Origin of the sequence: Streptomyces sp. NPDC001480, assembly GCF_042894725.1 — a bacterium.
Classification (GTDB): domain Bacteria; phylum Actinomycetota; class Actinomycetes; order Streptomycetales; family Streptomycetaceae; genus Streptomyces.
The window spans coordinates 29,969-85,581 of the sequence record NZ_JBIAVX010000015.1; the positions used below are offsets into that span (position 1 = coordinate 29,969).

The 55,613-nt window shown below is 71.9% G+C and carries 49 protein-coding genes (1 of these 49 cut by a window edge); 21 read left to right on the forward strand and 28 right to left on the reverse strand.

Going from position 1 to position 55,613, the window contains the following annotated elements; genetic code table 11:
* Positions 1 to 230: 230 nt before the first annotated feature.
* Entirely contained in the window at positions 231 to 986 is a 756-nt protein-coding gene (locus ACFY01_RS32695) for a GPP34 family phosphoprotein (protein ID WP_390739371.1), read from the reverse strand.
* Positions 987 to 1,224: 238 nt separating this feature from the next.
* On the opposite strand from ACFY01_RS32695, the gene ACFY01_RS32700 reads away from it, so the two are divergent.
* Both ACFY01_RS32700 and ACFY01_RS32705 read left to right on the forward strand, forming a co-directional pair.
* Entirely contained in the window at positions 1,225 to 3,852 is a 2,628-nt protein-coding gene (locus ACFY01_RS32700) for a D-alanyl-D-alanine carboxypeptidase (RefSeq protein ID WP_390739556.1), read from the forward strand.
* A gap of 201 nt (positions 3,853 to 4,053) precedes the next feature.
* Positions 4,054 to 5,952 (forward strand): MFS transporter, encoded by a 1,899-nt coding sequence (locus tag ACFY01_RS32705; protein WP_390739372.1) that lies wholly within the window; start codon positions 4,054 to 4,056, stop codon positions 5,950 to 5,952.
* An 89-nt stretch (positions 5,953 to 6,041) separates the two neighbouring features.
* On the opposite strand, the gene ACFY01_RS32710 is transcribed toward ACFY01_RS32705, so the two are convergent.
* On the reverse strand, positions 6,042 to 6,881 hold the full coding sequence (locus ACFY01_RS32710) for a hypothetical protein (protein ID WP_390739373.1): 840 nt from the start codon (positions 6,879 to 6,881) through the stop codon (positions 6,042 to 6,044).
* A gap of 100 nt (positions 6,882 to 6,981) precedes the next feature.
* Between ACFY01_RS32710 and ACFY01_RS32715 the strand changes: the two genes are divergently transcribed.
* Together ACFY01_RS32715 and ACFY01_RS32720 are read left to right on the forward strand one after the other, a co-directional pair.
* Positions 6,982 to 7,770, forward strand: a complete 789-nt coding sequence (locus tag ACFY01_RS32715; RefSeq protein ID WP_390739374.1) for an SDR family oxidoreductase — start codon at positions 6,982 to 6,984, stop codon at positions 7,768 to 7,770.
* A gap of 231 nt (positions 7,771 to 8,001) precedes the next feature.
* A complete protein-coding gene (locus tag ACFY01_RS32720; protein WP_390739375.1) occupies positions 8,002 to 9,573 on the forward strand; it encodes a sodium:solute symporter family protein in 1,572 nt (523 codons plus the stop codon).
* A 5-nt stretch (positions 9,574 to 9,578) separates the two neighbouring features.
* On the opposite strand, the gene ACFY01_RS32725 is transcribed toward ACFY01_RS32720, so the two are convergent.
* Positions 9,579 to 10,697, reverse strand: a complete 1,119-nt coding sequence (locus ACFY01_RS32725; protein WP_390739376.1) for an ADP-ribosylglycohydrolase family protein — start codon at positions 10,695 to 10,697, stop codon at positions 9,579 to 9,581.
* A gap of 184 nt (positions 10,698 to 10,881) precedes the next feature.
* Between ACFY01_RS32725 and ACFY01_RS32730 the strand changes: the two genes are divergently transcribed.
* Together ACFY01_RS32730 and ACFY01_RS32735 are read left to right on the forward strand one after the other, a co-directional pair.
* A complete protein-coding gene (locus ACFY01_RS32730; RefSeq protein ID WP_390739377.1) occupies positions 10,882 to 10,995 on the forward strand; it encodes a DUF397 domain-containing protein in 114 nt (37 codons plus the stop codon).
* Between the two features lie 58 nt (positions 10,996 to 11,053).
* The gene (locus ACFY01_RS32735) at positions 11,054 to 11,551 is read left to right on the forward strand and encodes a DUF2165 domain-containing protein (RefSeq protein ID WP_390739378.1); all 498 of its coding nucleotides are present in this window, start codon (positions 11,054 to 11,056) and stop codon (positions 11,549 to 11,551) included.
* Between the two features lie 120 nt (positions 11,552 to 11,671).
* On the opposite strand, the gene ACFY01_RS32740 is transcribed toward ACFY01_RS32735, so the two are convergent.
* From ACFY01_RS32740 to ACFY01_RS32760, 5 genes are all read right to left on the reverse strand, one after another.
* Positions 11,672 to 11,857 (reverse strand): hypothetical protein, encoded by a 186-nt coding sequence (locus ACFY01_RS32740; RefSeq protein ID WP_390739379.1) that lies wholly within the window; start codon positions 11,855 to 11,857, stop codon positions 11,672 to 11,674.
* A gap of 116 nt (positions 11,858 to 11,973) precedes the next feature.
* Positions 11,974 to 13,104 carry an FAD-dependent oxidoreductase gene (locus tag ACFY01_RS32745; RefSeq protein WP_390739380.1) on the reverse strand — a complete coding sequence of 377 codons (1,131 nt, stop codon included), beginning with the start codon at positions 13,102 to 13,104 and terminating at the stop codon, positions 11,974 to 11,976.
* Positions 13,105 to 13,237: 133 nt separating this feature from the next.
* A complete protein-coding gene (locus tag ACFY01_RS32750; protein WP_390739381.1) occupies positions 13,238 to 15,823 on the reverse strand; it encodes a bifunctional FO biosynthesis protein CofGH in 2,586 nt (861 codons plus the stop codon).
* Positions 15,824 to 15,891: 68 nt separating this feature from the next.
* Positions 15,892 to 16,098 (reverse strand): hypothetical protein, encoded by a 207-nt coding sequence (locus ACFY01_RS32755; RefSeq protein WP_390739382.1) that lies wholly within the window; start codon positions 16,096 to 16,098, stop codon positions 15,892 to 15,894.
* A gap of 91 nt (positions 16,099 to 16,189) precedes the next feature.
* Positions 16,190 to 17,029 (reverse strand): LLM class F420-dependent oxidoreductase, encoded by an 840-nt coding sequence (locus ACFY01_RS32760; protein WP_390739383.1) that lies wholly within the window; start codon positions 17,027 to 17,029, stop codon positions 16,190 to 16,192.
* A gap of 142 nt (positions 17,030 to 17,171) precedes the next feature.
* Between ACFY01_RS32760 and ACFY01_RS32765 the strand changes: the two genes are divergently transcribed.
* Positions 17,172 to 18,674 (forward strand): CehA/McbA family metallohydrolase, encoded by a 1,503-nt coding sequence (locus tag ACFY01_RS32765; protein WP_390739384.1) that lies wholly within the window; start codon positions 17,172 to 17,174, stop codon positions 18,672 to 18,674.
* 40 nt (positions 18,675 to 18,714) lie between these two features.
* Here the strand turns inward: ACFY01_RS32765 and ACFY01_RS32770 are convergent, their stop codons facing one another.
* Both ACFY01_RS32770 and ACFY01_RS32775 read right to left on the reverse strand, forming a co-directional pair.
* Positions 18,715 to 19,479: a TIGR03943 family putative permease subunit gene (locus ACFY01_RS32770; RefSeq protein WP_390739385.1), complete on the reverse strand. Its 765-nt coding sequence runs from the start codon at positions 19,477 to 19,479 to the stop codon at positions 18,715 to 18,717.
* Positions 19,476 to 20,483, reverse strand: coding sequence for a permease (locus ACFY01_RS32775; protein ID WP_390739557.1), 1,008 nt, complete (start codon positions 20,481 to 20,483; stop codon positions 19,476 to 19,478). The genes ACFY01_RS32770 and ACFY01_RS32775 overlap by 4 nt, the downstream gene beginning before the upstream one ends.
* 109 nt (positions 20,484 to 20,592) lie before the next feature.
* Here ACFY01_RS32775 and ACFY01_RS32780 point away from each other — a divergent pair, with 109 nt between their 5' ends.
* Positions 20,593 to 20,988, forward strand: a complete 396-nt coding sequence (locus ACFY01_RS32780) for a nitroreductase/quinone reductase family protein (RefSeq protein ID WP_390739386.1) — start codon at positions 20,593 to 20,595, stop codon at positions 20,986 to 20,988.
* A gap of 14 nt (positions 20,989 to 21,002) precedes the next feature.
* Here the strand turns inward: ACFY01_RS32780 and ACFY01_RS32785 are convergent, their stop codons facing one another.
* From ACFY01_RS32785 to ACFY01_RS32815, 7 genes are all read right to left on the reverse strand, one after another.
* The gene (locus ACFY01_RS32785) at positions 21,003 to 22,454 is read right to left on the reverse strand and encodes an aldehyde dehydrogenase family protein (protein WP_390739387.1); all 1,452 of its coding nucleotides are present in this window, start codon (positions 22,452 to 22,454) and stop codon (positions 21,003 to 21,005) included.
* A complete protein-coding gene (locus tag ACFY01_RS32790) occupies positions 22,451 to 24,181 on the reverse strand; it encodes an amidohydrolase family protein (RefSeq protein WP_390739388.1) in 1,731 nt (576 codons plus the stop codon). Before ACFY01_RS32790 ends, ACFY01_RS32785 begins: the two co-directional genes overlap by 4 nt.
* An 11-nt stretch (positions 24,182 to 24,192) precedes the next feature.
* Positions 24,193 to 25,311 carry an LLM class flavin-dependent oxidoreductase gene (locus ACFY01_RS32795; RefSeq protein WP_390739389.1) on the reverse strand — a complete coding sequence of 373 codons (1,119 nt, stop codon included), beginning with the start codon at positions 25,309 to 25,311 and terminating at the stop codon, positions 24,193 to 24,195.
* 109 nt (positions 25,312 to 25,420) lie between these two features.
* Complete coding sequence (locus ACFY01_RS32800; RefSeq protein ID WP_390739390.1) at positions 25,421 to 26,191, reverse strand: SDR family NAD(P)-dependent oxidoreductase; 771 nt, start codon at positions 26,189 to 26,191, stop codon at positions 25,421 to 25,423.
* Between the two features lie 8 nt (positions 26,192 to 26,199).
* Positions 26,200 to 27,141 (reverse strand): LLM class F420-dependent oxidoreductase, encoded by a 942-nt coding sequence (locus ACFY01_RS32805; protein WP_390739391.1) that lies wholly within the window; start codon positions 27,139 to 27,141, stop codon positions 26,200 to 26,202.
* A gap of 113 nt (positions 27,142 to 27,254) precedes the next feature.
* Positions 27,255 to 28,688, reverse strand: coding sequence for an FG-GAP and VCBS repeat-containing protein (locus ACFY01_RS32810; protein WP_390739392.1), 1,434 nt, complete (start codon positions 28,686 to 28,688; stop codon positions 27,255 to 27,257).
* A 168-nt stretch (positions 28,689 to 28,856) separates the two neighbouring features.
* A complete protein-coding gene (locus ACFY01_RS32815) occupies positions 28,857 to 30,143 on the reverse strand; it encodes an amidohydrolase family protein (RefSeq protein ID WP_390739558.1) in 1,287 nt (428 codons plus the stop codon).
* Positions 30,144 to 30,355: 212 nt separating this feature from the next.
* Between ACFY01_RS32815 and ACFY01_RS32820 the strand changes: the two genes are divergently transcribed.
* The gene (locus ACFY01_RS32820; RefSeq protein WP_390739393.1) at positions 30,356 to 33,328 is read left to right on the forward strand and encodes a BTAD domain-containing putative transcriptional regulator; all 2,973 of its coding nucleotides are present in this window, start codon (positions 30,356 to 30,358) and stop codon (positions 33,326 to 33,328) included.
* A gap of 203 nt (positions 33,329 to 33,531) precedes the next feature.
* The gene (locus ACFY01_RS32825; RefSeq protein WP_390739394.1) at positions 33,532 to 33,741 is read left to right on the forward strand and encodes a hypothetical protein; all 210 of its coding nucleotides are present in this window, start codon (positions 33,532 to 33,534) and stop codon (positions 33,739 to 33,741) included.
* Between the two features lie 141 nt (positions 33,742 to 33,882).
* On the opposite strand, the gene ACFY01_RS32830 is transcribed toward ACFY01_RS32825, so the two are convergent.
* Positions 33,883 to 34,518 carry an ATP-binding protein gene (locus ACFY01_RS32830; RefSeq protein WP_390739395.1) on the reverse strand — a complete coding sequence of 212 codons (636 nt, stop codon included), beginning with the start codon at positions 34,516 to 34,518 and terminating at the stop codon, positions 33,883 to 33,885.
* Positions 34,519 to 34,637: 119 nt separating this feature from the next.
* On the opposite strand from ACFY01_RS32830, the gene ACFY01_RS32835 reads away from it, so the two are divergent.
* From ACFY01_RS32835 to ACFY01_RS32845, 3 genes are all read left to right on the forward strand, one after another.
* On the forward strand, positions 34,638 to 35,489 hold the full coding sequence (locus ACFY01_RS32835; RefSeq protein ID WP_390739396.1) for a helix-turn-helix domain-containing protein: 852 nt from the start codon (positions 34,638 to 34,640) through the stop codon (positions 35,487 to 35,489).
* Entirely contained in the window at positions 35,470 to 35,673 is a 204-nt protein-coding gene (locus ACFY01_RS32840; protein WP_390739397.1) for a DUF397 domain-containing protein, read from the forward strand. The genes ACFY01_RS32835 and ACFY01_RS32840 overlap by 20 nt, the downstream gene beginning before the upstream one ends.
* An 87-nt stretch (positions 35,674 to 35,760) precedes the next feature.
* The gene (locus tag ACFY01_RS32845) at positions 35,761 to 36,663 is read left to right on the forward strand and encodes a hypothetical protein (RefSeq protein WP_390739398.1); all 903 of its coding nucleotides are present in this window, start codon (positions 35,761 to 35,763) and stop codon (positions 36,661 to 36,663) included.
* A gap of 1,349 nt (positions 36,664 to 38,012) precedes the next feature.
* Here the strand turns inward: ACFY01_RS32845 and ACFY01_RS32850 are convergent.
* Positions 38,013 to 39,629: a FadD3 family acyl-CoA ligase gene (locus tag ACFY01_RS32850; RefSeq protein ID WP_390739399.1), complete on the reverse strand. Its 1,617-nt coding sequence runs from the start codon at positions 39,627 to 39,629 to the stop codon at positions 38,013 to 38,015.
* Between the two features lie 90 nt (positions 39,630 to 39,719).
* Between ACFY01_RS32850 and ACFY01_RS32855 the strand changes: the two genes are divergently transcribed.
* Genes ACFY01_RS32855 through ACFY01_RS32865 form a run of 3 tightly spaced genes read left to right on the forward strand, consistent with a single transcriptional unit; the run spans position 39,720 to position 42,112 of the window.
* A complete protein-coding gene (locus ACFY01_RS32855; protein WP_390739400.1) occupies positions 39,720 to 40,910 on the forward strand; it encodes a lipid-transfer protein in 1,191 nt (396 codons plus the stop codon).
* A 6-nt stretch (positions 40,911 to 40,916) separates the two neighbouring features.
* The gene (locus ACFY01_RS32860; protein WP_390739401.1) at positions 40,917 to 41,324 is read left to right on the forward strand and encodes a Zn-ribbon domain-containing OB-fold protein; all 408 of its coding nucleotides are present in this window, start codon (positions 40,917 to 40,919) and stop codon (positions 41,322 to 41,324) included.
* A gap of 11 nt (positions 41,325 to 41,335) precedes the next feature.
* Positions 41,336 to 42,112: an enoyl-CoA hydratase/isomerase family protein gene (locus ACFY01_RS32865; protein ID WP_390739402.1), complete on the forward strand. Its 777-nt coding sequence runs from the start codon at positions 41,336 to 41,338 to the stop codon at positions 42,110 to 42,112.
* A 136-nt stretch (positions 42,113 to 42,248) separates the two neighbouring features.
* On the opposite strand, the gene ACFY01_RS32870 is transcribed toward ACFY01_RS32865, so the two are convergent.
* Together ACFY01_RS32870 and ACFY01_RS32875 are read right to left on the reverse strand one after the other, a co-directional pair.
* A complete protein-coding gene (locus ACFY01_RS32870) occupies positions 42,249 to 44,606 on the reverse strand; it encodes a PQQ-binding-like beta-propeller repeat protein (RefSeq protein ID WP_390739403.1) in 2,358 nt (785 codons plus the stop codon).
* A 179-nt stretch (positions 44,607 to 44,785) separates the two neighbouring features.
* Entirely contained in the window at positions 44,786 to 45,508 is a 723-nt protein-coding gene (locus tag ACFY01_RS32875) for a VOC family protein (RefSeq protein ID WP_390739404.1), read from the reverse strand.
* 122 nt (positions 45,509 to 45,630) lie between these two features.
* On the opposite strand from ACFY01_RS32875, the gene ACFY01_RS32880 reads away from it, so the two are divergent.
* Complete coding sequence (locus ACFY01_RS32880) at positions 45,631 to 46,278, forward strand: TetR family transcriptional regulator (RefSeq protein WP_361805446.1); 648 nt, start codon at positions 45,631 to 45,633, stop codon at positions 46,276 to 46,278.
* A gap of 303 nt (positions 46,279 to 46,581) precedes the next feature.
* Here ACFY01_RS32880 and ACFY01_RS32885 read toward each other — a convergent pair whose 3' ends face one another.
* Entirely contained in the window at positions 46,582 to 47,034 is a 453-nt protein-coding gene (locus ACFY01_RS32885) for an Lrp/AsnC family transcriptional regulator (protein WP_390739405.1), read from the reverse strand.
* Between the two features lie 82 nt (positions 47,035 to 47,116).
* Here ACFY01_RS32885 and ACFY01_RS32890 point away from each other — a divergent pair, with 82 nt between their 5' ends.
* Positions 47,117 to 47,731 (forward strand): LysE family translocator, encoded by a 615-nt coding sequence (locus tag ACFY01_RS32890; RefSeq protein ID WP_390739406.1) that lies wholly within the window; start codon positions 47,117 to 47,119, stop codon positions 47,729 to 47,731.
* A gap of 71 nt (positions 47,732 to 47,802) precedes the next feature.
* Here ACFY01_RS32890 and ACFY01_RS32895 read toward each other — a convergent pair whose 3' ends face one another.
* A complete protein-coding gene (locus tag ACFY01_RS32895) occupies positions 47,803 to 48,300 on the reverse strand; it encodes a nitroreductase family deazaflavin-dependent oxidoreductase (RefSeq protein ID WP_390739407.1) in 498 nt (165 codons plus the stop codon).
* Positions 48,297 to 49,505 carry an acyl-CoA dehydrogenase family protein gene (locus tag ACFY01_RS32900; RefSeq protein ID WP_390739408.1) on the reverse strand — a complete coding sequence of 403 codons (1,209 nt, stop codon included), beginning with the start codon at positions 49,503 to 49,505 and terminating at the stop codon, positions 48,297 to 48,299. Before ACFY01_RS32900 ends, ACFY01_RS32895 begins: the two co-directional genes overlap by 4 nt.
* Before the next feature lie 114 nt (positions 49,506 to 49,619).
* Between ACFY01_RS32900 and ACFY01_RS32905 the strand changes: the two genes are divergently transcribed.
* Both ACFY01_RS32905 and ACFY01_RS32910 read left to right on the forward strand, forming a co-directional pair.
* The gene (locus ACFY01_RS32905; RefSeq protein ID WP_390739409.1) at positions 49,620 to 50,789 is read left to right on the forward strand and encodes an acetyl-CoA acetyltransferase; all 1,170 of its coding nucleotides are present in this window, start codon (positions 49,620 to 49,622) and stop codon (positions 50,787 to 50,789) included.
* Between the two features lie 151 nt (positions 50,790 to 50,940).
* Positions 50,941 to 51,609: a pyridoxal 5'-phosphate synthase gene (locus ACFY01_RS32910; protein ID WP_390739410.1), complete on the forward strand. Its 669-nt coding sequence runs from the start codon at positions 50,941 to 50,943 to the stop codon at positions 51,607 to 51,609.
* Positions 51,610 to 51,639: 30 nt separating this feature from the next.
* Here the strand turns inward: ACFY01_RS32910 and ACFY01_RS32915 are convergent, their stop codons facing one another.
* The 4 genes from ACFY01_RS32915 to ACFY01_RS32930 form a co-directional block, all read right to left on the reverse strand.
* Complete coding sequence (locus ACFY01_RS32915; RefSeq protein ID WP_390739411.1) at positions 51,640 to 52,512, reverse strand: GNAT family N-acetyltransferase; 873 nt, start codon at positions 52,510 to 52,512, stop codon at positions 51,640 to 51,642.
* A 61-nt stretch (positions 52,513 to 52,573) separates the two neighbouring features.
* Positions 52,574 to 53,176 carry a GNAT family N-acetyltransferase gene (locus ACFY01_RS32920; RefSeq protein ID WP_390739412.1) on the reverse strand — a complete coding sequence of 201 codons (603 nt, stop codon included), beginning with the start codon at positions 53,174 to 53,176 and terminating at the stop codon, positions 52,574 to 52,576.
* A 28-nt stretch (positions 53,177 to 53,204) separates the two neighbouring features.
* Positions 53,205 to 53,603 carry a Zn-ribbon domain-containing OB-fold protein gene (locus tag ACFY01_RS32925; protein WP_390739413.1) on the reverse strand — a complete coding sequence of 133 codons (399 nt, stop codon included), beginning with the start codon at positions 53,601 to 53,603 and terminating at the stop codon, positions 53,205 to 53,207.
* Positions 53,603 to 54,052, reverse strand: coding sequence for a DoxX family protein (locus ACFY01_RS32930; RefSeq protein ID WP_390739414.1), 450 nt, complete (start codon positions 54,050 to 54,052; stop codon positions 53,603 to 53,605). The genes ACFY01_RS32925 and ACFY01_RS32930 overlap by 1 nt, the downstream gene beginning before the upstream one ends.
* A gap of 216 nt (positions 54,053 to 54,268) precedes the next feature.
* On the opposite strand from ACFY01_RS32930, the gene ACFY01_RS32935 reads away from it, so the two are divergent.
* On the forward strand, positions 54,269 to 55,613 hold the 5' portion of the coding sequence (locus tag ACFY01_RS32935; protein ID WP_390739415.1) for a subtype B tannase. 269 nt of this gene lie beyond the right edge of the window; the window shows 1,345 of its 1,614 coding nt (coding positions 1-1,345); its start codon is at positions 54,269 to 54,271; its stop codon lies off the right edge, out of view.

Here is a 55,613-nt window from a genome sequence, read left to right on the forward strand (position 1 = left end):
CGCCCCTCCCCCTGGCGCGGCCGGGGGGGGGGGGGGGGGGGGGCCCCCCGGCCGCCGCGGCCGCCCCGGGGGGGGGGGGGGGGGGGGGGCCCGGGGGGCCCCCCCCACCCCGCTCGAACCAGCGGCTCCCGAACCGGGTCTGGGGACGGCTGTGCGGCGGTGCGGTCGTGCGGCGTTGCGGTCGTGCTCTGCGGCGCTGCCGTGCCGCGTGGGTGCCGTGGTACTGCGGCTCAGTGGGCCACGACGCGCGCCATGGATCCGTGGCGCGGTTGCATCGGAACGCCGCGCGCGGGTTCCGGTGCGGGCCTGGCGCCTGGTCCGGCCTGACGGCCGGCCGGGGCCGGGCTGCGGCGCGGCTGGGCCGCCGCACCGTTCTGGACGTCCATCACGGCGTGCGCGACGAGACCGCCCATGGGGTCGTGCCTGATCAGATCCCTGAGCCTGGACCGTGAGGAGCGTCCCTCATTGCCCGGGTACAGGTGCTTGCCGAGGCCGACCGCGTGCGCCAGGGCGGCGAGCGCCGCGGTCCGCGGGTCCGGCGGTACGCCGGTGCGGATCGCGGAATCCAGTCGGGCACGGATCTCCCGGCTGATGGCGGTGTCCGTCGCCTGGTAACGAGTCGTCGGCAGCACTCCGCACATCTGGCCCGCCACGGCATGCACCATGCCGCACCGCTCCAGATGCGAGAGGTAGACCTGGCGGAGCCCGAGACGCGGTCCGCCGATCCAGTGGACGGCCCGTACCGGAGCGCCACGCCTTCGCAGCAACTCCAACGCGCAGTCCAGTGTTGGATCTCCTGTCGGCCGTGGTGCCACCACGGCGATACGATCCCCGTCTGGGGCTATCCGTCCGGCCAGCGCCAGCTCCACTAGCTGCGCTCCGGCCAGACCTAGGTCGAGCGACTGCGGCTGTGCAGTGGTACCCGTGGCCGGGTCCAGTGCCAGCAGCAGAAGCTCCTCCGGAAGTGTTCTGCGGCTCCTGCCCATCCATGCCTCCCCGCGTGGATGAATGACAGGGTGACCCCTCTCACATTGGTCTGTCGAGAGCGCGTGACCGGTTCGTAAGGGAACCGGTAGGTATGTCGTTCTCGTCTACCGCAGGGGACAAGCCCGCACACAGGACACTGGTACATGGTTCGGACAGTGGCGGGGAGGCCTTGTCCCGGGTGGGTGTTCGGCCGCCGGACGGCGGTCGGTTCGGCAGGCGTACGGTGACATGCGTCACATGGAGGAGGCATCGGTGGCGGGCGAGTCCCCCGACAGGTCCAAGCAGCGCGAGTCGTCGGTTGAACCGACGTCGGGGAAGGCGGGTCCGGTTCCCGAGGCCCGCGATCCGCGATCCGCGGTGTCCCGCGAGTCCGACGAGCGCGGCGCCGTGGACACGGCGACCAAGGTCCTCTCGACCCGCGAACTGAACTCCGACGCCAAGCCCCCCGCCCAACAGGAAGACACCCGCCTCCGCGAGGCCGTGGCGGCCTGGGTACGGTCCGGAGACCCGACGGAGGAGGAGAAGCCGGCGGGGGGTGCCTCACGGGCCGAGACCTCCGGTACGGACGCCGCCGGGGCGAAGGCCGCCGAGGACGATGCCGCCGAGGCGAAGACCTCCGGGACGGACGCCGCCGAGGCGCAGGCCGCCAAGGCGGAAGACGGCGGGGCAAAGGCCTCGGAAGCGGATGGCGCCGAGGCGCAGGCCGCCAAGGACGAGAAGACCGGGGACGACGACGCCGCGGGTGCCGTGCCGGCGGCCGAAGGCAGTGAGGTGACGCAGGACGACCCGGGCGAGGACGGCGAGGCTGCCGCGCGGGCGGGCTCGGACGCCGAGACCGACGTGACGGACGTGGCGGACGAACACGAGGACGCCACCGCAGACTCGGACGAGCCTACTGACACCGAGCCAGAAGCGGACATCGACGCCACCGGCGAGGCGGAAGCCACCCCCGAACCCGAGGCCGCCGACGGCGATTCCGCCCCGCAGGGGCCACCCGCAGCCGACGACGAGACCCGCACGGGTGGTGCGGGCGGGAACACCAAGGCCGAAGGCGAAGCCGAGGCCGAGGACAAGCCCGCTGACCCCGAGGCGGACGCCAACCCCGAACCCGAGGACGCCGACGGCGATTCCGCCCCGCAGGGGCCACCCGCAGCCGACGACGAGACCCGCACGGGTGGTGCGGGCGGGAACACCGAGGCCGAAGCCGAGGCCGAGGCCGAACCGGAGGCCGCCGACGGCGACTCCGCCCCGCAGGCGTCACCCGCAGCCGAGGACAAGGGCAACGGCAAGGGCAAGGACAAGCCCGTCGATCAGCCCACCGCCGTCTTCAAGGCCCCGAAGCGGCAGGTCGATCAGCCGACCACCATGCTCAAGGTCGGCGGCAAGCCGAAGGCCCCCGAGTCGGACCCCGAGCGCACCAGCAAGTTCGTCGCGCTCAAGCCCCTCGACGACCCGTCCACCCGCAAGCCGACCGCCCCCAAGCCCACCCCCGCGGCCACGCCAAAGCCCGCAGCCGCGCCGGCGCCCGCCGACGCCACCACCCCCGTCCCCCAGATCGGCCCCGAGCGCACCACCCAGCAGCCGCTTCCGCCGAAGCCCCCGCTGGATCTGCTCGCCGAGCTGACGAACACGCCCCCGCCCCCGGAGACCCCGGTCCGCACGATCGTGCGCCGGGTCAAGATCTGGACCCCGCTGGCCCTCCTGCTGGCGGTCATCTTTGCGGTCGTACAGGCCATGCGCCCGCTGCCGGCGCCCACCCTCGCGCTGACCGCCGAGGAGACGTACACGTTCGACGGCAAGACCAGCCTCCCCTGGCCCGCCGAGGGACAGGGCTGGATGGACGGGGCCGGCATCGGCACGATGGGCAGCTTCGGCAAGCAGACTCCCGTCGCCATCGGCTCCGTCGCCAAGACGATGACCACGTACATCATCCTCAAGGACCACCCGCTGAAGGCGGGCGCCGAGGGCCCGTCCATCACCGTGGACGCCACCGCCGAGAAGGAGGGCGGCTACAACAAGGCCGGCGAGTCCACCCTCGACACGGTGAAGGAGGGCGACAAGCTCACCGAGAAGCAGGCGATCTCGGCCGTGATGATTCCGTCCGCGAACAACATCGCGCGCTTGCTTGCCCGTTGGGACGCGGGCTCCGAGGCGGCGTTCGTCAAGAAGATGAACGCCACCGCCAAGAAGCTCGGTATGACGCACACCACGTACACCGACCCCTCGGGTCTGAAGGAGACCACGGTCTCCACCGCCGAGGACCAGGTGAAGCTCGGCAACGAGGTCGTGAAGAACCCGGTGCTGACGGCCATCACCAGCGCGGCCAGCTGGGACGACCCCACCCACAAGAACTGGCCCAACCCCAACACGCTCCCCTACGTCATGGGCGCGATCGGCATCAAGACCGGCAGCACCACCGCGGCCGGCGGCAACCTGCTCTTCGCCGCCAGGAAAGAGGTCGGCGGTGAGACGGTCACCGTCGTCGGCGCGATCCTCGGCCAGCACAAGCCCCGGATCCTCGAGACGGTCAACGCGGTCAGCAAGACCGCGCTGACCGCCGCGAAGGACGCGCTGACCTCGGCGAAGATCCTGAAGAAGGGTGACGTCGTCGGGTACGTGGACGACGGTCTCGGCGGCCGGACCCCGGTCGTCGTCACCAAGGACGTCACCGCGGTCGGCTGGGCCGGCCTGAAGGCGAAGCTGTCCTTCGCCGCCGGCGAGGTACCGCACACCGCGGAGGCCGGCACCCAGGTGGGCACGCTCACCGTGGGCGACGGCAAGAGCGGTGCGGTGAAGGTGCCGGTGGCCCTGAAGAAGGACCTCACCGAGCCGGGCCTCGGCAGCAAGCTGACCCGCATCCGCTGACCCGCATCGGCTGACCCGCGGCGCCCGGTGCGCCGCCCCCGCACCCCGCCGACCGAGCCCCTCGGCGGGGTGCGTGCTAGCGTCACGAAACGGGGCGGGTAGTCGGCCGAGGGGAAGCGGCCGGCAATCGGACAGGAAGCGGCCGGGACCACCGAGCGAAGCGGCCGAGAACAGAAGACGGGACACGGGGAGTGCCTTCAGGTGGCCACTGCGGAGCCGACACGCGCCGACGACACCGATACGGGCCCGGGGACCGGCCCGCGAATACGCCCGTCCGCGGCTGACCCGGCCATGGACGGCCCCGTCGCGGACGGCCCCGTCGCGGACAGCCCCGTCGCGGACAGCCCCGTCGGTCGCCGGACGCGGCTGCCGGCCGCCGCCGAGCCCCTCCGGCAGCGGCTGCTCCTGCACCCCGCCCTGTCCATGACCGCGCTCTCCGGTGTGCTGCACGTCATCTGGTTCTTCACGTTCGCCAACAGCGGCGGTGACCTCGCCGCGCAGGACGCGTGGGCGGAGTTCGTCGGCCGGCACCCGGACTCGGCGTACAACCTGGCCTGGTACGGCGGTATGCACCCGGTGTCGTACAGCGTGGTGTCGCCGTATCTGATGGCGGTGCTCGGGGTCCGTACGACGCTGATGATCGCGGGGACGCTGTCGGCGGGCCTGCTGACGGTGGTCCTCATCCGCAGCCGGGCGGTGAAGAACCCGCTGTGGGCCGCGCTGGCCGGGGTGTTCGCGCTGATCTGCAACGCGATCTCGGGCCGGGTGACCTTCGCCCTCGGCACGGTGTTCGCGCTGGGCGCGGTCGCGGCCGTGTTCTGCTGGCCGTACCGCTGGCGGTACAAACGCTGGGCGAAGGCCCTGGTCGCGGCACCGCTCGCCGCGCTGGCCACCATGTCGTCGCCGGTCGCGGGCCTGTTCGTGGGCCTGGTCGCGGCCGCGCTGTTCCTCCAGAAGAGACGGCCGGGCGCCTGGGCGCTGGGACTGGCGCCGTCGGCGGTGGTCGCCGTGTCGACGTGGCTGTTCCCCTTCTCCGGCACCCAGCCGATGACGATCGGCTCGGTCGTCATGCCGCTGCTGTACGGACTGCTCTGCCTGTTCCTCGTCCCCGAGGAGTGGAAGACCGTACGGCTGACCGCCGCCGTCTTCAGCCTCGCGGTGGTGCTGGTCTGGCTGTTCAGCTCGCAGATCGGGTCGAACATCTCGCGGTTGCCGATGCTGTTCGCGGGTGTGACACTGATCGCGGCGCTGCCGTTCACGGTGCCGCGCTCGCGCAAGTGGTACACGACGGTGCTGGCGTTCCTCGGCTTCGTCGGGTGGATCGGCTACAAGTCGATCGACGACATCATCCACACGACCCCGGACGCGTCGTGGGCGCGCGAGCTCGCCCCGCTAGTCAACGAACTCCAGCACGTCGGCGCCGAGAAGGGCCGCGTCGAGGTGGTCCCGGCCCGCTCGCACCGCGAGGCCTCCGCGCTCGCGCCGTACGTCAACCTGGCCCGGGGCTGGCTCCGCCAGGCCGACATGGAGCGCAACCCGCTCTTCTACGACGGCACCCTCGACTCGTCGAACTACCACGCGTGGCTCCAGCGCTGGGCCGTCCACTTCGTCGTCCTGCCCAAGGACGAGCCGGACGGCGACGGCGGGGAGCGGGAGCGGGCCCTCGTGCGGCGCGGGATGCCGTACCTGACGCAGATCTGGGGCGACGCCAACTGGCAGCTGTTCCGGGTGACCGACCCGGCCCCGCTCGCCGAGCCGAACGCGGTCGTGGACCGGGCGGAGCAGGGCGAGATGACCATCGAGGTCCGCAAGGCCGGCCGCATCCTCATCCGCATCCCCTACTCGCCGTGGCTCAGCATCGTCGACGCCGAGGGCAAGAAGATGAAGCCGCCCCAGGAGACCCAGGCGTCCAAGCACCGGTCCGACGGCACGCCGAAGACGTACGACAACGTCAACGGCTGTCTGATGGAGACGCCGGAGGACGCCAAGGGTGACAAGTGGACGATGCTGGTCGCGCCGAAGGCGGGGACGTACCGGTTCGCCGCGCCGTATCAGCTGCCCAGGGGTACGCCGTGCCCGGACGAGCTGAAGGAGCCGTGAGCCGCCCGGGCCGCGCGGTGACCGCCCCGGTCCGCGCGAGGCCACCCCGGTCCGCGCGTGACCGCCCGGGGCCGCCGGGCCGTTGACGCTCAGCGGAGCTGGTCGACGTACCGGTCCGTCCCCGGCACCGTCGGGATGAACGGCGCCACCAGCTCCACCCGCCCCAGCCCCGACCCGGTCACCTGCTCGTCGAGGCCCGCGAAGTACCGCTCCCAGCACTCCCGCGGGTCCGTCTCCAGGAACCACAGCAGGGTCAACCGGGTGTCGACGCCCTCGACCTGCTTGACGTAGGTCATGCGGTCGCCGGGCAGCGGGGTGGGCCGGAAGACGGTCACCATCGCCGCCGGGGAACCCGCGACGCGCTTGGGCAGGTGGCGGGAGCGCAGCCACTCCAGCAGTTCGGCGCGCTGCCCGGCGCTGTCGGCGTCGACGACTTCGAGGACCAGGCCCCGGTACGGGTGGTCGAGGGCGTGGAAGTCGCGGGGGCCGGCCGCGCCGTCCCGGTACACCGTGGCCTCGTGGTCCTGGAAGGCCGTGAAGACGTGGGTGCGGTCCTGGTAGACGCGGGCGTCGCGGTTGAGGCGCTTGTTGATGGCGACGGTCCACTTCATGTGGTCGTCGTAGCGGCCGTCGGTGACCCAGTAGGTGGAGAGGTAGCAGCCGGCGGTGACGGGCTGGGCCACCGCCGACTTCTCCGGGTGGCGCAGGAGCTGGAGGTCCCGGGTGGCGACCCAGCGGCGGCCCGCGTACATCCATGGCATGGCCATCGCACCGGCGTAGTAGTGGTCGTCCTCGTACCAGCGGTTGTACGCGTACTCGTGGCCCGGGTGCGGTTCGACCATGGTGATCAGGGCATGGCCGGGGCGCACTCCGTACGGGCCGACGGCGGCCAGTTCGGCGTACGTCTCGCTGCGGGTCTCCTCGCTCATGCCGTTCCCCTTCCTTCTTCTTCCGTCCTCTTCCGTCCTCCGCCGCACGCCCATACTCTGACGCCCCGTCAGATGTTTCGCCATCCCCCGGGAGGCCCGGATGTCACTGCTGGACGGCAAGACGGTCGTCGTGTCGGGCGTCGGGGCCGGGCTCGGTCACCAGGTGGCCGCCGCCGTCGTACGGGACGGCGGGAACGCGGTGCTCGGCGCCCGCACCGAGGCGAACCTCGCCAAGAGCGCGGCCGAGATCGACCCGGCGGGGACCCGGACCGCGTACCGGGCGACCGACATCACCGACGAGGGCCAGTGCGAGGCGCTGGCCGCCCTGGCGCGGGAGCGGTTCGGCGGGCTGGACGCGGTGGTGCACGTGGCCGCCTGGGACTCGTACTTCGGCGGGCTGGAGGACGCCGACCTCACGACCTGGCAGTCGGTCATCGACGTGAACCTGCTGGGCACTCTGCGGATGACCCGGGCCTGTCTGCCCGCACTGAAGGAGGGCGGCGGCGGTTCGGTGGTGTTCATCGGCACGCAGTCGGCGGTGGCCGCGCCCAGCCAGGTGAAGCAGGCGGCGTACGCGGCCTCCAAGGGCGCCCTGACCAGCGCCATGTACTCCCTGGCCCGGGAGCTGGGCCCGCACCGGATCCGGGTCAACACCGTGCTGCCGGGCTGGATGTGGGGTCCGCCGGTGCAGGCGTACGTGCAGTTCACGGCGCACACGGAGGGCGTGCCGGAGGCCGAGGTGCTGGGGCGGCTGACGGAGCGGATGGCGCTGCCCGACCTGGCGACGGACGGGGACGTGGCCGACGCGGCGGCCTTCCTGGCCTCGGACCGCGCGCGGGCCATCACCGGGCAGTCGCTGCTGGTGAACGCCGGGGAGCTGATGCGCTGAGCCAACCACCCACCCGCCATTTCCAGCCACTTGGGACTGTTCATATAGATGAACCAAGGTCAGTGAGCAGAACATTTTTGCTTGCTCTTGACCTTACGCTCGCTTGTCGTGCCCGCGTAACCCCACCCACGATGAGCGGGCACTTCGCGGCCTTCCCCGTCCACGCTCCGCTTATGCGAAGTGCCAGCCAGCTGAGCGGAGTTCACAAGGCGGACCCTGGGAGGGGAGCGCATGAACAGTCTCGACTGGGTCGTGCTCATCGGCTACTTCGGCGTGATGATCGCGATCGGCGTCTGGTCGCACAAGCGCGTGGACGACGTCAGCGACTTCTTCACGGCGGGCGGAAAGATGCCGTGGTGGCTGTCCGGCATCTCGCATCACATGTCGGGCTACAGCGCGGTGATGTTCACCGGATACGCGGGCATCGCGTACACCTACGGCGTGACGTCCTTCGTGACGTGGTCCTTTCCGATCGCGCTGGGCATCGCCATCGGCTCGAAACTGTTCGCGCCGCGGATCAACCGCCTGCGGTCGCGGCTTCGTGTGGCCTCTCCGCTGGAGTACCTGAAGAACCGGTACGACCTGAAGACCCAGCAGGCCCTCGCCTGGTCCGGCATGCTGCTGAAGATCGTGGACGTCGGCGCGAAGTGGGCGGCGATCGCGACGCTGCTGTCCGTCTTCACCGGCGTCACCCTGAACCAGGGCATCCTCATCACGGGCGCGATCACGGCCGTCTACTGCACGATCGGTGGCCTGTGGGCGGACGCCCTCACCGAACTCGGCCAGTTCGTCATCCAGTTGCTGGCCGGCATCTCCATGTTCGTCGCGGTCGTACTGAAGCTGAACGACAAGGGCATCGGCCTCTTCGACGCCTTCGACCAGCCGGCCCTGCACGGCCACGGCAAGCCTCTGGTCGGCCCGTACGGAACCGTCTTCCTGCTCGCCTTCCTCTTCATCAAACTGTTCGAGTACAACGGCGGCATGCTCAACCAGGCCCAGCGCTACATGGCGACGGGCAGCGCGCGGGAGGCCGAGCGGTCGGCGCGGCTGTCGGCGGTGCTCTGGCTGGTCTGGCCGGTCGTCCTCTTCTTCCCGATGTGGGTGTCACCGCTCCTCGTCCACGCCAAGAAACCGGACGGCTCGGACTCATACGGCCTGATGACCGAACAGCTCCTGCCGCACGGCCTGCTGGGCCTGGTCATCGTCGGCTTCTTCTCCCACACGATGGCCATGTGCTCCTCCGACGCGAACGCCATCGCGGCCGTCTTCACCCGGGACGCGGCGCCGGTGTTCTCCCAGCGGGCCCGGGAGTGGGGCCAGCGCTCCGGCCTGATCGCGGCCCGCGTCACCACGGTGGTCTTCCTCGGCCTGTCCATGGCGGTGGCGACCCAGGTCAACTCCCCCGCCTTCAAGGACATCATCACCGTCGTCATCAAGTGGGTGGCCGGCCTGATGGGCCCGATCGCGATCCCGATGATGCTCGGCCTGCTCCGCCCCTTCCGCCGCTCCGGCCCGACCGCCGCGCTCACCAGCTGGGCCCTGGGCCTGCTCGCCTTCTGGCTGGTCAACTACCCGATCAACTGGAACGTCGACGGCGGCGTCCCGCTCCAGTACCAGGTCTCGGTCCCGCTGGCCGTCTCCCTGGTCCTCTACATCCTCATCGGCTACATCAAGCCCGAGGACACCCCGGAACGCCTCGCCGTCATCGAGCGGATCAACACGGACGACGACGGCGCGACGGCAGCGGTCCCGGCACCCGCCGGCGCGGGCGACGACATGGTCACCGCCCCGGCCAAGGACTGACGCGGCTACCCGCCCCTGGGGTAGCGGGCCAGCCACCCCGGCGCGGACCCCGCCGGCCCGTGCAGCGCGGGACCCTGGGTCATCTCCATGGCGAAGTCGTCGGCCAGCTCCAGGATCGTCGGACGGCCCTCCAGCTCGGCCAGCCAGGCCGGCGGGAGGGCCGTCTCGCCGTGCAGGGCCCCGAGCAGCCCACCGGTCAGCGCACCGGCGGCACCGGAGGGCCCGCCCTGGTTCACCGCCAGGCACAGCCCGTGCCGTACGTCCTCCCCCACCAGCGCGCAGTACACCGCGCCGGCCAGCATCCCGTCCGCCGCGCCATCCCCCACCAGCTCCTCCACCCTGGCCGGTGACGGCATCCCCTGCCGTACGGCGCCCAACGCGTGCTGAAGGGCGTCGGACACCGGCTGGTGCCCCGGCCGGGCGGCGAGCAGGGCCAGCGCCCGCTGCACGGCGCCGTCCAGGCTCTCGCCGCGGGCCAGCGCGTGCACGATCACCGCGTACGCGCCCGCCGACAGACAGGCGGTGGGATGTCCGTGCGTCTGGGCCGCGCACTCCACGGCCAGCTGCACCACCAGCTGCGGCTCCCACCCGACGAGCAGCCCGAACGGCGCGGAACGGGCCACGGCCTCGGGCCCCAGCTCGCCCGAGTTCTTGGGCGACTCCAGCGTGCCCATGGTCTCGTCACCGAGCCCCAGCAGCAGTGCCCGCGTCGGGTCCCGCCGCACGTACAGCCACTCCTCCCGGGCCAGCCATCCGTCTTCCTTGCGCCGCTCGTCGGGACCCCAGTCCCGCTGCGTCGCCGCCCATCTCAGATACGCCCGGTGCACATCGGTCGGCGGATGCCAGGCCCCCGTGTCCCGGCGCACCTGGGCCCGTATCAGCCCGTCCACGGTGAAGAGGGTGAGCTGCGTGTGGTGCGTGACGGCACCGCGCCGCCCGTACCCCACCGCCAGATCGACCAGGCCCTCCACCCCGTACCCCGCCCGGATCTCCTCCACCTTGAGCCCGTCGACCGGCGCCCCCAGCGCGTCCCCGACGGCAACCCCGAGCAGCGTCCCCCGCACCCGGCCACGGAAGTCCTGCTGCTCGGCACGCCCCCAGACGGCCCCGGATGCCGCCACCATCCTGACCTCCCACGTGGCACCGTCCGTACGTACGTACGCGCAGCACTGTAATCGAACGGGGACGGTCGGTAGAGGGGCCGGATCGGGGGCGGGGTGTGGGTGGAGTGAACGTGGGCGGTCGGTTCCGTGCGGGGGCGGGCGTGCTGGGCGGTGGCCCCTGTCACTCGGGCGTCAGCCGTACCACGTGACGTTGCAGACGTTCCACGTACGCGACTCCAAGAACAAGCACGGCGCCCAACTCGCCCTCAAGGGCGCGCCGTGGGCCGAGTTCGTGACGTTCGCGGGTCGTTCCGCCTGACGCATTCTGGCTCAATGTGTACGGGACACGGTGGTCACCCGGGGGAAAGAAGCCGGTCATGACCACATCAGCCACACGTGCCCCATGGCTCGCCGCCACCCTCCTGACCGGCACGGTCGCCCTCTACATCGCCCTCGTCGCCTTCGGCAACATCACCGACTTCGGCACCAACCAGCAGTTCGTCCGGCATGTGCTCGCGATGGACACGACGTTCAAGGACGACGATCTGATGTGGCGTGCCATCACCTCGCACGCTCTGGAGGACGCCGCGTACGTGACGATCATCGTCTGGGAGACGCTCGCGGCGCTGATCCTGATCGCGGCGACGTATCTGTGGGCCCGCCACCACCCGCGCGCCCGCCAGGCCTCCACCGTCGGCCTGCTGATGCTCCTGCTGCTGTTCGGCGCCGGGTTCATCGCGATAGGCGGGGAGTGGTTCGCGATGTGGCAGTCGAAGACGTGGAACGGCCTGGACGCGGCGACCCGGGTGATCGTGCTGACGGGGGTGGCGCTGCTGGTGACGTACCTGCCGGGGGCGGCTCAGGAGAACGACTGACATCTTCGCGCCTGGCGCAGCAGCAGCGAGCCGCCCTGAGCAGGCCGGATGTTCAGCTCAGGGCGGTCCGTTCAGCTCACGGTGGCACCATCGGTGGTGCTCCGCCGGTAACTCGCCCAGTCAGCGGTACAGCTTCCTGCGCACCCAGAGGAACCCGATCGCCCCGCCCACGACGGCCATGTACGCGGTCAATGGTCCGTCGTTCAGGGCGAGTCCTGGCATGGCGATGACGGCCACGATCAGAAGCCATCCGCATCCGGCCACGGCGAGGTCCGCTGCATCAGGGCGGTGTCGTTCGTTCTCCACCTGTTCCCCCGTTCACTGGCTCGCGTCTGACCGGTGCGTCACGTGGGGAGTCGGCATCCGCGACATCGCTGCCGTGAACCGTACGCCGCAGAGCGGCAGTTCGGGGTCTGAGTGGCTCATTGGCCGTGTTCGGTGAACATCCTGATCAGATCCTGGGCCGTGTTGTGCTCGGAGTCGATCCGGTAGCGCTCGCCGTCCTCAGCGGCGGCGACCTCGGCGCTGCGGCGGAACATGTCCTGCTCGTACGCGGTGAGCGCGGCCTCGATGTCGTCGGGGTGTTCGGCGAGGGCCTGGCCGAGTTCGGCGCCGTCGAGCATGGCCAGGTTGGCGCCCTCGCCGTTGGGGGCCATCAGGTGGGCGGCGTCGCCGAGCAGGGTCACCCCCGGTACCCGGTCCCACCGGTGCTCGGCCGGCAGGGCGTAGAGGGTGCGCAGGATCGGCGCGGTGTCGCCGTCGGTGATCAGCGCGGTGAGCTCCGGCGCCCAGCCGTCGAACTCCGCCGCGATCCGCGCGGTCGCCGCGGCGGCATCGGCGAAATCGATGCCGTCGAACCAGTCCCGCGGCCTGGACAGCCCCACGTAGGCGTGCAGGGTGTCGCCGCTCTCCCGGTGGGCGAAGATCTCCCTGCCCGGCGAGGGCGCCATCATCGACCCGCCGCCGACCGCGTGCGCGGTGGCCGGGTGCCGGGTGTCGGCGTCGAACAGGTAGGTCTCGACGACCGACGTGCCGACGTACTCGGGTATCGCGTCGGAGAGCAGCGGCCGCACCCGTGACCAGGCGCCGTCCGCACCGACCAGCAGGCCGGCGTCGACCGTGCCGCCGTCGGCGAAGGTCACCTGGTGGCGGCCGTCGCCGAGGCTACGGGTGCCGCTGACCTTGTGCCCCCACCGCACGGTGCCGGCCGGGAGCGAGTCGAGCAGGATCCGTCGCAGGTCGCCGCGCATCGCCTCGGGGCGTCCGCCCGTGCCGTCGTCGGCCTGCTCGAACAGGAGGGTCCCGTCCCGGTCGAGGACCCGCATCGCCTGGCGGCCCTCCAGGACGATGGCGTGGAACTCGTCCATCAGACCCGCCGCCTTGAGGGCGAGCTGACCGTTGTAGTCGTGGATGTCGAGCATCCCGCCCTGCATGCGCGCCTGCGGGGAGGGCTCGGCCTCGTACACGGTGGCCGGGATGCCGTGGACGTGCAGGACACGGGCCAGCGTGAGTCCGCCGAGTCCGGCACCGATGATCGTGACTGGGGTGTGCATGATCGCTCCTCGGGATCGGGCCGCCCGGTGAAGTCCGGGCTGCCGTCTCCTGAAAGATGCCAACCCCCGCCGACGGGCCGCCGATATACGACCGACGGCCCCCCGACATACGACCGACAGCGCAGATCGACTGTCAGTCCAGCACCGGCAGCAACTCCGGCAGATGCCCGTCCGAAGCAGCCGCCGCCCGCTGCCGCTCCTCCGGTACCTCCCCGTACAGCGTCGTGCGGGGCCGAGCCGGACGGCCTGCCGCATCGGCTACGGCGATCAGGTCGCGTACCGACTTGTAGGAGCCGTAAGAAGAGCCCGCCATGCGGGAGATGGTCTCCTCCATCAGGGTGCCGCCCAGGTCGTTCGCGCCGGAGCGGAGCATCTCCGCCGCGCCCTCGGTGCCGAGTTTCACCCAGCTCGTCTGGATGTTGGGGATCCAGGGGTGGAGGAGGAGGCGGGCCATCGCCGTGACCGCGCGGTTGTCACGGGTGGTGGGGCCGGGGCGGGCGATGCCCGCCAGGTACACCGGCGCGTTGGTGTGGATGAAGGGGAGGGTGACGAACTCGGTGAAGCCGCCCGTCTGTTGCTGGATGCGGGCGAGCGTGCGGAGGTGGCCGAGCCAGTGGCGGGGCTGGTCGACGTGGCCGTACATCATGGTCGAGGAGGAGCGGATGCCCAGCTCGTGGGCTGTCGTGACGACCTCGATCCAGGTGGCCGTGGGCAGCTTGCCCTTGGTGAGGATCCAGCGGACCTCGTCGTCGAGGATCTCCGCCGCCGTGCCCGGGATGGTGTCGAGGCCCGCCTCCTTGGCCGCCGTCAGCCACTCGCGGATGGACATCCCGGTGCGGGTGGCGCCGTTGACGACCTCCATCGGGGAGAAGGCGTGCACGTGCATCCCGGGGACGCGGGACTTGACCGCCTTGGCGATGTCGAAGTACGCGGTGCCGGGCAGGTCGGGGTGGATGCCGCCCTGCATGCAGACCTCCACCGCGCCGACCTCCCAGGCCTGCTGGGCCCGGTCGGCCACCTGCTCCAGGGAGAGGGTGTAGGCGTCGGCGTCCGTGCGGCGCTGGGCGAAGGCGCAGAAACGGCAGCCGGTGTAGCAGACGTTGGTGAAGTTGATGTTCCGGGTGACGATGTAGGTGACGTCGTCACCGACGGCGGACTTACGTACGTCGTCGGCGATCCGGGTCAGCGCGTCCAGCGCCGGGCCGTCCGCGTGCAGCAGGGAGAGGGCCTCCTCGTCGGTGAGGCGCGTCGGGTCCTCGGCCGCCGTGCGCAGGGCCTGCCGTACGTCGGTGTCGATGCGCTCGGGCGCCATCCCGGGGGCGGCGGCCTCGCGCAGCGCGGACCAGTCGCCGTACACCTCGTCGAAGTCGTCGCGCCGGTCGGAGGTACGGCCCTCGGTGTCGATCGACGCGTGCAGGTCCGTACGGCCGGACGCTACGAACGCCTCCTCCGGCTCCTGCCACGGACGTCCCTCGACCAGGGCGTCCGGTGCCGCGAGGCCGGTCGCCGGGTCCGCCAGCGCCCGTACGTGCGGCAGCAGCCGCGGGTCCAGCCAGGGCTCGCCGCGCGTGACGAACTCCGGGTAGACGCAGAGACGTTCCCGCAGCTCGAATCCGGCCGCCTCGGACTTCCGCGCCAGCTCCTCGATCTGCGGCCAGGGGCGTTCGGGGTTGACGTGGTCGATGGTCAGGGGCGACACCCCGCCCCAGTCGTCGATGCCCGCGCCGATGAGCCGCTCGTACTCCGAGTCGACGAGGTTGGGCGGGGCCTGGAGGCAGGCGGAGGGGCCGAGCAGGTGCCGGGCGACGGCCACCGTGGCGACCAGGTCGTCCAGTTCGGCGTCCGGCATGCCGCGCATGGCCGTGTCCGGCTTGGCGCGGAAGTTCTGGATGATCAGTTCCTGGATGCCGTGGTAGGCACGGGAGACCTTGCGGAGCGCGAAGAGGGACTCCGCCCGCTCCTCGTACGTCTCGCCGATGCCGATGAGGAGCCCGGAGGTGAAGGGGACGGAGGAGCGGCCGGCGTCCTCCAGGACGCGCAGCCGGACGGCCGGTTCCTTGTCCGGGGAGCCGTAGTGCGGGCCGCCCGGTTCGGACCACAGGCGGGTCGCGGTGGTCTCCAGCATCATGCCCATGGACGGGGCGACCGGCTTCAGGCGCTGGAAGTCGGTCCAGCTCATGACGCCGGGGTTGAGGTGGGGCAGCAGCCCGGTCTCCTCCAGGATGCGGATGGAGATGGCACGGACGTAGGCGATGGTGTCGTCGTAGCCGTGCGCGTCGAGCCACTCGCGCGCCTCCGGCCAGCGGTCCTCGGGCTTGTCACCGAGGGTGATCAGGGCTTCCTTGCAGCCCAGGGCGGCACCCTTGCGGGCGATGTCGAGCACCTCGTCGGGGGACATGAACATCCCGTGGCCGGCCCGGCGCAGCTTGCCGGGCACGGTGACGAAGGTGCAGTAGTGGCACTTGTCCCGGCACAGCCGGGTGAGGGGGATGAAGACGCTCTTCGAGTAGGTGATGACACCGGGCCGGCCCGCCGCTTCGAGGCCCGCGTCCCGCACCCGGGCGGCGGACGCGGTGAGGTCCTCGAGGTCCGCGCCGCGCGCCTGGAGCAGCACGGCCGCCTCGGCGACGTCGAGAGCGACGCCCTCGCGGGCACGTTTGAGGGCGCGACGCATGGAGTTCTCGGTGGGGCCGGTTCCGGAGGTCGCGGAAGTCGTCATCCTTCGAGCATACGAGTGCGGTGACCAGGGCAGTCAGGGCCGCCCCGGCGCTCCGGCCGCCGCCGCGCTCAGTGGAGGGCGAGCCAGCCGATGCCCACGGCGCACACGAGGCCGCCGGCGATCACGTCGGCCGGTCTGTGGCGGCGCAGTGCGGAACCGGCCACCAGGGCGCCGAGCAGCACGGCGACCGTGCCGAGCGTGCCGAGCAACGGTCCCTTGCTGTAACCGAATTGGTTGATGTGCAACGCGAGGCGCACCAGCCAGTAGAGCCTCATGACGCGACCCTGCCCAAGTGAAGTCTCTCCCCCCGCCCGCTGCGATCGGCGATGGTCAGAAGCCGATCCGATGCGGACCCGAGTCGAGATCTTACGGTTGGATCGCGTCGAGCGCGCGCAGCACCTCCGTCTCCCCCGCCGGCGGCAACTGCACCACGACCTCCTCTATGCCGAGTTCGGCGTAGTGCGCGAGCTTGCCCGGGCTCGGGTGGACGGCGTAGGGCACGACCTGGAGGGCGGCGGGGTCGCGGCCGGCGTCGGCCCAGGCGGCGCGCAGCACCGGCAGCGACTCGGTCAGCCCGCGTCCGCCGATCGGCAGCCATCCGTCGGCATACTCCACGACGTGCGCGAACAGCTTGGGCCCGGCGGCCCCGCCGACGAGGGTGCGGGGACCGGCGACCGGCCCGCGCGGCTTCTGTGCGGGCTTGGGGTGGGCGTGGCTGGCCCGCACGCTCCCGTGCTCGCCCTCGTACCCCGTGGGCTCCTCGGCCCACAGGGCCCGCATGAGCGCCATCCGGTCCCGGACCAGTTCCCGCCGGGTCCGCCAGTCCACGCCGTGGTCGGCGGCCTCCTCGACGTTCCAGCCGAAGCCGACGCCGAGGGTGAACCGGCCGCCGGAGAGGTGGTCCAGCGTGGCGGCCTGCTTGGCGAGGCCGATCGGGTCGTGCTGGGCCACGAGGGTGATCCCGGTACCGAGTCCCAGCCGCTCGGTCACCGCCGCCGCCTGGCCGAGCGCGACGAAGGGGTCGAGGGTACGGCCGTACTCGCGCGGCAGTGCGCCGCCGGCCGGGTACGGGGTGGTCCGCTCGACCGGGATGTGGGTGTGCTCGGGCAGGTACAGCCCGGCGAACCCGCGCTGCTCCAGCTCACGGGCGAGCCGGACCGGGGTGATGGTCTCGTCGGTGAGGAAGATCGTGACGGCGATTCGCATGTCCCACATGTACCGGGGCGGGGGTCGACTGTCCATACCGACTGGTCGGCACATCCACCGGGGCGTGCGTTCATGACAAGCTGTCAACTCGTCATTCCCTTGCATACGAGGAGAGTTCACGCCCGCACAGGACGGTGACCCCATGTGTGACGACACGCACGGCATCGGAAGACGCGCCCTGTTCGTGACGGGAGCGGCGGCCGCCCTTACGTTGGGAAGCGTGGGCTTCGCGGCGGCGGACGACCAGGGCCAGGAGACCCGGACGGTACGGGGCACACTGCCGCCCGGCTCCCCGGACTTCGTGTACGTACCCGTCGAAGTCCCCTCAGGCGTACGGGAGATCAAGGTCTCCTACACCTACGACAAGCCGTCCGTCCCGGCCGGCACCCAGGGCAACGCACTCGACATCGGCATCTTCGACCAGCACGGCACCGAACTCGGCGGCCGGGGCTTCAGGGGCTGGTCGGGCGGCGCCCGCACCGAGTTCTTCATCCGCGCGGACGAGGCCACGCCCGGCTACATCCCGGGCCCCGTGCGGGAGGGCACGTGGCACATCGCCCTGGGCCCCTACACGGTCGCGCCGCAGGGCCTGACGTACGAGCTCACGATCACGCTGACGTACGGCGAACCGGGCTCCACGGCACTCCCGGTGTACCCGCCCTCCCGGGCCAAGGGCCGCGGCCGGGCCTGGTACCGGGGCGACTGCCACCTGCACTCCTGGCACTCCGACGGCCGCCGCACCCCGGCCGAGATCGCGGCCCTCGCCCGGGCGGCGGGCCTGGACTTCATCAACTCCTCGGACCACAACACGCACTCCGCCCACCCGCACTGGGCGGACGCCGCCGGGGACGACCTGCTGATCATGCTCGGCGAGGAGATCACGACACGGAACGGCCACGTGGTGGCCCTCGGCACCGACCCCGGCACCTTCGTCGACTGGCGCTACCGCGCCCGGGACAACCGCTTCGGCCGCTTCGCGAGGCAGATCCACCGGGCCGGCGGCCTGGTGGTCCCCGCCCACCCGCACGCCACCTGCGTCGGCTGCGGCTGGAAGTTCGGCTTCGTCGAGGCGGACGCCGTGGAGGTGTGGAACGGCCCGTACACGCCGGACGACGAGGTCATGCTGGCCGAGTGGGACAACCTGCTCGTCGCCTCCGTCCGGGGCGGCCGGGCCTGGCTCCCGGCGATGGGCAGCAGCGACGCCCACCGCGACCCGGACGTCGTCGGCAGCCCCCAGACCGTCGTCCTGGCCGACGACCTGACCCGCGAGGCCATCCAGGAGGGCATCCGCGCGGGCCGCTCGTACATCGCCGAGTCCAAGAACATCTCCCTGACCTTCACGGCGACGGACGGCCGGGGCCGGCACGCGGGCATCGGGGAGCGACTGGAGGCCGACCCGGACACCCCGGTGACGGTCCGCCTGGAAGTCTCCGGCGCCCCGCGCTGCACGGCCCGCATCGTCACCGACCAGGGGGTACTACTGACGAGCGACCCGCTGCCGGTGTCCGGCTCGGGGGTGGTGGAGTGGCACACGACCCCCGCCTACGCCGCCTACGCACGGGCCGAGCTGCGCCACGAGACGGCGGCGGGCACGGTACCGGGGGCGCTGGCCGCCCTCACCAACCCGATCTTCCTCGGGCGTTGACGGGGGGGCGGCACCGGCGCCGGTCCGTGAGCCGGTGGCCTCAGTTCCACCACCTGCTCGACTCGCCGAGGCCCATGCCCGGCAGCGGCAGGTCGTCCGTGTAGCCGTTCAGCGGGCGCTGGACCTTCTTCAGGGTCCGGGCGTCCAGGGCGGCCGGGGCGGTGTTCGTGCCGAGGGTGCCGCCCGGGTGCCAGGTGCCCGTGACGGTGACCCACGTGTCGGCGGCGGGGGCCTGGGTGCCGTAGACGCGTACCTTCACCGTCTGGGCGTCCGCCGCGCAGCAGGAGATGATGATCCGGGTCAGGTACCAGCCGCCGCCCTTGCCCGCGGGCGTGACGATCCCCGTCATCCGCACGGTGCGGCCCTTGATGGCCTGCGTCCGGTCCTGCTGGACCCGCTGGGTGAAGTCGGTCAGCGTGATCGGCAGCGGGGAGGTCGCGGGCAGCGGGTCGAAGTGCGACTGCCGGGTGACCTCCTTGGCGGCCGCGTGGGACGCGGTGTACGCGCCGAGGGCGGGCGGGGCGTGGAGGAGCAGGCTCAGCGCGGGCAGGAGCAGCAGCCATGCGGCGCGGGGGACACCCGAGTGGTCGTGCCCGTGGTCCTCTCCGTCGGAGTCGTCCGCCCCAGGGGTCCGCCAGGACCACGCCTCCGCCGCCGCCAGCGCGAGCAGCACCACCCCCGACGCGACCAGCATCAGGTGCATGCCCGGCCGGACGTACCGCAGGTACAGGTCGGTGAGGAGCGATGCGTACAGCACGCCCGCGCCGGTGAGGGCGAGCAGGATCGCGGTCAGCGGGCGCTTCACAGCAGGACTCCCCCGATCAGGGCGGCGCACAGGACGGCGACCACCAGCGTGGCGGCGGAGAAGCGGACCGCGAAGGCCCGGCCGAACGTGCCCGTCTGGAGGGCGATCAGCTTGAGGTCGACCATGGGGCCGACGACCATGAAGGCGAGCCGTGCGACGGGCGAGAAGCCGGTGAGGGACGCGGCCACGAACGCGTCGGCCTCCGAGCAGACCGCGAGCAGCACGGCCAGCCCGGCGAGGAAGAGGACCGACAGCCAGGGCGAGCCGGAGAAGGTGTCGAGGACGGAGCGCGGGACGGTGACGTTGAAGGTGGCCGCCGCCATGGCGCCGACCACGAGGAAACCGCCCGCGTGGAGGAAGTCGTGCTGGAAGCCCTGCCGGAATTCCGTCCAGCGGCTGCGGCCCGGGCGGTGGCCGGTGTGCCGGACCGCCGGCCGCAGCCATTCCTCTCGCCCCCGCCACAGCCACAGCCAGCCCATGACGGCGGCGGCGGCGAGCGAGGCGAGGAGCCTGGCCAGGACCATCGCCGGGTTGCCGGGGAAGGCGATGGCGGTGGCGGTCAGGACGACCGGGTTCACCGCTGGGGCGGAGAGGAGGAAGGCGAACGCCGCGGCGGGTGTCACCCCGCGGCCTATCAGGCTGTTCGCGACCGGTACGGAGGCGCACTCGCAGCCGGGCAGCACGGCCCCGGCGACGGAGGCGACCGGGACGGCGAGCGCGGGGCGGTTCGGCAGCAGGCGGGTGAAGACCCGTGCGGGCACGAACGCGTTGATCGCGCCGGACAGGGCCGTGCCCAGGAGAAGGAAGGGCATAGCCTGCACGGTGACGGCCAGGCACACGGTCCGCCAGGCTTGCAGCGCCGGGCCCTCCGACCAGCGGCCGACGAGGACGATCACCGTACCGGGAAGTACGGCCGCCGCGAGGAGCAGGAGCGGCCAGAAGCGGGGCGGAGCCGGGCGGGCGTCCTCCTCGGTGGCCGCGGCTCCCGCCTCCGCCGCCTCCACCGGTCCTACTGTCCTTTGCACCCCAGCTCCCACCCCTTTGACGCCGGGTCGAACATAGCGTGGAAGCTGCACTCACAGGTCAAGCCCGTTCCAAGGGAGCTTCTCGGCCATGTCCCGTCTCTCCGACCTCCGTTTCCGCGCCACCACCGGCTTCCAGCGCCGCGTGGGCAATCCGGTGCTGCGCCGCCTCCCCTTCCAGACCGTGCTGGAGACCACCGGTCGCGTCTCCGGGCTGCCGCGGCAGACCCCGGTGGGCGGCCGCCGGGTCGGGGACTCGTTCTGGCTGGTGTCCGAGTTCGGGGAGAGGTCGCAGTACGTACGGAACATCAAGGCGAACCCGGCGGTCCGGGTCCGGATCGCGGGGCGGTGGCACACCGGCACCGCCCAGCTGCTGCCCGACGACGACCCGGTGGCCCGGCTGCGTCACCTGCCCCGGATGAACAGCGCGGCGGTGCGGGTGCTGGGGACCGGCCTGCTGACCGTACGGGTGGATCTGGGGCCGTAGAGCCGTGCGGCCCCTCACCCCGGCCAGACGATCGACTGCACCTCGCTGTACGCGTGCAGGGCGTACACCCCCACGTCCCGGCCGACGCCGCTCCTCTTGAACCCGCCGAACGGCGCCTCCATGTTGCGGCCGACCGTGTTGATCCCGACCCCGCCGGCCCGCAGCCGCCTGGCCACCCGGAACGCCCTGGCCACGTCGCCGGACCAGACGTAGTCGATCAGGCCGTAGTCGGAGTCGTTGGCGAGGGCGACCGCCTCCTCCTCGTCGTCGAAGGGGACGACCGAGACCACCGGGCCGAAGATCTCCTCGCGGACCGCCCGCATGTCGTTGGTGCAGTCGGCGAGCACGGCCGGGGAGACGTAGAAGCCGCGGTCGAGCGGCGGGCGTTCGCCGCCGGTGACCACCGTGGCGCCCTCCTTGCGGGCGAGTTCCACGTACGACTCCACGCGGTCCCGGTGTCCGGCGGAGATCACCGGGCCCACCACGGTGTCCGGTTCACCCGGCTTCCCCACCTTGAGCCGGCCCGCGTACGCGGCGAGTTGCGAGACGAGAGCGTCGTACACCGGCCGCTGCGCCAGCACGCGCGTCGGTGCCGTGCAGATCTGCCCGCTGTAGAAGGAGAAGGTGGTGCCGATCCCCGCCACCGCCGAACCGAGGTCCGCGTCCGCGAAGACGACCGCCGCGCCCTTCCCGCCCAGCTCCATCAGCTGCCGTTTCATGCCCCGCCCGCACACCTCGGCGATACGCTGCCCGACCGCCGTGGAGCCGGTGAAGCTCACCATGTCGACGTCGGGCGAGGCCACGGTCGCCTCACCGACGGCCACCTCGCGGCCGGAGACGACGTTCACCACGCCGGGTGGCGCCCCGGCCGCCTGAAGGGCCTCGGCCATGCGGTAGACGGACAGCGGGTCCTGCGGGGCGGGCTTGACCACGACCGTGTTGCCCATGGCCAGCGCCGGGGCGACCTTTCCGGCCGGGTTGGCCCACGGGTTGTTGTACGAGGTCACGCAGGTGATCACGCCCACCGGCTGGCGCACGGCCAGCGCGCCCATCACGCCGGCCTTGCCCATCGGACCCGCCTCGTTGATCTGCGGCGGGATCGCCCATTCGGCCGGTTCCACGCGGGCGTACCGGCGGAAGCGGGCCGCGGCGACCCCGACCTGCATGGCGCGGGCGGTGCCGGTGGTGGCGCCGGTCTCGGCGCGGGCCAGGTCGGCGTAAGGCGCCAGGTGGGCGCGGATGTGGTCGGCGGCCCGGGCCAGGACCGCCGCCCGTTCCTCCGGCGGGGTGCGGGACCAGGGGCCGAAGGCCTCGCGCGCCGCGGCGCAGGCCGCCCGCGCCTGCTCCCGCGTGGCCTCCGGGGCCCAGCCGACGGTCTCCTCGGTCGCCGGGTCGGTCACCGGGTAGTGGCCGGCGCCCGGCTCCACCCACGCACCGCCGATGAACAGCCGCTGGCCCTCGCTCACTTCGTGCTCACCGTCCGGGTGTCCCGCCCCGAGCGCAGCACCCGCCCGGGCACCGCCCCGGTCACCGTGTCGTCCCGGATCACCTCGGCCCCGTTGACCCAGACGGCCCGTATCCCGATGGCCTTGGCGTCCAGCCGGGGACTGTCACCCGGCAGGTCGTGCACCAGGGTGGCCTGGCCCGCGTCGATCCGTTCCGGGTCGAACAGGACGAGGTCCGCATGCCAGCCCTCCTGGATCCGGCCCCGCTCGCGCAGACCGAAGAGGCGAGCCGGGTCGTCCGTGAGCATCTTCACGGCTTGTTCGAGGCCGACCAGCTTCCGGCGGCGCAGGCAGTCGCCGAGGAACCGGGTGGTGTACGGCGCCCCGCACATGCGGTCCAGGTGCGCGCCGGCGTCGGAGCCGCCGAGCAGGACGTCCTCGTGCTGCCAGGTCTCGGCCCGCAGCGCCCAGGACGCGGGGTCGTTGTCGGTGGGCATCGGCCACAGCACCGTACGCAGGTCGTCGGCGGCGCAGATGTCGACCAGGCAGGCGAAGGGGTCCTGGCCGCGCTCCTCGGCGATGTCCCGGACGACGCGGCCGGTCAGTTGGCGGTTGGCCTCGCTGTAGGTGTCGCCGATGACGTACCGCCCGAAGTCCGCCAGCCGCCGGAAGACGCCCGCCTCCTTGGAGTCGGCGCGGCGCAGCATCTCCGCCCGGATCTCGGGGTCGCGCAGGCGTTCGATGCGTTCCGGGACGGGCAGGGCGAGGATCTCGCCCCAGCCGGGGATCAGGTTCAGCGCGCAGAAGGTGCCGAGGGACATGTTCATCGGGGTGAGGATCGGCATGGTGAGCGCCACGACCCGGCCGCCGGCCTTGCGGGCCCGCTCGCTCGCCGACAGCTGCCTGGGCACGCGCTCGGGGACCGCCGCGTCGACGGTGAGGACGTTCCAGTTCAGGGGGCGTCCGGCACTCGCGCTCATCTCGACGAACAGGTCGATCTCGGCGTCGCTGAACTGGTCGAGGCAGCCCGCGACGATCGCCTCGATCTGGGTGCCCTCGTGCTCGCCGACGGCCCGGGCGAGGGCGAGGAGTTCCTCGGGGCGGGCGTGGCGGGAGGCGACCGGTTGGCCGTCGCCGTCGGAGTGCGTGGACGACTGGGTGGTGGACAGGCCCCAGGCGCCCGCGTCCATCGCCTCGTGGAAGAGGCGGAGCATCTCCTCCAGCTGCTCCGCTGTGGGCTGCCCGCCGACCGCGTCCGGGCCCATCACGTACCGGCGGAGCGCGCAGTGCCCCACCATGAAGCCCGCGTTGACGGCGATCCGGCCCTCCAGGGCGTCCAGGTACTCCCCGAAGGTGTGCCAGTTCCAGGGCGCCCCTTCCTCCAGGGCGACCAGGGACATGCCCTCCACCTTGGACATCATCCGACGGGTGTAGTCGGCGTCCTCGGGCCGGTCCGGGTTGAGGGGGGCGAGGGTGAAGCCGCAGTTGCCGGCGGCGACCGTCGTCACGCCGTGGTTCAGGGACGGGGTCGCGTAGGGGTCCCAGAACAGCTGGGCGTCGTAGTGGGTGTGCGGGTCGACGAAGCCGGGGGCGAGGACGAGGCCATGGGCGTCCTCACTCGTCCGGGAGTCCTCGGTGATCTCGCCGACGGCGGCGATCCGGCCGTCCCGTATGCCGATGTCGGCGGTGCGGGCGGGGGCGCCCGTCCCGTCGACGACGGTCGCCCCCTTGATGACGTGGTCCAGCATTCCCCGGCCCCCTACGCCGCTTCCCGGAACCGGGTGGTCCGGTGGACCGGATCCGTGTCGATCTTCGGGATGACGTGCTCCCCGATCAGCCGGATCGTCTGGAGTGTCTCCTCCTTGGGCACCCCGACCGGCAGCCCGAAGCTGAGCTGGTCGGCGCCGGCCTGCTCCCAGCGCTTGCACTGGCGCAGCACCTCGTCGGGGTCGCCGCAGATCAACAGCTCCTCCTCGACGAGGAGTTCGACGAACTCGGGGGTGTACTCGGGCAGCGTCTCCGGCCACTGAGGGAAGCCTTCCGGGCGCGGGAAGGTGTCGTGGTAGCGGAAGACGAGGGAGGGCAGGTAGTGCAGGCCGCCGGCGGCCGCGATCCGGATGGCCTCGTCGTGCGTGGGCGCGCAGATGGCGGTGGTCGTCACCATCACGTTGTCGTTGACGAAGTCCCCGACGGGCTCGGCGTTCACGACCGCCGTCTTGTACTGCTCCAGCACCCACTCCATGTCGGAGACCTTCTGGATGCTGAAGCCCAGCACCCCGAGCCCCTTCCTCGCGGCCATGGCGTAGGAGGGCGGGGACCCGGCCGCGTACCACATGGCCGGGTGCGACTTCCCGTACGGCTTGGGGAGCACCTTCCTCGGGGGCAGCTGCCAGTGCTTGCCCTGGAAGCCCGGGTACTCGTCCTGGAGCCACATCTTCGGGAACTCCGCGATGGTCTCCTCCCAGATCTCCTTCGTGTAGTTCATGTCGGTGATGCCGGGGAGGAAGCCGAGGATCTCGTGGGAGCCGGCGCCGCGCCCGCTGCCGAACTCGAAGCGGCCCTCGCTGAGGTGGTCGAGCATGGCGACCTTCTCGGCCACCTTCACGGGGTGGTTGACCTGGGCGAGGGGGTTGAAGATGCCGGAGCCCAGGTGGATGCGGTCGGTGGCGTGGGCGAGGTAGCCGAGGAAGACGTCGTTGGCGGAGAGGTGGGAGTACTCCTCCAGGAAGTGGTGCTCGGACGCCCAGGCGTACTTGAAGCCGGACTTGTCCGCCTGGATGACGTACTCGGTCTCCTCCATCAGTGCCTTGTGCTCGGCCAGCGGGTCGGTCTCGGCTCGCTTGCCCACGTATCCCTGTACAAAGAGCCCGAATTCCAAGGCGGATCACCGTCCCTACACTTACTGACACACCGTCAGATTTCCTGCCGCCCGACTGTTGCACCGCCCGCATGCACCGTCAATAGCTGACGATGCGTCAGCTGTCTCATCAGATGACGGTCACTCCCGCCAGCCACCCGCCGTCGATCACGAACGGCTGCCCGGTGATGTACGAGGAGTCCTCGGAGGTGAGGAAGAGCGCCAGCCGGGCCACCTCGTCCGGCCTGCCGATCCGGCCCAGCGGCACGAGCTTGCGGTACAGCTCGTCCAGCGCCCGGGTGGTCTCCTCGGCGTCGGCGTCCGGGTCGAGCCGGGCCGGGTTGGACATCGGGGTGTCGATGGCGCCCGGGCAGATGGCGTTGACGCGGATCCTCCGCTGCGCCAGCTCCAGTGCGGCGACCCGGGTGAGCCCGAGGACCGCGTGCTTGGTGGCCGCGTACGTGCCGACGGCCGCCATGCCGGTCAGCGCCGTGTAGGAGGCGGTGTTGACGATCGTCCCGCCCTCGGCCATCGCGGGCGCGACCGTCTTCATGCCGAGGAAGCAGCCGACCTGGTTGACCTGCACCACCTGCATGAACTCCTCCAGCGGGGTGTCCACCAGGGCGTTGAAGCGCAGGATGCCCGCGTTGTTGACCAGCCCGTCGACCCGCCCGTACGCCTTCCGCGCGGCGGCGAGGGCGGCCTGCCAGTCCTCCTCACGGCTCACGTCCAGGTGGACGTACGGCGCCCCCAGCTCCTTGGCCAGCGCCTCCCCCTGGTCGTCCAGCACATCCGATACGACCACCCGCGCGCCCTCCGCCGCGAACAGCCGCGCCTCCTGCTCGCCCTGCCCGCGTGCCGCGCCGGTGATGATGACGACGCGTCCGTCCAGCTTGGCCATGTCTCTCCTCAGTCCAGTGCGGGGGCCACCTCGGCCCCGAAGGCGGCTATCTGATCGGTGAGTTCGGCGCGGCTGCGGCAGCGGAACCGCACCTGGATCTGGTGCACGCCCATCGCGCGGTACGCCCGGAGCGACTCGGCGACGGCCTCGGGGGCGCCGGTGAGGGTGCGGCGGCCGGTGTCCCAGGCGGGCCGGCCGACGTACAGCGGCTCGGTGATGGCACCGACGGTCAGGGGCGCCTCGATCCCGGCCCGGTCCCTCAGCTCCCGGATCCGGGCGATCTGCGCGGGCAACCGGTCCCGCGGGTCCCCCTGCGGCAGCCAGCCGTCGCCCTTGAGCGCGGCCCGGCGCACGGCGGCGGGCGAGGAGCCGCCGACCCACAGGGGGACCCGCGGCTGGGCGGGCCGGGGCCGCTGCCCGAGCCCCGCGAAGTCGTACTCCTTGCCGTGGTGCTCGGGGTACTCCTCCGGCCCCAGGGCCGCCCTGAGCGCGTCGATCGACTCGTCGAGCAGGGGGCCGCGCCGCTCGAAGTCCACGCCCAGCGCCTCGAACTCCTCCCGCACGTGCCCGGCACCCACCCCGAGGACCAGCCGGCCTCCGCTGAGGTGGTCGAGGGTGGCGTACTGCTTGGCGGCGACGAGCGGGTGCCGCAGGGCGACGACCGCGACGTGGCTGAGCAGCCGGACGCGTTCGGTGACGGCGGCGAGGTGGGCGAGGGTGGCGACGGGGTCGTACCAGACGGTGCTCATCGCGGGCGCGAGGCGGCGCGGGATGGCGACATGGTCGCAGCAGGCGATGTAGGCGAAGCCGGCGCGGTCGGCGGCGCGGGCGATCTCGACGAGGTCGGCGGGGCCGGCGGCGGCCTCCCAGGCCTCCGTGTAGAGGGTGCTCTGGGACTGGACGGGGAGCTGGATGCCGTAGGCGAGGCGCTGCTCGGGCAGGACGGGCACGGTGACCCCCTCCGCGAATGACTGACGGGTCGTCAGACGACGACCGCTGGGCACATGGTCGTAGCTGACGATCCGTCAGACAAGAGCGGGCGCAGATATGGGGGCGTCTCGCGTCAGCGCGCGAAGTCGTCCCCGAAGTCGGCGTCGGTGACGGGCGCGCCGAGGGTGGCGGGACCGAAGGAGACCGAACCGGAGGCGGTCGGCCCGGTGCCGGTGGAGCGGAACGCCCAGGCGGCGCCGTCGAAGGTGTTCTCGCCGGGGGCGCCGACGTACAGTTCGGCGCGGCCGTCGTGGTCGGTGTCGACCAGCGCGGTGTGGCTGCCGAAGAAGTCGTTCTGCTCGGCCGTGCCGGGCACACCCGCGCTGTCCTGGTTGAAGGACACGGCACCGCTGCCGGTCAGCCCGCCCCTGCCTCCGCGCAGCACGGTCACCGCGCCCGCCGACGCGACCTCGCCGATGTCCTCGTTCGGGGAGCCGACGGCGACGTCCGCGTACCCGTCGCCGTTGACGTCGGCGACGGAGACGCCCCAGCCGAAGCCGTCACCGGCCTCGGACGCGCCGGGTACGCCGGCCGTGTTCTGGTTGATGACCGTGGTGCGGGACGCGTCGGGCCCGGCGGCCGAGCCGTACACGACCCCGACCTGGCCGCCGAGGCGCGCCGGGTCCACCGCGTCCTCCTCGGAGCCGTCGAGGGGACGCCCGACGACGATGTCGGCGTACCCGTCCCTGTTCACGTCGCCGATGCCGAGACTGGCACCGCCGGGGACCTTGGTGCCGTCGGCCTTCCTCAGGGTGACCGGGTCGCCCGGTCCGGCCCCGGTGCCGTGCAGATAGACGACGCGGTGGCCGACGGGCTCACCGTCCTCGCCGTAGTCGTGGATGAGCGCGACCAGATCGGTGACGCCGTCGTGGTCGACGTCCCCGGCGGCGAGGTCGTCCGTGGCGTAGTCGGAGTCGAAGGAGAGGCCGGCGGAGTGGGTCGCGCCGGCGGTGCGGCTGAACGGGCCGACGAGCAGCCGGGTGGCCGTGGCGACATCCAGGTGACCGTCGCCGTTGTAGTCACCGACGGCGATGTACTGGGCGTTGACCCGGTCGCCCGCGACGCCCGTGGCCACCGCCTTCCCGCCGGACAGACCCTGCCTCCCGCCCCAGACGACGGTCAGCGTGCCCGCGTTCTGCACGGAGCCGACGTCCTCACCGCCGGCGCCGACGACCAGGTCCGCGTACCCGTCGCCGTCCAGGTCACCGAGGGCCAGGCCGGAGCCGAAGTAGTCGTCGGCCTCGGCGGAGCCGGGTATGCCCGCCGTGTCCTGGCTGATGATCTGCCGGTGCTTGGTGTCCAGCCCCTTCGCGGAGCCGTACACGACGCTCACGTACCCCGCGCGGGCGTGCCCGCCGACCTTGCCCGAGGAGGCGGCGACGGCGAGGTCCGCGTACCCGTCGCCGTTGAAGTCGGCGCGCACGCTCCGCACCCCGGCGCCCTGCGTGCCGGCCGCGTGCGCGCTCACCGGTCCGACGACGGCCCCGGCGACGGCCAGAGCGGCCACGAGCCCGAGACGGGGACGAAACCTGCGCTTGCCCATATGGAACCCAACTCCCGTTTCACTGAGGTCAGCTGACTGGCGAAGGGAGTCAAGATCCCCAAGCCGTCACCGAGTACGACACCCCTGGCGACGGCGAGGTTGCACTGGAGGACGACCGCAATTCCCCACCCGTTAACCAGCACCCCCCGCACCGCTCCCGGGCCACAGGCCGTCCTCCGTCAACCCCAGCAGCTCGATCGCGTTCCGCCGTACGATCCGCTCCACCACGTCGGCGGCCAGGTGCCCCATCTGTGCCTCGCCGACCTCGCGGGACTTCGGCCAGGTGGAGTCGGAGTGGGGATAGTCGGTCTCGTAGAGCACATTGCCGAGGCCGATGGAGTCCAGGTTCCTGAGCCCGAAGGCGTCGTCGAAGAAGCAGCCGTAGACGTGCTCGGCGAAGAGCTCGGAGGGCGGCCGGTGCACCTTGTCGGCGACGCCGCCCCACCCCCGGTTCTCCTCCCACACGACGTCGGCCCGCTCAAGGATGTACGGAATCCACCCGATCTGCCCCTCCGCGTACATCACCTTCAGGTTCGGGAACCGCTCGAACTTGCCGCTCATCAGCCAGTCGACCATGGAGAAGCAGCAGTTGGCGAAGGTGATCGTGGAGCCGACGGCGGGCGGGGCGTCGGCGGAGGTGGAGGGCATGCGGCTGCTGGAGCCGATGTGCATGGCGACGACCGTGCCGGTCTCGTCGCAGGCGGCGAGGAAGGGGTCCCAGGCGTCGGTGTGGACGGAGGGCAGGCCGAGGTGCGGGGGTATCTCGGAGAAGGCGACGGCCCGGACACCGCGGGCCGCGTTCCGCCGGACCTCGGCGGCGGCCAGCTCGGCGTCCCACAGGGGAATGAGGGTGAGCGGGACGAGCCGCCCGCGCGCCTCGGGCCCGCACCACTCCTCCACCATCCAGTCGTTGTAGGCCTCCACGCACAGCAGCCCCAGCTCACGATCCTCGGCCTCGGTGAAGGTCTGCCCGCAGAAGCGCGGGAAGGTGGGGAAGCACAGGGCCGACTGCACATGGTTGACGTCCATGTCGGCGAGACGGGCGGGCACGTCGTACGAGCCCGGCCGCATCTGCTCGTACGTGATGATCTCGAGCTTGATCTCGTCCCTGCTGTAGCCGACGGCGGTGTCGAGGCGGGTGAGGGGCCGGTGCAGATCCTCGTACACCCACCAGTCGCCGACCGGCCCCTCGCCGCCCGGTTCACCCATGACGGGCTTGAACCGGCCACCGAGGAAGGTCATCTCCTTCAGCGGGGCACGGACGATACGCGGCCCTATGTCCCGGTATTTAACGGGAAGTCGGTCCTGCCAGACGTGCGCGGGCTCCACAGTGTGGTCGTCGACGGAGATGATCCGCGGGAAGTCACCGGGGGCGTCAGGGGCATCGGAGGCGTCGGTCCGGGCGTCGTGGGTGTCCATGACGCCCACGTTAGCGCTCATCTGACGGACCGTCAGCAATCGCGGACGCCGGTCTCCGATGACGGGGTCTGTGCGGACTTGTGCGAAGAGCATGTGAGGGGGTTGTGGACTCCCGTGAGTCGGCCTGTGATCGGCGTCTCCCACGGCTGACGCATCCGCCCTGAACAAGGCAAACTGACGGAGTTGTTCGGGATGCCTAGGGGGACCAACGCATGGACGGTGTACCGCGAGTACCGGAGCAGCGGCGCCCCGGCTCCTCCTCCGGGGAGCCGGCGGCACTGCGCTTCAGCGTGCTCGGTCCGGTGCGCGCCTGGCACGGCGACGAGCCGCTCAGCACCGGCTCCCCCCAGCAGCGCGCCCTGCTCGCCGCCCTGCTGCTGCGCGAGGGCCGCACGGCGACCGCCGCGGAACTGATCGACGCGCTGTGGGGCCCCGAGCCCCCCTCGCAGGCCCTGGCGGCGGTCCGCACCTACGCCTCACGACTCCGCAAGATCCTGGACCCCGGGGTCCTGGTCAGCGAGTCCGGCGGCTACGCGGTGCGCTCCCTCGGCGAGGGCGCGCTGGACCTCGCGGTCGCACAGGACCTGGCGGCGGAGGCGGAGAAGTCGCGCGGCGCCGGGGACCTGTGCCATGCGCGGGAGGTACTGAACCGGGCGCTGGCGCTGTGGGACGGTGAAGCCCTGGCGGGCGTACCGGGCCCGTACGCGGACGCGCAGCGGGTCCGCCTGGAGGAATGGCGCCTCCAACTCCTCGAAACCCGCCTCGACATGGACCTGGAGCAGGGCTGCCACGCGGAGGCTGTGTCCGAGCTGACGGCCCTGACGGCGGCGCATCCGTTGCGTGAACGTCTGCGCGAGCTGCTCATGCTGGCGCTCTACCGCAGCGGCCGCCAGGCGGAGGCACTGGCGGTGTACGCGGACACGCGGCGCCTGCTGGCGGAGGAGCTGGGCGTCGACCCACGCCCCGGCCTCAAGGAGCTCCAGCAGAAGATCCTCCAGGCCGACCCGGCCCTCGCCGAGCCCTCGGCTCCGGTGGCGGAACCCGCGGTGGTACCGGTACGCCCGGCCCAGCTTCCCGCAACCGTCCCGGACTTCACGGGCCGCGCCGCCTTCGTGGGTGAGCTCAGCGAGGTGCTGGCATCGGCGTCCGAGCCCGAGGGCGGCGGTGGCGGCCGGGTGATGGCGGTGTCGGCGCTGGCGGGGATCGGGGGCGTGGGCAAGACGACACTCGCGGTCCACGTGGCCCACCAGGCGCGGGCGGCATTTCCGGACGGCCAGCTGTACGTCGACCTCCAGGGCGCGGGCGCGAGGGCGGCGGAGCCGGAGACGGTACTGGGCTCGTTCCTGCGGGCACTGGGCACGGCGGACTCGGCGATCCCGGACTCCCTGGAGGAGCGGGCGGCGCTCTACCGCTCCGTCCTCGACGGCCGGCGGGTCCTCGTACTCCTGGACAACGCGAGGGACGCGGCCCAGGTGAGGCCGCTGCTGCCGGGCACGGAGGGCTGCGCGGCGCTGGTGACGTCACGGGTCCGGATGGTGGACCTGGCGGGCGCGCACCTCGTCGACCTGGACGTCATGTCCCCCGACGAGGCGCTCGCCCTCTTCACGAAGATCGTGGGCGACGAGCGGGTGGCATCGGAGCGGGAGGCCGCGCTGGACGTGGTGGCGGCGTGCGGTTTCCTACCGCTGGCCATCCGGATCGCGGCCTCGCGCCTGGCGGCCCGGCGTACTTGGACGGTGTCCGTACTGGCGGCGAAGCTCGCGGACGAGCGGCGACGGCTGGACGAGCTCCAGGCGGGGGACCTCGCGGTCAAGGCGACCTTCGAGCTCGGCTACGGCGCCCTGGAACCGGCCCAGGCCCGGGCGTTCCGGCTCCTCGGCCTGGCGGACGGACCGGACATCTCCCTGGCGGCGGCCGCGGCGGTACTGGACCTGCCCGCGGAAGACGCCGAGGACCTGCTGGAGGCCCTGGTCGACACGTCCCTGCTGGAATCAGCGGCACCCGGCCGCTACCGCTTCCACGACCTGGTCCGACTCTACGCGCGTGCCTGCGCGGAGAGGGACGAGCAACCGCCGAGCGAGCGGGATGCGGCGATGTCGCGGTTGCTGGACTTCTACCTGGCCACTGCGGCGGGGGTTTACGCGATCGAGCGGCCGGGGGACCGGCTGGTGGACCACCTCGAGCCCACCCGGCACCCGGGCCTGACCTTCGCCGACTCCAAGGCCGCGGTGGACTGGTTGTACGCGGAAGGCGACTGCCTCCTGGCCTGCGTCCGGCAGAGCGCAGGCCAGGGCATGCTGCGGCGTGCGGTGGACCTGCTGTGGGTCGCCAAGGACCTCACGGAATCCGGGGCGAACTCCCACCGGTACGAAAGCACCGCCGTGGCCTTGCGGGACATGGCCCAGGAGATGGGCGACAGCCGTGCCGAAGGGCGCGCGCGTACCGCGTTGACCAATGCCCTGCTGGTATCCGACAAGTTCACACAGGCCGATGAGGAGGCACGCCTGGCGATCCTGCTCGCTCAGGAGTCAGGAGACCTCGCGCCCTGCTGCTGGGCTCCCAACGACCGGGGAATCATCGCCCTCTACCAAGGGCGCAACGACGACGGGGAGAGGCACCTCCAAGAGGCGATAGCCAATTACCGCGCGGACGGAAACCTGCCCGGCGAGGCCAGCGCGCTGTGCAATCTCTCCCGCATCCACGTCAAACTCGGGCGGCTGACCAGCGCGGTCGAGCTGGCAAGGCGAGGGCTCGCCATCTACGACCAGCTCGGGCTGACCGTCCGTGTCGCCAACGCCCGCCTTGCCCTCGGGATCGCGCTCAGCGCCGCCGATCGTGGCCCGGAGGCTCTGGAGCAACTCCACGAAGCGCTCAGGCTGTTCCAGGAGAACCGGCAGCGCCTTTGGGAGGGCACGGCCAACTTCCGTATCGCCGAGACCCATCTCGTCGCCGCGCACCACGCCCAGGCGGCACGCCACGCCGAGCAGGCACTTGCCCTCCAGGTCATCGGAGGTGATTGGATGCGGGCCAACGTACTGACGACGCTCGGCCAGGCCCTCAACCAGCTCGGGCAGACCGACCGGGCGAGGGCCTGCTGGAGCGAGGCCCTCACCATCCACGAGCAGTTCGGCGCCGCCGAGGCGGAGCATGTGAAGGCGCTCCTGAGGCCGACCGCCGCCGCATGATGGTTGCCTGACACGACGTTCATTGTTTGTTTATCGCCGATCGCCATTCTCATACATGCCGGTCCGTCGCGTCGGGGGGCAGACGGCACGGCACTTGGCCCCACCGTTAGGGTGAGCGGCCTTGACGCCCGCCCGGAGGCCCTCGGGGGAGTCGCCGGGCGGGCGGATCGCCCCAAAAAGAGCTCGACAGAAAGTTGCCGACGATGAGCGACACCTCGAAGCAGCACAAGATCACCACGCTGGAGAACCACGCCGGCAGCCCGTCCGACGGCTCCACGGTCGAGCCCCTGGAGAACCACGCGGGCAGCACCACCCAGAGCGAAACCATCAAGCCGCTCGAGAACCACGCCGGCGTCGTGGAAGAGGGCATCGCGAAGACCCTCGAGAACCACGCCGGCTCCGAGAAGGCGTAAGGCTCTCGCACACGACGGGGGATCGGCCGCGGCGGCGCGGAGGGGATGCCGCCGCGGCCGAGGCGTGCAGCGCCACGCCTCACGACTGGGGCCGAGGTCAAGCTCGGCCCCAGCGTCATGTACCCAGTCATGTACCCAGCGTCATGTACCCAGTGGCATCGAACCACCCATCGGACCGCCCAGCTCGCACCACACGGTCTTGCCGGCGCTCCCCTGCTCCACCCCCCACCGCGACGCCACCGCATCGAGCAGAGCGAGGCCACGCCCCTCCTCCTCGTCGTCCGCCGCCCGCACGAGCACCGGCAGGGCTCGCGCGTCTGGGTCGGTGACCTCCACGCGCACACTGCCGCCATCGTCCGTGCGAGCCACTCGTACGCGGACCGGAGTGCCCTCCCCCACGTGCCGGATGACGTTGGCGACGAGTTCGGTGACGCAGAGCTGGACATCGCCGCAGGGCACGTCCAGGTGACGGCGTACCGTGCGGCGCAAGCCCGCCATCGCCTCGGGTACGGCCAGCAGCTCAAGGTCCAGCGGCGGCGGACCCGGCATCCGGCCGTCACCTCGCAACACCGCCGCCAGCCTGTACGCGGTCGCGACATTGCAGTTGCCGAGCGCGACGAGCTCCGCCGGAGGCCGGTACTCCGCCGCGAAGCTCGGCAGGTCCACCCGAAGGGAAGGCAACGTGATGCCATGGCCGGCGAGGGCGTCGCGCAACTCCTCCACGCAGAGGGTCGAGTCATAGACGCCGGAACTGGGAGTGGGGGGTTGCGAAGGCATGGTCACTTACACCTTCCAGTGCACTCTGTGACGGAACAGTCACACCATGGCGTCGAGTCGCGTAGCGTTGAAGCCGTTTCGGCTGCGCAAACGCATCTGGCAAACGGCGGTGATGAGTTGTGCCCCCACGCAAGGACCCCGACGCGTCCGCGAACGTCCCCTCCTTCTACGGCGCCGAATTGCGCTACCAGCGCGAACTGGCCGGCCTCACGCTCGAACAACTGGCGGAGGGGAGCTTCCGAGGCGTCCCGTTCCTGAGTCAGATCGAGCGCGGTGAGCGACGCATGCCGGTGGATCTGGCCCGGCACGTCGACAAGGTGCTGAAGACCGACGGCTTTTTCGAGCGCCGCTGTGAAGACGCCCGGAGGGCACGGCAGTCGGGGCATGCGGAGTACTTCGCGGATGTGGCGGAGATGGAGCGGCACGCCGAGACCATCGAGGACTGGGCGCCGATGTTGGTGCCGGGCCTGCTGCAAACCCAGGCGTACGCTGAGGCCGTCGTTCACACGTCCCTGCCGTGGCTTCCGCCCGAGACGGTCGGCAGGCAGGTCCAGGCCCGACTGAAGCGCGCGGAGATCTGGAGACGCGAAGAGCGCCCGGCGTTCTGGGCGGTTCTGCACGAGTCCCTGATCCGCAAACCCCTGCTGCATCCGGCGGAGATGGCGGCACAGCTGGAGCGCATCGCCCACGTGATCCGCTCCACGCAAGGCGTTCTGCAGATCCTCCCGGAAACGGCGCACACCCACCCGTTCATGATGGGCATGATGAGGATCATGACCTTCCCGGACGCTCCGCCGGTGGCCTACACCGAAGGGCTCCACAATGGCCAACTCATCGACTTTCCAGCGCTCGTGAAGGACTACCGCAGGTCGTACGATCTGCTCAGGGCCGCCGCACTCCCGCCAGAGGCGTCCCTGGACCTGGTCGAACGAGCGGCAGAGGACTACCGAAATGGCAAGCACCAGGATTGACCTGAGCACTGCCCTGTGGCGCAAGAGCAGCTACAGCAACGGCAGCGGCGGCGAATGCGTAGAGGTTGCCACCGCCCACCCCGACCTCGTCCCCGTCCGCGACTCGAAGACAGCCGAGACCGGCCCCGTACTCCTCTTCCGCCCGCCCGCCTGGGCCACCTTCCTCGGCTCCCTGAAGGACTGACCCCGCCGGTTATCCACAGGCCAAGCGGCAGGCTGGGGATTCTGCGATCTTGGCCGGGTGGAGCGGAGGGACTTACGGAAGCTGGCGGTGGGAGGAATCCTCCTCACCTCGCGGGCCGTCGCGGCCGGCTGGTCCCGGCCGAGCCTCGCGCGTGCGCTGCAGACCGGGGGCTGGACCCGGATCCGGTACGGCGCCTGGGCGGAGCCGGGCCGCACCCCGGACCTGGTGACTCAGCTCCGGGCGGTGCAGTTGCTCGAGCCCCGGCTGATCGTGAGCCACCGCTCGGCAGCCGCCTTATGGCGCGTCGAAACGCTGACCGGCGCCTCGAAGGCACCCCTGGAATTCATCGACCCGCAGCTGACGCTCCGCCGTGCGGGCAGCGGCGTCCGCGCTTACCGGATGCCGCTCGCCGCCGTGGACGTGGCGGAACGACAGGCGCTACGGCTGACAACCCCGCTCCGCACCCTCACCGACCTGCTCCGCCAAGGGCCGAGGGACGAAGCGGTCGTCGCGCTGGACTCGGCTTTCTCCTACCGCGACATCGGCCGACTCCACCGTGCCCCGCTCACCAGACCCGAAACGATCGCCGCCGCGCTCGCGACCACCGACCGTGGTTCGACGAACAGAGCGCTGCACTGGCTGCGGCTGGCCGATCCCCTCGCCGGGTCCCCTGCCGAAACCATCGCCCGACTGCGCATGCACGACGCCGGCCTCCACCCCGAGAGCCAGGCGGAGTTGCGCACTCCGGACGGCCGACGCCGCTACCTCGACTTCCTCTTCCGGAGGGAGGGGCTCGGAGTAGAGATCGAGGGATACGCCTACCACGGCACCCGCGACTCCCACCGCCGGGACATCCTCCGCTACAACCAACTGATCCAATGCCCGCAAATCCGCAGCCTCCTCCGCTTCAGCGCGGAGGTCGTCTTCCACCGGCCTGCCTACATGGTGGAGGAAATCCGCAGTGCCCTTGCCGCACTGACCGCCCATTGACAGTGACCGTGGGGGCCGCCCGCTTCTTTTGCAGTGTCGTGCTTCCGCGACCCGAGTAAAGGGCGCTGCGTTCCGCTTCGCTGCACTCCGCGTCGCCTGCGGCGATCGGCCTGGCGGCCGACCCTTGACTCGGCTCGCTCCAGCACGGGGGAGAAGCGAGCGGGCAGCCCGGGGAAAGCGGGGGCCTAGGTCGGTGTTCCCTTCCGTCGGCTGGGCTGTGGGGCGGGGTTGGGGGGCGCGGTGGCGCCTCGCCTGCACGCCGGGTGGGTTCGGCGGCGATCGGTGGGTGGGTGGGTCGCTGGGGGCGCGCCGGGCGGGCTTGGCGGCGATCGGTGGGTGGGTGGCTGGGGACGGGCTGCGGACACGCCGGGCGGGCTTCGCGGCTTACGGTCAGTGGGTGGGGCGGGGTCGGGGTGGGCTTGGGCGGCGATCGGTGGCTGAGGACTGGCGACTGGCGACTGGCGACTGGCGACTGGCGACTGGCGACTGGCGACTGAATCCAAAACGGCCTAAATGGGGTGCTGGGATGGGGTTGCGACTACGAGTGGAAGGAATGTCTCACCCCTCAAGCCCACCGGCCTGCCACTACTCCCTCCACCCCCGGTACATTCCTTCCACTCACCGAACGGGCGGGGCTGATGAGGCCTTTGTGACTCGCGGGAGCGGCGCGAGGCGCCAAGGCCCATGACGGCCCAGGCCCACGGCGGCCCACCCCACACAGCGCCCCAGGTCCCGCCGCGCAATCCCCACTGAGCCCACCCGGCGTACCCGCGCCCCCCAACCCGCGCCCACCCACCGACCGCCGGCCCACCACACCGACCGCCAGCCCCACTCCCCAACCGCCAGCCCACCACCCCGACCGCCAGCCCCATTGCCCAACCGCCGGCCCACAACACCAGCCGCCGGCCCACCACCCCGACCGCCGGCCCCACTCACCGACCGCCGGCCGCCAAGCCCACCCAGCGCACACCCCCACCACCCACCCACCGCAAGCCGCCGAACCCACCCGGCGTGCAAGCGAGGCGCCACCGCACACCCCAACCCACCCACCCACCCACCCACCCACCGATCGCCGCTAAGCCGTCCCGGCGTGCAGGCGAGGCGCGACCGCGCCCCCCAACCCCGCCCCGCAGCCCAGTCGGCGGAAGGGAACACCGACCTCGGCCCCCGCTTTCCTCGGGCTGCCCGCTCGCTTCTTCCACGGGATTCCGTGGGCCGGGTCAAGGGTGGCCCGTAGGGCCATCGGCGTAGCCGACGCGGGAGTGGAGCGAAGCGGAACGGGAGCGCCCTTGACGCGGGTCGCGGAATCCCGACACTGGCAAAGAAGCGGGCGGCCCCACGGTCACCCATCAACCGGGGTTCCGATCACCCACCCGGAGCTCCCCCTTCACCACCTTGCCGCTCGCGTTCCGGGGGAGCTCGCCCACGAACTCCACCACCCTGGGCACCTTGTAGTTGGCCATCTCGCGGCGCGCCCAGGCGATCAGGTCGTCCTCGGTCGCCACCGACCCCGGTCGCCGGACCACGAAGGCCTTGCCGACCTCTCCCAGGCGCGCGTCGGGGATTCCGATCACCGCGATGTCGGCCACGTCCGGGTGTAGGCCGAGGAGTTGCTCCACCTCGGCCGGGTAGGCGTTGAAGCCGCCGACTATGTACATGTCCTTGATGCGGTCGGTGATGCGGAGGTTGCCGGCCTCGTCCAGGACGCCCACGTCGCCGGTGCGCAGCCAGCCGTCCGGCGTGATCGCCTCCGTCGTCGCCGGCTCGTCCTCGTAGTAGCCGCGCATGATGTTGAAGCCTCGGACCAGGACCTCGCCGGGGGTGTGGGTCGGGGCCGGGGAACCGTCGGCGTCGACCACCTTCAGTTCCGTGCCGGGTATCGCCCGGCCCGAAGTGGACGCGATGACCGACGGGTCGTCGCCTCGGCGGCACATCGTCACGATGCCGCTCGCCTCGGAGAGGCCGTATGCCGTGAGGACCGTGCCCACGCCCAGTTCCCCGCGCAGGCGTTCCACCAGGCGCAGGGGGACCACCGCCGCGCCGGTCACCACCAGGCGCAGGGCCGAGAGGTCGTGGGCGTCACGGGCCGGGTGGTCGAGGAGGGACTGGTGGAGGGTCGGGGGGCCCGGGAGCACGGAGACCCGTTCCGCGGATATGTTCGCCAGTGCCGTGTCCACGTTGAAGACCGGCTGGGGGATCATCGTCGCGCCGCGCATCAGGCAGGCGATCACGCCCGCCTTGTAACCGAAGGTGTGGAAGAAGGGGTTCACGATGAGGTAGCGGTCGGACGCACGCAATCCCGCGAGGTCCGCCCAGATCTCGTAGGCCCTCAGCGTCTGCCCATGGGTGATCATCGCGCCCTTGGGGCGGCCGGTCGTGCCCGATGTGAAGATGATGTCCGACAGGTCGTCGCCGGTGATATCGGTGGTCCGGCGGAGGACTTCCGTCGCCTCCACCGCCTCCCCGCTCGCCAAGAAATCCTTCCAGGTGCGGAAGTCGGGTGGGGCGTCGTCCGAGAGGACCACTACCTGCTCCAGCCCGGGCAGACCCGACAAGGGGCCGAGGCCCCCGGTTCCCTCCCCCGCCGCCCGCCTCAGCGACGCCACGTACGACGTGCCCAGGAACGTCCCCGTCACGAACAGCAGTCGCGCCCCGCTCCTTCCCAGCACGTCCGCCGCCTCCGTGCCCTTGAAGCGGGTGTTGAGCGGGACCAGCACCGCACCCGCGGAGACCGCCCCGAGTGCCGCGACGATCCAGTCGAGGGAGTTGGGGGCCCATATGCCCACCCGGTCGCCCACCGTCACGCCGTTCGCCATGCAGGCCGCCGCCGCGCGTTCCACCCGGGCGCCCAGTTCCCCGTACGTGACTCTCGTGCGGCCGTCGACCACCGCCTCGGTGTCCGCGTACCGCTCGGCCGACCATCGCACCAGCCGAGGAACGGTGCCCCAGTCGCCCCAGTCACTCATAGCAGCCCCCAAGCCCCTGCCGTTTAGCTGACTGACCGTCAGATTAGCTGTAACCTGACGCACTGTCAGCAGGAGGAAGGTGGGCGCACCATGGGAGACACCATGGCAGGCACCATGGCAGGCACCATGACAGGACCAGGGCTGAAGGACGCCACCGCCATCGTCGGCATCGGGCAGACCGCCTTCGCCAAGCGGCTCCCCGAGGACGAGAAGACCCTCGCCTGCCGTGCCGTCCTCGCCGCCCTCGACGACGCCGGGATCGCACCCGGCGAGGTCGACGCCCTCGCCTCCTACACCATGGAGGAGACCGACGAGGTGGAGCTCGCGAAGGCCGTCGGGTTCGGGGATCTCACCTTCTTCAGCAAGGTGGGGTACGGGGGCGGCGGCTCCTGTGCCACCGTCGCCCACCTTGCCGGTGCGATAGCCAGCGGCCAGGCCACCGTCGGGGTCGCCTGGCGGTCGCGGAAACGCGGGAGCGGGCCGCGGCCCTGGACCAACACCGCCGTCCAGCTGCCCACTCCCGCCCAGTGGACCCGGCCCTTCGGTCTCCTCCGGCCCGCGGACGAGATCGCCATGCTCGCGCGGCGCTACATGCACGAGTACGGCGCCACCCGGGATCACTTCTTCAATGTCGCTCTCGCCTGCCGGAACCGGGCGAACCAGAATCCGGCGGCGGTGATGTACGAGCGGCCGCTGACCCGCGAGATGTACATGACCGCCCGGTGGATCAGTGAGCCCCTGTGCCTCTTCGACAACTGCCTGGAGACGGACGGGGCCCTCGCCTGCGTGGTCGTCAGCCGGGAGCGGGCCCTGGACTGCCGGCAGCGGCCCGTCTACGTCCACTCCGCCGCGCAGGGGCTCCCCGCGCAGCACCACGGCATGGTCAACTACTGGAACGACGACCCCCTCACCGGGCCCGCCTGGACCGCCGCCCGACATCTGTGGAAGCACGCGGACTTCACGGCGGAGGATGTCGATGTCGCCCAGATCTATGACGCTTTCACCGCCCTCATACCGCTCTCCCTGGAGGGGTACGGCTTCTGCGGGAGGGGCGAGGGTGGGGCGTACACAGAGGGCGGTGCGCTGGAGATCGGGGGGCGGCTGCCCGTCAACACGGGTGGGGGTGGGCTCTCCGAAGCGTACGTCCACGGGTTCAACCTCATCAACGAAGGCGTGAAACAGCTGCGCGGCACCAGTACCGCGCAGGTGCCCGGCGCCGCCACCTGCCTCGTCACCGCCGGCGAGGGGGTACCGACCTCCGCCCTTCTGCTGAGGAGTTGACCGCCCGTGCTGAGTCCTGTCGTCGACACCGACGGCGCTCCCTTCTGGCGGTACGCCGCCCAGGGCGAGCTGCGCGTCCAGGCCTGTGCGGAGTGCGGGGAGCCGCGGTTCCCGCCCCGGCCGTGCTGTCCGCACTGCCAGTCCTTCGCCTGCGAGTGGCGGGTCACCTCGGGGCGCGGGCGGGTCTGGTCGTATGTCGTTCCGCATCCGCCGCTGTTGCCGGAGTACGCGGAGCAGGCGCCGTACAACGTGATCGTGGTGGAGTTGGAGGATGCCCCCCGGGTGCGGCTCGTCGGGAATCTCGTCGCCCGTGCCGGGGCGCCGCTCAACTCCCTCGATCCACAGGCACTGAGGATCGGCGCACGCGTTCAGGTGGTGTTCGCCGACGGGCTTCCGCAGTGGGTCATGGCGTGAGCCCCGGACAGATGAAGACTCTGCGCCTCGATGTCGACGAGGACGCCGGTGTCGCCGTCGTCACCCTGGACCGGCCCGAGCGGCTCAACGCCATCGATCTGGAGATGGCCGGTGAACTCGTGGCATTGTGGCGGGCGTTGCGGTTCGACGAGAGGGTGCGTGCCGTCGTGCTCACCGGGGCCGGTGAGCGGGCCTTCTGTACCGGGATCGACCGGGACGTCGTCGTGCCGCAGCCTTCGTCGCCGTACATGCAGGACGATCCGTTGCTGGCCGTCGGGCCGAAGGCCAACGATCTGTGGAAGCCCGTCGTCGCCGCCGTGAACGGGATGGCCTGTGGTGGTGCCTTCTATTTGTTGGGCGAGAGCGAGTTCGTCGTCGCGGACGCGACAGCGACCTTCTTCGATCCGCACACCACGTACGGGATGGTCAGCGCTTACGAATCCGTGCTGATGGCGCAGCGGATGCCGTACGGGGAGGTCGCGCGGATGGTGCTGATGGGCAACGCCGAGCGGATCGGGGCGCGGCGGGCGCATGAGATCGGGCTCGTGAGCGAAGTCACGGAGGTGGGGCGGGCGTTGGAGGGGGCCGTGCGGTGTGCCCGGGTCATCGCCGGGTGTCCGGCGGAGGCCGTGCAGGGGACAGTGCGGGCGTTGTGGGCGGCTCGGGAGGCGGTGCGGGTGCCTGGGTTCGCGGTGGCGCCGCAGCTGATCGCGCTGGGGAATCTGCCGGGTGAGCGGCAGGCCGAGTTGTTCGCCCACCGGGGACGGGCCGAGCCGCGGATACGGTGAGTGACCGTCTGGCGGTGAGCGCGCACCGGGCGTAGCGTCTGCTGTGAGAGCGAGGAGCCCTCTCCCGGAGCGACGGCCGCCGTCCGCAGCCCCTTCCGTGCGACTACTGCCACGGCGGCCGTCCCGGATGACCGAGTCACGTCGTCCGCGCGGTGCCCGTCCCCTTCTCCGCGTCCAGCGCGTACACGCAGCGGTCCTTGCTGCACGCGTACACCACGCCGTCCTTGACCACCGGGGAGCCGGTGATCTCGCCACCGGTGGCGAGTTTCCAGCGGAGGCGGCCGTCGTCGGCCTTCAGGGTGTAGAGGAGGTGGTCGGTGGAGCCGAAGTGGATGCGGCCCTCGGCGACCGCGGGGGAGCCCACGACGTCGCCGCCCGCCTGGAAGCGCCACTTGGGGGTGCCGGTGACGGCGTCCAGGGTGTAGAGGCCCTTGCCGCTGCCGACGTGGACGTGGCCTGCGGCGACGAGGACCGGCTCGATGGAGGCGCGGGACTCGGTGGCGATGCGCCAGCGGTCGCGGCCGTCGGTGGCGTCGAGGGCGTAGACGGTGCCGAGGTAGTCGGCGAGGTAGATGCCTCCGCCGGTGACCGCGGGGCCGGGGGCGAAGGTGGGCGGGCAGAGGAAGGCCGCGGGGGCCTCGAAGTGCCAGCGCACCATGCCGCTCGCCACGTCGATGGCGAGGACGCGGGTGCCGGCGGAGACGTACACGTGGCCGTCGGGGGCGTGGGTGAGCCGGACCGGTACGCCGCCGCAGGAGGCCGCGTCGCCGATGGGGTACGACCAGCGTTCCTCTCCGGTGCGGGCGTCCAGGGCGCGCAGGCGGGCGTCCTGCCAGACGAAGGCGGTGCCGTCGTGCAGGGCGGGGCCGGCCTCGGGGGACTCGAAGTCGGTCTGGACGCCGGTGAGCTCCCACAGCTTCTGGCCGGTGGAGGCCTCCCAGGCCTGGACGCCGCCGCCACGGGTGCCGGTGACGACGGTGCCCCGGTCGGCGTGGAGGGAGTACACCCAGGCGTCGGTGGACAGCCGCCACAGGTCGGTGCCCTCGCGGCAGTCGAGGGCGAACAGGGTGGGGCCGTCGGAGGCGTGGATGCGGCCGTCGGCGACGTCCATGGACCAGGCGACGTCCCGGGTCTTGAAGCGGCGGCGGCCGGTGGCCACGTCCAGGGCGTGCACCTCGAAGGAGGTGACGTAGACGAGGTCGCCGTCGACGGCCGGGGTGCCCCAGACGTCGTTGGACATGCGGAAGCGCCAGGGCCGCCAGCCGGTGGCGGTCTCCGGGGGCGGGGGCGCGGGTACGGCGGGGTCGGCGCCGTTGACGCCGGGGCGGGGCCGGGACCAGCTGGCGACCAGGCCGGACTCGGGCGGGGGCGCCTTGACGGCGGCGGCGCGGGTGTCGGTGACGCGCGGGCCGGGGCCGATGGGCACCTTGGCGCCGGCCAGCCGGACGGGGCCGGTGTCGGGGGCGCCCGTGGGGGCGGGGGTCGGCATCGGGACGGGGCCCGGGCCGGGTGCCGGGACGGCGGGGTCGTACGAGGGCGGCGGGGGCAGCGCGGGGCGGGCGCCGCCGCGGGCGCCGGACGGGGGCGGCTGGGCGGGGCGGCCGTTGCGGCGGCTCTCGATGAGGGCGACCGCCTTCTCCGGCAGCCAGGCGGAGGCGGTGCCGCTGTCGTCGGAGCCGGAGCCGAAGAGGTGGGGGGCGAGCTGGGCCTGGAGGTCGGCGGGGTTGGGGCGGCCCGTGGCCTCCATCTGCATACAGGACTCGATGAGCGGGCGCAGCTCGTCGGGGAGGCCTTCGAGGTCGGGGCCCTCGCGCAGCAGCATGAAGACGGTCTCGACCGGGTTGGCGCCGTGGAAGGGCGGGTGTCCGGTGGCGGCGAACACCAGCATGGAGCCGAGCGAGAAGACGTCGCTGGCGCCGGTGACGCTGCGGGAGTCCTTGGCCTGCTCGGGGGACATGTAGGCGGGGGTGCCGACGGCGACGTTCGTCATCGTCAAACGTGTGTTCGAGACGCCGGACGCGATGCCGAAGTCGATCACGCGGGGGCCGTCCTCGACCACGAGCACGTTGGACGGCTTGAGGTCCCGGTGCACGAGCCCGGCGCCGTGGATGGACTGGAGCGCCTCCGCGACGCCCGCCGCGAGCCAGCGCACCGCCTGGGCCGGGAGCGGCCCGCAGTCGTTCACTATCTCCTCGAGGGAGGGCGCGGGGACGTAGGCGGTGGCCAGCCACGGCACGGCGGCGCGCGGGTCGGCGTCGACGACCGCGGCCGTGTAGAAGCCGGAGACCGCCCGGGCCGCCTCCACCTCACGCGTGAAGCGGACGCGGAACAGCTGGTCCTCGGCGAGCTCCGTGCGGACCGTCTTGATCGCCACGCGCCGGCCGGACGCCGAGCGCGCGAGATAGACCAGCCCCATGCCGCCGGCGCCCAGTCGGCCCAGCACCTCGAACGGCCCGATCCGCCGCGGATCGTGCTGCGTCAGCTGATCCACCACTTGCCTGCCACCTCCCCGTACGAGCCGCGTCACCTTCATATGTACGCGACCCCGTGCAGCGTCTCACCACCGCACCGCCGCGGCGGCACGCACCCCGATTCTTCCTGGCCGGGGTCCATGTTGCGAACCCGGTGACAAATCGGGGTGTCTCCCTATAAGGGAGGCAAAAGCCCACGGTTTCAGCGGTGGAGCAGCGCGAAGGACGCCCCCTGATTGTCGGTGACGACGGCCACGGTTCCGTACGAGGCCCGGAATGGCGCCACCTGCACCCGTCCGCCGAGCCGCTGGACCGCCCCGAGGGCGTCCTCGAGGTCGTCCACCCGGAAGTGGACGAGGAAGTGCGGGGGCATCTCGGCGGGGAAGACGGCGGAGACGGGGGCGCGGCCGAAGTCGGGCTCGGCCTCGGTGCCGAAGAGGGCGTCGTGGAAGAGGCCGCCGTAGAAGGCGTTGGCCGCCTCGGTGTCCCGGGTGTACAGCTCGGCCCAGACAAAGGTGCCCGGGGCGTGGCGCAGGACGAAACCGGGGTGGTCGCCCGGCTGCCACAGGCCGAAGACGGCGCCCTCGCGGTCGGTGGCCAGCGCGGCCGCGCCCAGGTCGTCGACCGGTGCCGGCAGCGCGACGACCTGCCCGCCGGCCGCGACGATCCGCCGGCACAGGGCCTCGGCGTCCGGGGTGGCGAAGTACACCGTCCAGACGGTGGGCATACGGCCGTCCGTCTTGGGTGTCAGGGCGGCGACGGGTTCACCGTCCAGCCGCGCCCATACGGAGGTGCCGTACGCCTCCTCGAAGGTCCAGCCGAAGAGTTCCCCGTAGAACCGCTTCCCGGCCGCCACGTCGGGAAGCTGCGCGTCGATCCAGCAGGGGACGCCCTCTCCGTACACCGATGCCCTGTTTTCGGCCATGTCGCCAAAGTAACCGCGCCTCGCGCACCGCGCAGACCAGGCACACCACCTCATCCGCGTCCTTGCACCCCATTTGCAGTCGGCCGAATCGCGCTCCCATCACCCCTCGGTAAGCTGACGACATGACAGGACAAGTGCGTACCGTCGACGGCCGCGTGGCCGGTCGGCGTGGGCAGGCGACCCGGCAGAAGCTGCTCGACTGCCTCAGCGAGATGCTCAGCTCTTCCCCGTACCGGGACGTCAAGGTCATCGATGTGGCCCGGAAGGCGGGCACTTCGCCCGCGACCTTCTACCAGTACTTCCCGGACGTCGAGGGCGCCGTCCTGGAGATCGCCGAGGAAATGGCCGCCGAGGGCGCCGGGTTGACCGAACTGGTCGCCGGGCGGTCCTGGGCCGGCAAGGCGGGTTGGCAGACCGCACAGGAACTCGTGGACGGATTCCTTGAGTTCTGGCGGAAGAACGACGCCATCCTGCGCGTCGTGGACCTCGGCGCCGCCGAGGGAGACAAACGGTTCTACAAGATCCGCATGAAGATCCTGAATTCGGTGAACAACTCCCTCGCGGAATCCATCACCGAGCTTCAGTCCAAGGGCAGGGTCGACAAGGACGTGAACCCGGCCGCGGTCGCGGGCTCGCTGGTCGCGATGCTCGCGGCGGTGGCCGGGCACCAGAAGGGTTTCTCGTCCTGGGGCGTCAAGCAGGCCGAACTCAAGCCGAATCTGGCGCTGTTGGTGCACCTGGGCGTGACGGGCCGGAAGCCGACGAAATAGGCCGTTCGGCCGCACCCCTTCCGGCACCCCTTTTTCCGACACCAAGTCCTGTCTGGCAGGCGGTGGTTCACGCGAGTGGACCACCGCCTGTCGTGCTTTCCGCCCCGGCGAACGCGCCGCCCGCCGGCCGGCTCGACGACACCGACGACCGGAGCCGGCACCGGCACCGCGCCGGGTGGTTCCCGCCGCGCGGGCGGCCCGGCCGCCACGTCGGCCGGGACCAGGCCGGTGGCACTCGGCCGGGGAGCCGTCGTCGGGGTTCTCCTGGTTGTCCGGCGCGGGGTGCCCGGGCCGTCGGTCGGGTCACGCCGGGAGTGGTCGGTCCTTCACCACGTGCTTCATCACCAGCGTGGACGTCAGCCGCTGCACTCCCGGCAGGGTGGCGAGCCGTTCGTCGTAGAGCCGCTGGAAGGCGGCGAGGTCGGCGGTGGCGACCCGCAGGAGGTAGTCCGGTTCGCCGAAGAGCCGCTGGGCGTCGAGGACGTACTCCACCTCGCTGACCGCCCGCTCGAAATCCGCGACGGTGTCCCGGTCCTCCTGCCGCATGGACACGAAGACCAGCGCCTCGAAGGTCAGCCCGAGGGCCGCCGGGTCCACGACCGCGCGGTAGCCCCGGATGGCGCCGCACCGCTCCAGCTCGCGCAGTCGCCGGTGGCACGGCGAGACGCTCAGCCGCACCCGCGCGGCCAGCTCGGTCACGGTCAGCCGCCCGTCCTGCTGGAGCTCGGCAAGGATTTTCTGATCGACGTCGTCCATGAAGAAGATATTTGCTCAGCATCCGCGATCATGGGCAAATTTCGGGAACACATTCGGGCCATTCACGCCTAATGTCCCCTTCATGGAATCCGCAAGCCTCCTCTCCTTCCTCGCCCTGGACCTGCTGCTGGTGTGCGTACCGGGCGCCGACTGGGCCTATGTGATCGCGGCCGGCCTGCGCGGCCGCCGGGTCACGGGCGCGGTGGCGGGCCTGGTCGCCGGGTACGCGGTGCACACGGTTCTGGCCGCGGCGGGCCTCGCGGTGCTCGTGGCGGGCTCGCCCCGGCTGCTCACCGTGCTGACGGTGGCGGGCGCCGGGTACCTGCTGTGGCTGGGGTGGGGTGTGCTGCGCCGCCCGGCCGTGCCAGGGACGGCGGCCGAGGCCGACGGCTCCCGGGTCTTCCTGCGCGGCGCCGCGATCAGCGGCCTCAACCCCAAGGGCCTGTTGCTCTACCTCTCCGTGCTCCCGCAGTTCCTCACCCTCCGCGGCCACCACCTGCCCGTCCCCGTGCAGACGGCCGCCCTGGGCCTGCTCCACATGGCCTGCTGCGCCGCCGTGTACCTGACCGTCGGCGTCCTCGCCCACGCCGTCCTGGCCGCCCGCCCCGCCGCCGCCCGCGCGGTCACCCGCACCTCGGGGGCGGCGATGCTCGGCATCGGCGCGTTCCTGCTGGTGGAGCGGCTGGCGACGCTGTGAGGTCGCTGGCGACGCTGTGAGACGGCCGACGGCTCGGTGAGACCCGGCGGCGCTGTGAGACCCCGGCGGCGCTATGACGCGCGGCGCGTGAGCCGGAACACCCGGATCTCCCGCTCCACCCGCGCCTGGTACGCCGCGTACGGCGGCCAGAACTCCAGCAGTGCCCTCCAGGCCGCCGCCCGCTCCTGCCCCGCCAGCAGCCGGGCCGTCACGGGTATGTCCTCGCCCTTCCAGCTGACGGAGGCGTCCGGGTGGGCGAGGAGGTTGGCGGTCCAGGCCGGGTGGTCGGTGCGCCCGAAGTTGGAGCCGACGAGCAGCCAGCTCTCCATGCCCGCCGCCTGCCCGCCCTTCTCCGGCATGCAGGCGAGCGGGGTACGGCGGGCCAGGCCGCTGCGAGCGCCGGTCGTGGTGAGGACGACCCCGGGCAGCAGCCGGGCGCTGAGCAGCACCCGGCCCCGGGTGAGCCGGTGGACCGCCCGGTCCATGGCCGGGACCACGTGCGGGGCGACCTTGGCGAAGCCCCGGGTGGACGACACCTTCTGCACCAGACGCACTCCGACGGCGGTCATCGGGCCGCCACCCCCTCCCGCTCGAAGAACCGGGCCGCCTCGGCCGCCCGTGCCCGCAGCCGGTGCACCGGCCCGAACAGCAGCTCGTCCCCGGCCGCCCGCTTGAAGTACAGGTGGGCCTCGTGCTCCCAGGTGAAACCGATCCCGCCGTGCAACTGGATCGCCTCGCCCGCCGCACACCGCAGCGCGTCGAGGGCCTGCGCCAGCGCGAGCCCGCCCACGCGTTCCCCATGGGCCGTCGCCCATGCGGCGTAGTACGCGGCCGACCGGGCCGCCTGCACCTGTACGTACACGTCCGCGAGGCGGTGCTTGACCGCCTGGAAGGAGCCGATCGCCCGCCCGAACTGCTCGCGCTGCCCGACGTACTCCACGGTCCGCTCCAGCACCCGGTCGGCGGCCCCGACGGCCTCGGCGGCGAGCACGGTGGCGACGGTGTCCCCGTGGGCGGCGAGGGCGGCGAGCACGTCGGTGTCCTCGTCCCCGAGCAGCTCGGCCCGCACGTCCCGCAGCTGGACCCGCCCCTGCGGCCGGGTGGCGTCGAGCGCGGTCCGCCGGGCCCGTACGAGCCCCGCCGCGTCCGCTTCCGCTTCCACGAGTTCCACCTCCACGAGGAAGAGGAGGGTCCGGGACCGCGCGAAGCCCCCCGCGTGCGCGGCGACGACCAGCAGACCGGCGCTGTGCCCGTCCAGTACCTGGTCGGCCTGCCCGTACAGCCGCCACCCCGTCCCGTCCCGGCGGGCCTGCACACCCCCCGCCCGGCCCCCGCCCGCCCACTGACCGCCGTTGCCGCCGGTCAGGGCGAGGGCGGTGGTGAGGGCGGCACCGGGGACGGCGAGGGCGGCGGTGAGCGCGCCGGAGGCGAGGCGGGGCAGCAGACCGGCGCGCTGGGCGTCGGTGCCGAGGGCGAGGATCAGCGGGGCGGCGAGGACGGCGGTGGCGAGCAGGGGTGAGGGGGCGAGCGCCCGCCCCACCTCCTCGCAGGCGAGGGCGAGATCGGTGACGGGGCAGCCGACACCGCCGTACGCCTCGGGGAGCGCCAGGCCCGGCAGGCCGAGCTGGTCGGCGAGGGCGGTCCACAGGACGGGGTCGTGCCCGGCCGGGCTGCCCACGGCGGCCCGCAGTTCCTCCGCCCCGCAGCGTTTGTGCAGCAACTCGCGCAGCGTACGGCGGATCTCGTCCTGCTCGGCGGTGAGGCGTGTGTCCATGGCTGTTCCCTCCCGACCAGATCTGACGGAGCGTCATGTTAGGGCGGGCGGAAGGAGATGCCCAGGGGTACGCCGGCTGCCGCGGGGCAGCAGATCTGATGTACCGTCAGATTCATGACGCGAGGGAGCCGGAAAGTCGCCGTGGTGGGTGCAGCCCTCTCCGACTGCGGCCGCGTGGCCGACGCGACCCCGTACACGCTGCACGCCCAGGCTGCCCGCCGCGCGCTCGCGGACGCGGGACTGGACCGGGCGCGCGTGGACGGCTTCGCCTCGGCGGGGCTCGGCACGCTGGCCCCGGTGGAGGTGGCGGAGTACCTGGGCCTGCGCCCCACCTGGGTGGACTCCACCTCAGTCGGCGGCTCCACCTGGGAGGTCATGGCGGGGCACGCGGCGGACGCGATAGCGGCGGGCCACGCGAACGCCGTCCTGCTGGTGTACGGCTCCACGGCACGCGCCGACATCAAGGCGGGCCGGCGGACCGGCGACCTGTCCTTCGGCGCCCGCGGCCCGCTCCAGTTCGAGGTGCCCTACGGCCACACGCTGATCGCCAAGTACGCGATGGCGGCCCGCCGCCACATGATCGAACACGGTACGACCATCGAGCAGTTGGCCCAGGTCGCGGTGCAGGCCAGGGCCAACGCCTCCCTCAACCCCGAGGCGATGTTCCGCGACCCGATCACCGTCGACGACGTCCTGTCCGGCCCGGTGATCGCCGACCCCTTCACCAAGCTGCACTGCTGTCTGCGCTCCGACGGCGGCGCGGCGGTACTGCTGGCGGCCGAGGAGTACGCGCGGGACTGCCGTACCGCCCCCGTCTGGATCCTCGGCACGGGCGAACACATCTCGCACGCGACGATGTCCGAGTGGCCCGACTTCACCGTCTCCCCCGCCGCCGTCAGCGGCCGGCTGGCCTTCGAGCGGGCCGGCGTCCACCCCGATGAGATCGACTTCGCGGAGATCTACGACGCCTTCACCTACATGACCCTGGTCACCCTGGAAGACCTCGGCTTCTGCGCGAAGGGCGAGGGCGGGACGTTCGTCGAGAAGGGCCGGCTGCTGGTGCGGGGCGGGGAGCTCCCGGTGAACACCGACGGCGGCGGCCTGTCCGCCCAACACCCGGGCATGCGCGGCCTGTTCCTGCTGGTGGAGGCGGTACGGCAACTGCGGGGCGAGGGCGCGGAACGGCAGGTGCGCCGCGCGGGAGGCGAGCTGCCGCGACTGGCGGTGGCGTCCGGGACCGGGGGGTGGTTCTGCTCGTCCGGGACGGTGGTCCTGGGGCGGTGATCCTGGGGCGGCGATCCTGGGGCGGCGATCCTGGGGCGCGGGTGAAGCGGCGAGCGGGCTGTTCCGCACGCCCCGCCCCCGTACAACGCCCGTACACGCCCGCACGCACCCGCTCGCGCCTCCACGGCGGCCCCGGAGTGATACTCGCCCCATGGCAGCAACCGATCTCCACGAACTTCTGAGGTCACTGCGGGTCTGGGACCCCCAGGTCACGGAGCTACCCGCCTTCGACCCGACGACCGCGCCCCCGACCCCGCTCCCCCTGTTCACCGCCTGGTTCGCGGAGGTGGTGGCCGCCGGGCAGGCCGAGCCGCACACGATGTCGCTGGCGACGGCGGACGAGGAGGGCCGTCCTGACGTGCGGATCGTGATGCTGCACGGCGCCGACGCCGACGGCTGGTCCTTCGCGTCCCACGCCACCAGCCGCAAGGGCCGGCAGCTCGCCGCCCGTCCGTACGCGGCCCTCAACTTCTACTGGCCGGTGCTCGGCCGGCAGGTCCGGGTCAGGGGCCGGATCACGGCGGCGCCCTCGCCGGAGAGCCAGGCCGATCTGCACGCCCGCTCGACGGGAGCGCTCGCGGCGGCGCTGACCGGCCGGCAGAGCGAGGTCCTGCCGTCGCTGGAGGAGCTGCGGTCCGCCTCGCAGGCGGCCTGGGAGCAGGCACGGGAGAACCCGACCGCCCCGTCCCCGACGTGGACTCTGTACCGGCTGCGGCCGGAGGAGGTCGAGTTCTTCCAGGGCGACCCCGAGCGGCGCCACGTGCGGCTCGCCTACCGGCACACGGCGTTCGGCTGGGAGCGGACCCTGCTGTGGCCCTGACGCTGCGCCCCTGCCCCTGCCCCTGCGTCCCTAACCCCGCGACCCCGCCTCGAACCCGTACACCGCGAAGTCGGCCACCGGCCGGTAGCCGATGCGCTGGTACAGCCCGTTGCTGGTCGGGTTGGCGAGGTCGGTGAAGAGGAGCACCTCCGTCCCCGCGTCGCGCGCGACCCGGCTCACCTCGGCGGTGGCGGCGCCCGCGTAGCCGCGTCCGCGCAGGTGGGCGGGGGTGTAGACGGGCGCCACCCGGACCTGCCCGGCGACCTCGGGGGTCACCCCGGCCATGGCGACGGGGGCGCCGTCGGGGGTCTCCCAGAGGGTGACCCCGCCGCTGGCGATGCGGGCGTCGGCCCAGGCGCCGGGCTCCTGGAACCCGCGCTGGCCGACGGCGTCGGCGAACTCCTCGCACCAGCGGGCCAGCAGCTCCCGGTCCGCCGCCCCGGCCACGCGGGCCCGGCCGTCGGGCGCGGGTTCCGGCACCGTCAAGTCGGCCAGCCGGTACAGCCGTTGTCGCTGCCGCAGCGCACCGCCGTCCCCCGTCCGCCGCTCCCACGCCGCCGCGAACGCGGCCGCCGTCCCGTGCTCGGCGGAGACGCCGGGGACGGCATGGCCGAGGTCGAGCAGCCGGGCGGCGAGGGCGTCGGCCTCCTCGGCGGTCACCGCGGTGATGTTCAACGGGTGCGGAGGCGTTCGGAACAGCGCCGCCCGTACCGGGTCGCCGGGTTCCGCCAGCCATCCGAACACGGGTGCCTCGTCGCCGTAGAGGCGCAGTCCGCGCTTGCGCAGCGCGTCGGTCACCGTCAGCGCCACGGTGTGCGACGCGGGCCGTGAGCGCAGGAAGTCACCGGCGCGGGAGAGGAATTCGTCGAGGTCTTCGGTGAGATGCCAGTGATCGGGATTCATGCCTCATGTTCCCGTCCCGCCCCCGTGCCCCGCCTCACATTTACTCCACGGCCGGCTCCGGTTACTCCACGGCCGGCTCCGGGTCGGTGGCGATCCGCGCGTGCAGGTGCACATCCCGGAACGCGTCCAGCCGCCCGGCCTCGGGCATCGCCCCGCGCAGCGTCCCCTCGTAGGGGTACCCGCATCTCTCCGCGACCCGGCACGACGCGTCGTGTCCGAGGGCGTGCCCCAGCTCCAGCCGGTACAGGCCGAGTTCGGTGAACGCCCAGCGGCTCGCGAGGGCGAGCGCCCGCGTGGCGACGCCCTGCCCCCGCGCCTCCGGAAGGACCCAGTAGCCGACCCGGGCGACGCGCATGACCCGCTCGATGGTGTTCAGGCCCATGTGGCCGAGCGTGGCACCGGTGTCCGCGTCGGTGACGCGGAAGGGCACGCATTCGTCGTTCGCGGCTCTCGCCGCCAGCGCACGCAGGGAGTCCCGGGCGGTGTCCAGGTCCTTGACTACCTTGAACGGGGTGTTCCAGCGCAGGAATTCCGGATCCGCCAGACCGCGCAGCCAGGCCGCCGCATCGGCGTCGGATTCCGCGTCCCAGCGGCACAGGCGCAGGCCGTGACCGTGCGGTTCGGAGGCGGGGTCGACGGTGGGCTGCTCATTCACAGAGACCATGACACCCATTCAATCGCGCGGCCTCCGCTCACTCCCACGCCGGCCGGAAGACCGGCACCCCGTCCCGGAACGCCACCTCGACCTCCATCCCCGCGCGCAGCTCCCCGGCCGGGCACTCCACCACCTCGGTCATCATCCGGGGGCCCTCCGCGAGTTCGACGACGGCGGCGACGTACGGGACGCGCTCGCCGAACGGGGGGAGGTCGTTGCGGTGGACGACGGACCAGGTGTAGAGGGTGGCGCGGCCGGTCGCCCGGTCCCAGATGACGTCGTCGCTCCAGCAGTGGGGGCAGAACTCGCGCGGGTAGTGGTGCGCCCGGCCGCACGCGCCGCAGCGGCGCAGGAGGAGCCGGCCCTCGGCCGCCGCGTCCCAGTAGGCGCGGGTGAAGGCGTCGGGCTCGGGGACGTCGAACCGTACGGCCGCCATCAGAACCATCCCAGGGCGTGGTCGACGGACCACACCTGCCAGGACATCCCGAACAGCGCGACCAGCGAGATCAGCGCCATCATCGAGTTCTGCCCCTGCTCGGCCCAGTCGTGGATCATGAGGATGAGGTAGAGGAGGTTGAGGAGCAGGCCGCCGGCCAGGGCGACGGGGGTGAGGAAGCCGGTCACCAGGCCGAGGCCGAGCGCCAGTTCCGCGTACACCACGACGTACGCCATGACCCGGGGTCGTGGCTCGACCACGGCGTGGAAGCCGGAGCGGACCGCGTGCCAGCGGTGTTTCGCCGCGACGTCCGCTGCCCAGGCGATGCCGGTGCCGCGTTCGAACCAGCTCTTCCTGTCCTTGTGCCGCCAGCTCTCCAGCCACCACAGGCCGAGCCCGATGCGGAGCACGGCCAGCCACTCGGAACCGCTCAGCCAGATCGCGTCCATGACATCTGACGGTACGTCAGATGTGACGGAAAGCCGAGGGGCGGGTCGGGAAATCCTGTGGCCCGCCGGTGAAGCTGTGCGTCTCCCCTGAGTTCCGGCGAAATTGTTGAAAATTTGGTCGGCGCCAACTTACGTTCGCAGGCACAACGCCAAGGACCCCGAAGGACGAGAGGCGACAAGGTGAAGTACAGGGCAGTCAAGCGCAGGACGGTAGTCATGGGTCTCGGCGCCACCGCCGGTGCCGCGGCGGTCGGCGGCATCGCCCTCAGCGCCCAGGCGGCCGACGGCTCGTCGACCTCGTCCTCCCCGGACTCGCTGGTCTTCGACCCGGACGGCTACACCGAGCTGACGGCCACGGTCACGGACCCGGACGGCACCGAGCACGAGGTGAAGTACCACTTCTGGAAAGCGATCACCTACGTCGCCAAGCCGGTGGACGAGAAGTACCAGAGCCTGAACGTCAGCGTGCCGGTCGAGATCGACGGCAAGGCGGTCGACGCGAGCAACGCGCCGATCCTGCTCGCGAACTCGGTCGGCGGGTACATGCCGTCCTCGGTGGCGGACGCGACCGGCATCGGCGCGTCCGGCGGTCCGGTGGGCCCGGGCGGCCCGGGCGCCCCCGGCGGCACGGCCCCCGCCGGCGCCACGCCCAGCGCCTCGGCCTCGGCCTCCGCCTCCGCACCAGGCGCCAGCGGCGACACCAACGCCAACGGCGGCGCCCTGAACACCAACCAGTACCTGGCCCTCGGCGCGGGGTACGTCGTCATCGAGCCCGGCGCCCGCGGCCGTACCCTCAAGAACTCCGACGGCGAGTACTACGGCGTCGCCCCCGCCGTGATCGTCGACCTCAAGGCGGCGGTGCGGTACATCAGGTCCAACAAGGGCCGCATCCCCGGGAACGTCGACCGCATCGTCTCCGCCGGCACCAGCGCGGGCGGCGCCGTGTCCGCCCTGCTCGGCGCCTCCGGCGACAGCCCGATCTACGACGAGTACCTGAAGGAGATCGGCGCCGCCGACGCCTCCGACGCGATCTTCGCGACGGGCGCCTGGTGCCCGATCACCGACCTGGAGCACGCCGACGGCGCCTACGAGTGGAACTGGGGCACCAACGAGCTGAGCACCGGCAAGCAGGTCGACCAGACCGTCTCCAAGGAGCTGAGGGCGCAGTTCGCGGAGTACCAGGCCGGCCTGAAGCTCAAGGGACTGGGCGGCTTCGGGCCGCTGACCGCCCGCAACTACGACGAGTACCTGGTCAAGCAGTACCTGGAGCCGTCGGCGACCACGTACCTGACGGGCCTGTCGGACTCCGACCGCGCGACCTACCTGGCCGCGAACGCCTTCATCACCTGGCAGAACGGCAAGGCCCGCTTCTCCTGGGACGACTTCCTCACCCACGTCGGCGCCCGCAAGAAGGACGCGCCCTCCTTCGACGCCTTCGACCTGTCGACGGGCGAGAACAACGAGTTCGGCAAGGGCACCACCGAGGCCCGCCACTTCACGGCGTACGGCCTGGAGCACGACACCACCGGGAACGCGGGCAATCGCCTCGACAGCGACATCC

What these genes read in the sequence shown, in the direction of transcription:
- ACFY01_RS32695 (WP_390739371.1), bottom strand. Translation starts at nt 986, where the DNA reads ATGGGCAGGAGCCGCAGAACACTTCCGGAGGAGCTTCTGCTGCTGGCA.
- ACFY01_RS32700 (WP_390739556.1), top strand. Translation starts at nt 1,225, where the DNA reads ATGGAGGAGGCATCGGTGGCGGGCGAGTCCCCCGACAGGTCCAAGCAG.
- ACFY01_RS32710 (WP_390739373.1), bottom strand. Translation starts at nt 6,881, where the DNA reads ATGAGCGAGGAGACCCGCAGCGAGACGTACGCCGAACTGGCCGCCGTC.
- ACFY01_RS32715 (WP_390739374.1), top strand. Translation starts at nt 6,982, where the DNA reads ATGTCACTGCTGGACGGCAAGACGGTCGTCGTGTCGGGCGTCGGGGCC.
- ACFY01_RS32720 (WP_390739375.1), top strand. Translation starts at nt 8,002, where the DNA reads ATGAACAGTCTCGACTGGGTCGTGCTCATCGGCTACTTCGGCGTGATG.
- ACFY01_RS32725 (WP_390739376.1), bottom strand. Translation starts at nt 10,697, where the DNA reads ATGGTGGCGGCATCCGGGGCCGTCTGGGGGCGTGCCGAGCAGCAGGAC.
- ACFY01_RS32735 (WP_390739378.1), top strand. Translation starts at nt 11,054, where the DNA reads ATGACCACATCAGCCACACGTGCCCCATGGCTCGCCGCCACCCTCCTG.
- ACFY01_RS32745 (WP_390739380.1), bottom strand. Translation starts at nt 13,104, where the DNA reads ATGCACACCCCAGTCACGATCATCGGTGCCGGACTCGGCGGACTCACG.
- ACFY01_RS32750 (WP_390739381.1), bottom strand. Translation starts at nt 15,823, where the DNA reads ATGACGACTTCCGCGACCTCCGGAACCGGCCCCACCGAGAACTCCATG.
- ACFY01_RS32755 (WP_390739382.1), bottom strand. Translation starts at nt 16,098, where the DNA reads ATGAGGCTCTACTGGCTGGTGCGCCTCGCGTTGCACATCAACCAATTC.
- ACFY01_RS32760 (WP_390739383.1), bottom strand. Translation starts at nt 17,029, where the DNA reads ATGCGAATCGCCGTCACGATCTTCCTCACCGACGAGACCATCACCCCG.
- ACFY01_RS32765 (WP_390739384.1), top strand. Translation starts at nt 17,172, where the DNA reads ATGTGTGACGACACGCACGGCATCGGAAGACGCGCCCTGTTCGTGACG.
- ACFY01_RS32780 (WP_390739386.1), top strand. Translation starts at nt 20,593, where the DNA reads ATGTCCCGTCTCTCCGACCTCCGTTTCCGCGCCACCACCGGCTTCCAG.
- ACFY01_RS32790 (WP_390739388.1), bottom strand. Translation starts at nt 24,181, where the DNA reads ATGCTGGACCACGTCATCAAGGGGGCGACCGTCGTCGACGGGACGGGC.
- ACFY01_RS32800 (WP_390739390.1), bottom strand. Translation starts at nt 26,191, where the DNA reads ATGGCCAAGCTGGACGGACGCGTCGTCATCATCACCGGCGCGGCACGC.
- ACFY01_RS32815 (WP_390739558.1), bottom strand. Translation starts at nt 30,143, where the DNA reads ATGGACACCCACGACGCCCGGACCGACGCCTCCGATGCCCCTGACGCC.
- ACFY01_RS32820 (WP_390739393.1), top strand. Translation starts at nt 30,356, where the DNA reads ATGGACGGTGTACCGCGAGTACCGGAGCAGCGGCGCCCCGGCTCCTCC.
- ACFY01_RS32825 (WP_390739394.1), top strand. Translation starts at nt 33,532, where the DNA reads ATGAGCGACACCTCGAAGCAGCACAAGATCACCACGCTGGAGAACCAC.
- ACFY01_RS32830 (WP_390739395.1), bottom strand. Translation starts at nt 34,518, where the DNA reads ATGCCTTCGCAACCCCCCACTCCCAGTTCCGGCGTCTATGACTCGACC.
- ACFY01_RS32840 (WP_390739397.1), top strand. Translation starts at nt 35,470, where the DNA reads ATGGCAAGCACCAGGATTGACCTGAGCACTGCCCTGTGGCGCAAGAGC.
- ACFY01_RS32850 (WP_390739399.1), bottom strand. Translation starts at nt 39,629, where the DNA reads ATGAGTGACTGGGGCGACTGGGGCACCGTTCCTCGGCTGGTGCGATGG.
- ACFY01_RS32855 (WP_390739400.1), top strand. Translation starts at nt 39,720, where the DNA reads ATGGGAGACACCATGGCAGGCACCATGGCAGGCACCATGACAGGACCA.
- ACFY01_RS32865 (WP_390739402.1), top strand. Translation starts at nt 41,336, where the DNA reads ATGAAGACTCTGCGCCTCGATGTCGACGAGGACGCCGGTGTCGCCGTC.
- ACFY01_RS32875 (WP_390739404.1), bottom strand. Translation starts at nt 45,508, where the DNA reads ATGGCCGAAAACAGGGCATCGGTGTACGGAGAGGGCGTCCCCTGCTGG.
- ACFY01_RS32880 (WP_361805446.1), top strand. Translation starts at nt 45,631, where the DNA reads ATGACAGGACAAGTGCGTACCGTCGACGGCCGCGTGGCCGGTCGGCGT.
- ACFY01_RS32885 (WP_390739405.1), bottom strand. Translation starts at nt 47,034, where the DNA reads ATGGACGACGTCGATCAGAAAATCCTTGCCGAGCTCCAGCAGGACGGG.
- ACFY01_RS32890 (WP_390739406.1), top strand. Translation starts at nt 47,117, where the DNA reads ATGGAATCCGCAAGCCTCCTCTCCTTCCTCGCCCTGGACCTGCTGCTG.
- ACFY01_RS32895 (WP_390739407.1), bottom strand. Translation starts at nt 48,300, where the DNA reads ATGACCGCCGTCGGAGTGCGTCTGGTGCAGAAGGTGTCGTCCACCCGG.
- ACFY01_RS32900 (WP_390739408.1), bottom strand. Translation starts at nt 49,505, where the DNA reads ATGGACACACGCCTCACCGCCGAGCAGGACGAGATCCGCCGTACGCTG.
- ACFY01_RS32905 (WP_390739409.1), top strand. Translation starts at nt 49,620, where the DNA reads ATGACGCGAGGGAGCCGGAAAGTCGCCGTGGTGGGTGCAGCCCTCTCC.
- ACFY01_RS32910 (WP_390739410.1), top strand. Translation starts at nt 50,941, where the DNA reads ATGGCAGCAACCGATCTCCACGAACTTCTGAGGTCACTGCGGGTCTGG.
- ACFY01_RS32915 (WP_390739411.1), bottom strand. Translation starts at nt 52,512, where the DNA reads ATGAATCCCGATCACTGGCATCTCACCGAAGACCTCGACGAATTCCTC.
- ACFY01_RS32920 (WP_390739412.1), bottom strand. Translation starts at nt 53,176, where the DNA reads ATGGTCTCTGTGAATGAGCAGCCCACCGTCGACCCCGCCTCCGAACCG.
- ACFY01_RS32925 (WP_390739413.1), bottom strand. Translation starts at nt 53,603, where the DNA reads ATGGCGGCCGTACGGTTCGACGTCCCCGAGCCCGACGCCTTCACCCGC.
- ACFY01_RS32930 (WP_390739414.1), bottom strand. Translation starts at nt 54,052, where the DNA reads ATGGACGCGATCTGGCTGAGCGGTTCCGAGTGGCTGGCCGTGCTCCGC.